The organism is Streptomyces sp. NBC_00647 (genome assembly GCF_045207245.1).
Taxonomy (GTDB): Bacteria; Actinomycetota; Actinomycetes; order Streptomycetales; family Streptomycetaceae; genus Streptomyces.
This window is the reverse complement of sequence record NZ_CP109040.1, coordinates 4,645,355-4,701,895: the sequence shown is the minus strand read 5'-3', so window position 1 is coordinate 4,701,895 and position 56,541 is coordinate 4,645,355. Positions and strand designations below refer to the sequence as shown.

The 56,541-nt window shown below is 70.7% G+C and carries 51 protein-coding genes and 1 tRNA gene (1 of these 52 running past the window's edge); 27 read left to right on the top strand and 25 right to left on the bottom strand.

Going from position 1 to position 56,541, the window contains the following annotated elements:
- Positions 1–254: 254 nt before the first annotated feature.
- Positions 255–1,529 (bottom strand): M6 family metalloprotease domain-containing protein, encoded by a 1,275-nt coding sequence (locus tag OG788_RS20470; protein ID WP_406372576.1) that lies wholly within the window; start codon positions 1,527–1,529, stop codon positions 255–257.
- Positions 1,530–2,050: 521 nt separating this feature from the next.
- Between OG788_RS20470 and OG788_RS20465 the strand changes: the two genes are divergently transcribed.
- Both OG788_RS20465 and OG788_RS20460 read left to right on the top strand, forming a co-directional pair.
- Positions 2,051–2,695 (top strand): helix-turn-helix domain-containing protein, encoded by a 645-nt coding sequence (locus tag OG788_RS20465; RefSeq protein WP_351549203.1) that lies wholly within the window; start codon positions 2,051–2,053, stop codon positions 2,693–2,695.
- A gap of 287 nt (positions 2,696–2,982) precedes the next feature.
- A complete protein-coding gene (locus tag OG788_RS20460; RefSeq protein WP_406372573.1) occupies positions 2,983–4,533 on the top strand; it encodes an MFS transporter in 1,551 nt (516 codons plus the stop codon).
- Between the two features lie 270 nt (positions 4,534–4,803).
- Here the strand turns inward: OG788_RS20460 and OG788_RS20455 are convergent, their stop codons facing one another.
- On the bottom strand, positions 4,804–5,313 hold the full coding sequence (locus OG788_RS20455) for a MarR family winged helix-turn-helix transcriptional regulator (protein WP_266759738.1): 510 nt from the start codon (positions 5,311–5,313) through the stop codon (positions 4,804–4,806).
- A gap of 142 nt (positions 5,314–5,455) precedes the next feature.
- On the opposite strand from OG788_RS20455, the gene OG788_RS20450 reads away from it, so the two are divergent.
- A complete protein-coding gene (locus OG788_RS20450; protein ID WP_406372572.1) occupies positions 5,456–6,262 on the top strand; it encodes a dioxygenase in 807 nt (268 codons plus the stop codon).
- Positions 6,263–6,309: 47 nt separating this feature from the next.
- On the opposite strand, the gene OG788_RS20445 is transcribed toward OG788_RS20450, so the two are convergent.
- Positions 6,310–6,834: a GNAT family N-acetyltransferase gene (locus OG788_RS20445; protein ID WP_406372570.1), complete on the bottom strand. Its 525-nt coding sequence runs from the start codon at positions 6,832–6,834 to the stop codon at positions 6,310–6,312.
- A 169-nt stretch (positions 6,835–7,003) separates the two neighbouring features.
- Here OG788_RS20445 and OG788_RS20440 point away from each other — a divergent pair, with 169 nt between their 5' ends.
- Positions 7,004–8,002 carry an RNA polymerase sigma factor RpoD/SigA gene (locus tag OG788_RS20440; protein ID WP_266759732.1) on the top strand — a complete coding sequence of 333 codons (999 nt, stop codon included), beginning with the start codon at positions 7,004–7,006 and terminating at the stop codon, positions 8,000–8,002.
- A gap of 551 nt (positions 8,003–8,553) precedes the next feature.
- On the opposite strand, the gene OG788_RS20435 is transcribed toward OG788_RS20440, so the two are convergent.
- Positions 8,554–9,528: a YafY family protein gene (locus OG788_RS20435; RefSeq protein WP_351549219.1), complete on the bottom strand. Its 975-nt coding sequence runs from the start codon at positions 9,526–9,528 to the stop codon at positions 8,554–8,556.
- A gap of 62 nt (positions 9,529–9,590) precedes the next feature.
- Here OG788_RS20435 and OG788_RS20430 point away from each other — a divergent pair, with 62 nt between their 5' ends.
- Positions 9,591–11,132, top strand: coding sequence for an MFS transporter (locus OG788_RS20430; RefSeq protein ID WP_406372568.1), 1,542 nt, complete (start codon positions 9,591–9,593; stop codon positions 11,130–11,132).
- A 328-nt stretch (positions 11,133–11,460) separates the two neighbouring features.
- Here the strand turns inward: OG788_RS20430 and OG788_RS20425 are convergent, their stop codons facing one another.
- The 4 genes from OG788_RS20425 to OG788_RS20410 form a co-directional block, all read right to left on the bottom strand.
- Positions 11,461–12,210 carry a DUF6227 family protein gene (locus OG788_RS20425; RefSeq protein ID WP_406372566.1) on the bottom strand — a complete coding sequence of 250 codons (750 nt, stop codon included), beginning with the start codon at positions 12,208–12,210 and terminating at the stop codon, positions 11,461–11,463.
- A 157-nt stretch (positions 12,211–12,367) separates the two neighbouring features.
- Complete coding sequence (locus OG788_RS20420) at positions 12,368–13,585, bottom strand: Ig-like domain-containing protein (protein WP_406372564.1); 1,218 nt, start codon at positions 13,583–13,585, stop codon at positions 12,368–12,370.
- Between the two features lie 129 nt (positions 13,586–13,714).
- A complete protein-coding gene (locus OG788_RS20415) occupies positions 13,715–14,737 on the bottom strand; it encodes a P1 family peptidase (protein ID WP_406372563.1) in 1,023 nt (340 codons plus the stop codon).
- Positions 14,738–14,791: 54 nt separating this feature from the next.
- Complete coding sequence (locus tag OG788_RS20410; RefSeq protein ID WP_406372561.1) at positions 14,792–16,027, bottom strand: low temperature requirement protein A; 1,236 nt, start codon at positions 16,025–16,027, stop codon at positions 14,792–14,794.
- Positions 16,028–16,280: 253 nt separating this feature from the next.
- On the opposite strand from OG788_RS20410, the gene OG788_RS20405 reads away from it, so the two are divergent.
- Entirely contained in the window at positions 16,281–16,463 is a 183-nt protein-coding gene (locus tag OG788_RS20405; RefSeq protein ID WP_351549235.1) for a hypothetical protein, read from the top strand.
- Positions 16,464–16,545: 82 nt separating this feature from the next.
- Here OG788_RS20405 and mscL read toward each other — a convergent pair whose 3' ends face one another.
- The 6 genes from mscL to OG788_RS20375 form a co-directional block, all read right to left on the bottom strand.
- Positions 16,546–17,016 carry a large conductance mechanosensitive channel protein MscL gene (gene mscL, locus OG788_RS20400; protein WP_406372559.1) on the bottom strand — a complete coding sequence of 157 codons (471 nt, stop codon included), beginning with the start codon at positions 17,014–17,016 and terminating at the stop codon, positions 16,546–16,548.
- A 114-nt stretch (positions 17,017–17,130) separates the two neighbouring features.
- A complete protein-coding gene (locus tag OG788_RS20395) occupies positions 17,131–17,676 on the bottom strand; it encodes a hypothetical protein (protein ID WP_406372557.1) in 546 nt (181 codons plus the stop codon).
- 277 nt (positions 17,677–17,953) lie between these two features.
- Positions 17,954–18,832, bottom strand: a complete 879-nt coding sequence (locus OG788_RS20390; RefSeq protein WP_406372555.1) for an S-methyl-5'-thioadenosine phosphorylase — start codon at positions 18,830–18,832, stop codon at positions 17,954–17,956.
- Positions 18,833–18,961: 129 nt separating this feature from the next.
- Positions 18,962–19,282 (bottom strand): FmdB family zinc ribbon protein, encoded by a 321-nt coding sequence (locus tag OG788_RS20385; RefSeq protein ID WP_351549245.1) that lies wholly within the window; start codon positions 19,280–19,282, stop codon positions 18,962–18,964.
- Between the two features lie 68 nt (positions 19,283–19,350).
- Positions 19,351–20,613 carry an MFS transporter gene (locus OG788_RS20380; RefSeq protein ID WP_406372553.1) on the bottom strand — a complete coding sequence of 421 codons (1,263 nt, stop codon included), beginning with the start codon at positions 20,611–20,613 and terminating at the stop codon, positions 19,351–19,353.
- Positions 20,614–20,864: 251 nt separating this feature from the next.
- Positions 20,865–22,442, bottom strand: a complete 1,578-nt coding sequence (locus OG788_RS20375) for a potassium/proton antiporter (protein WP_406376800.1) — start codon at positions 22,440–22,442, stop codon at positions 20,865–20,867.
- Positions 22,443–22,655: 213 nt separating this feature from the next.
- Between OG788_RS20375 and OG788_RS20370 the strand changes: the two genes are divergently transcribed.
- A complete protein-coding gene (locus tag OG788_RS20370) occupies positions 22,656–25,415 on the top strand; it encodes a penicillin acylase family protein (RefSeq protein ID WP_406372551.1) in 2,760 nt (919 codons plus the stop codon).
- Between the two features lie 97 nt (positions 25,416–25,512).
- Here OG788_RS20370 and OG788_RS20365 read toward each other — a convergent pair whose 3' ends face one another.
- On the bottom strand, positions 25,513–26,139 hold the full coding sequence (locus OG788_RS20365; RefSeq protein ID WP_406372549.1) for a 5-formyltetrahydrofolate cyclo-ligase: 627 nt from the start codon (positions 26,137–26,139) through the stop codon (positions 25,513–25,515).
- 81 nt (positions 26,140–26,220) lie between these two features.
- Here OG788_RS20365 and galU point away from each other — a divergent pair, with 81 nt between their 5' ends.
- The 7 genes from galU (at position 26,221) to OG788_RS20330 (ending at position 31,990) form a co-directional block, all read left to right on the top strand.
- Positions 26,221–27,123 carry a UTP--glucose-1-phosphate uridylyltransferase GalU gene (gene galU, locus OG788_RS20360; protein ID WP_351547720.1) on the top strand — a complete coding sequence of 301 codons (903 nt, stop codon included), beginning with the start codon at positions 26,221–26,223 and terminating at the stop codon, positions 27,121–27,123.
- A 5-nt stretch (positions 27,124–27,128) separates the two neighbouring features.
- Positions 27,129–28,451, top strand: coding sequence for a gephyrin-like molybdotransferase Glp (glp, locus tag OG788_RS20355; protein WP_406372546.1), 1,323 nt, complete (start codon positions 27,129–27,131; stop codon positions 28,449–28,451).
- Between the two features lie 164 nt (positions 28,452–28,615).
- Complete coding sequence (gene moaC, locus OG788_RS20350; protein WP_351547715.1) at positions 28,616–29,128, top strand: cyclic pyranopterin monophosphate synthase MoaC; 513 nt, start codon at positions 28,616–28,618, stop codon at positions 29,126–29,128.
- Entirely contained in the window at positions 29,125–29,664 is a 540-nt protein-coding gene (locus tag OG788_RS20345) for a MogA/MoaB family molybdenum cofactor biosynthesis protein (RefSeq protein WP_351547712.1), read from the top strand. The genes moaC and OG788_RS20345 overlap by 4 nt, the downstream gene beginning before the upstream one ends.
- Positions 29,665–29,687: 23 nt before the next feature.
- Positions 29,688–30,350, top strand: a complete 663-nt coding sequence (locus OG788_RS20340) for a GNAT family N-acetyltransferase (RefSeq protein WP_406376799.1) — start codon at positions 29,688–29,690, stop codon at positions 30,348–30,350.
- 173 nt (positions 30,351–30,523) lie between these two features.
- Positions 30,524–31,819: a gephyrin-like molybdotransferase receptor GlpR gene (gene glpR / locus OG788_RS20335; protein WP_406372545.1), complete on the top strand. Its 1,296-nt coding sequence runs from the start codon at positions 30,524–30,526 to the stop codon at positions 31,817–31,819.
- A 97-nt stretch (positions 31,820–31,916) separates the two neighbouring features.
- Positions 31,917–31,990 (top strand) — tRNA-Ala (locus tag OG788_RS20330).
- A 250-nt stretch (positions 31,991–32,240) separates the two neighbouring features.
- Here OG788_RS20330 and OG788_RS20325 read toward each other — a convergent pair.
- Positions 32,241–32,717 carry a GNAT family N-acetyltransferase gene (locus OG788_RS20325; RefSeq protein ID WP_356755152.1) on the bottom strand — a complete coding sequence of 159 codons (477 nt, stop codon included), beginning with the start codon at positions 32,715–32,717 and terminating at the stop codon, positions 32,241–32,243.
- 73 nt (positions 32,718–32,790) lie between these two features.
- Here OG788_RS20325 and OG788_RS20320 point away from each other — a divergent pair, with 73 nt between their 5' ends.
- Positions 32,791–33,639, top strand: a complete 849-nt coding sequence (locus OG788_RS20320) for an exodeoxyribonuclease III (RefSeq protein WP_406376798.1) — start codon at positions 32,791–32,793, stop codon at positions 33,637–33,639.
- 59 nt (positions 33,640–33,698) lie between these two features.
- Here OG788_RS20320 and OG788_RS20315 read toward each other — a convergent pair whose 3' ends face one another.
- From OG788_RS20315 to OG788_RS20305, 3 genes are all read right to left on the bottom strand, one after another.
- Positions 33,699–34,208: a zinc ribbon domain-containing protein gene (locus tag OG788_RS20315; protein ID WP_406372543.1), complete on the bottom strand. Its 510-nt coding sequence runs from the start codon at positions 34,206–34,208 to the stop codon at positions 33,699–33,701.
- Positions 34,208–34,639: a recombinase family protein gene (locus tag OG788_RS20310; protein WP_406376797.1), complete on the bottom strand. Its 432-nt coding sequence runs from the start codon at positions 34,637–34,639 to the stop codon at positions 34,208–34,210. Before OG788_RS20310 ends, OG788_RS20315 begins: the two co-directional genes overlap by 1 nt.
- 326 nt (positions 34,640–34,965) lie before the next feature.
- On the bottom strand, positions 34,966–35,592 hold the full coding sequence (locus tag OG788_RS20305) for a MerR family transcriptional regulator (protein ID WP_406376796.1): 627 nt from the start codon (positions 35,590–35,592) through the stop codon (positions 34,966–34,968).
- A gap of 305 nt (positions 35,593–35,897) precedes the next feature.
- Between OG788_RS20305 and OG788_RS20300 the strand changes: the two genes are divergently transcribed.
- The 4 genes from OG788_RS20300 (at position 35,898) to OG788_RS20285 (ending at position 39,627) form a co-directional block, all read left to right on the top strand.
- The gene (locus OG788_RS20300) at positions 35,898–37,442 is read left to right on the top strand and encodes a flavin-containing monooxygenase (protein ID WP_406372541.1); all 1,545 of its coding nucleotides are present in this window, start codon (positions 35,898–35,900) and stop codon (positions 37,440–37,442) included.
- The gene (locus tag OG788_RS20295; protein ID WP_406372540.1) at positions 37,439–38,401 is read left to right on the top strand and encodes an alpha/beta fold hydrolase; all 963 of its coding nucleotides are present in this window, start codon (positions 37,439–37,441) and stop codon (positions 38,399–38,401) included. The genes OG788_RS20300 and OG788_RS20295 overlap by 4 nt, the downstream gene beginning before the upstream one ends.
- On the top strand, positions 38,398–39,282 hold the full coding sequence (locus OG788_RS20290) for an SDR family oxidoreductase (RefSeq protein ID WP_351547697.1): 885 nt from the start codon (positions 38,398–38,400) through the stop codon (positions 39,280–39,282). Before OG788_RS20295 ends, OG788_RS20290 begins: the two co-directional genes overlap by 4 nt.
- A 153-nt stretch (positions 39,283–39,435) precedes the next feature.
- Positions 39,436–39,627 (top strand): hypothetical protein, encoded by a 192-nt coding sequence (locus tag OG788_RS20285; RefSeq protein WP_351547695.1) that lies wholly within the window; start codon positions 39,436–39,438, stop codon positions 39,625–39,627.
- Positions 39,628–39,993: 366 nt separating this feature from the next.
- Here the strand turns inward: OG788_RS20285 and OG788_RS20280 are convergent, their stop codons facing one another.
- Entirely contained in the window at positions 39,994–43,485 is a 3,492-nt protein-coding gene (locus OG788_RS20280; RefSeq protein ID WP_406372538.1) for a S41 family peptidase, read from the bottom strand.
- A 387-nt stretch (positions 43,486–43,872) separates the two neighbouring features.
- Here OG788_RS20280 and OG788_RS20275 point away from each other — a divergent pair, with 387 nt between their 5' ends.
- Both OG788_RS20275 and OG788_RS20270 read left to right on the top strand, forming a co-directional pair.
- Positions 43,873–44,463 carry a TetR/AcrR family transcriptional regulator gene (locus tag OG788_RS20275; protein ID WP_385702535.1) on the top strand — a complete coding sequence of 197 codons (591 nt, stop codon included), beginning with the start codon at positions 43,873–43,875 and terminating at the stop codon, positions 44,461–44,463.
- Positions 44,464–44,609: 146 nt separating this feature from the next.
- Positions 44,610–46,826: an MMPL family transporter gene (locus tag OG788_RS20270; RefSeq protein WP_406372536.1), complete on the top strand. Its 2,217-nt coding sequence runs from the start codon at positions 44,610–44,612 to the stop codon at positions 46,824–46,826.
- A gap of 67 nt (positions 46,827–46,893) precedes the next feature.
- Here the strand turns inward: OG788_RS20270 and OG788_RS20265 are convergent, their stop codons facing one another.
- Positions 46,894–47,250: an SsgA family sporulation/cell division regulator gene (locus tag OG788_RS20265; protein WP_406372534.1), complete on the bottom strand. Its 357-nt coding sequence runs from the start codon at positions 47,248–47,250 to the stop codon at positions 46,894–46,896.
- Between the two features lie 342 nt (positions 47,251–47,592).
- Between OG788_RS20265 and OG788_RS20260 the strand changes: the two genes are divergently transcribed.
- The 6 genes from OG788_RS20260 (at position 47,593) to OG788_RS20235 (ending at position 52,562) form a co-directional block, all read left to right on the top strand.
- A complete protein-coding gene (locus OG788_RS20260; protein WP_406372532.1) occupies positions 47,593–48,645 on the top strand; it encodes an energy-coupling factor ABC transporter permease in 1,053 nt (350 codons plus the stop codon).
- A gap of 1 nt (position 48,646) precedes the next feature.
- Positions 48,647–49,408, top strand: coding sequence for a cobalt ECF transporter T component CbiQ (cbiQ, locus tag OG788_RS20255; RefSeq protein ID WP_406372530.1), 762 nt, complete (start codon positions 48,647–48,649; stop codon positions 49,406–49,408).
- A gap of 59 nt (positions 49,409–49,467) precedes the next feature.
- On the top strand, positions 49,468–50,262 hold the full coding sequence (locus tag OG788_RS20250) for an energy-coupling factor ABC transporter ATP-binding protein (protein WP_406372529.1): 795 nt from the start codon (positions 49,468–49,470) through the stop codon (positions 50,260–50,262).
- Positions 50,259–50,732: a MarR family transcriptional regulator gene (locus OG788_RS20245; protein WP_356461647.1), complete on the top strand. Its 474-nt coding sequence runs from the start codon at positions 50,259–50,261 to the stop codon at positions 50,730–50,732. The genes OG788_RS20250 and OG788_RS20245 overlap by 4 nt, the downstream gene beginning before the upstream one ends.
- 188 nt (positions 50,733–50,920) lie before the next feature.
- Positions 50,921–51,325, top strand: coding sequence for an organic hydroperoxide resistance protein (locus tag OG788_RS20240; RefSeq protein WP_351547738.1), 405 nt, complete (start codon positions 50,921–50,923; stop codon positions 51,323–51,325).
- A 76-nt stretch (positions 51,326–51,401) separates the two neighbouring features.
- Positions 51,402–52,562: a serine hydrolase domain-containing protein gene (locus OG788_RS20235; protein WP_406372527.1), complete on the top strand. Its 1,161-nt coding sequence runs from the start codon at positions 51,402–51,404 to the stop codon at positions 52,560–52,562.
- Positions 52,563–52,842: 280 nt separating this feature from the next.
- Here the strand turns inward: OG788_RS20235 and OG788_RS20230 are convergent, their stop codons facing one another.
- The 4 genes from OG788_RS20230 to OG788_RS20215 all read right to left on the bottom strand — a co-directional run.
- Positions 52,843–53,688, bottom strand: coding sequence for an EamA family transporter (locus tag OG788_RS20230; protein WP_406372525.1), 846 nt, complete (start codon positions 53,686–53,688; stop codon positions 52,843–52,845).
- Positions 53,685–54,215 (bottom strand): YbaK/EbsC family protein, encoded by a 531-nt coding sequence (locus OG788_RS20225; RefSeq protein ID WP_406372523.1) that lies wholly within the window; start codon positions 54,213–54,215, stop codon positions 53,685–53,687. Before OG788_RS20225 ends, OG788_RS20230 begins: the two co-directional genes overlap by 4 nt.
- Before the next feature lie 75 nt (positions 54,216–54,290).
- Positions 54,291–55,961, bottom strand: a complete 1,671-nt coding sequence (locus OG788_RS20220; protein WP_351547657.1) for a penicillin-binding transpeptidase domain-containing protein — start codon at positions 55,959–55,961, stop codon at positions 54,291–54,293.
- Positions 55,962–56,067: 106 nt separating this feature from the next.
- Positions 56,068–56,541, bottom strand: the 3' portion of a protein-coding gene (locus OG788_RS20215) for a penicillin-binding transpeptidase domain-containing protein (protein ID WP_406372521.1). Its footprint extends 1,155 nt past the window's final position; the window shows 474 of its 1,629 coding nt (coding positions 1,156–1,629); its start codon lies beyond the right edge, outside the window; the stop codon is at positions 56,068–56,070.

The following is a 56,541-nucleotide window of genomic DNA, read 5'->3' as shown; positions in this document are numbered from 1 at the left end:
TCGGATGAGTCACTGTGTGGCTGGATCTCCGATGAGCCACGGTAATGCTTGCCCGGCCGTCGAAGCAGGTCGGCCGCTCCTCGGCACGGGCACCGATCCGCCGTACGCACCCCCGCCCGTCGCCTGTCCCTCACCTCCGCGAGGTTCATCCGTCCGCCTGTTCATCTGGCTGCCGGCTCCCGTGCGCCCGGCAGACCGGCAGACGGGCAGCCCGTCCCGTCGGCCGGCGGCCGGCCCGGCGGGCCACGGGACGGTCAGTGGCGCGTCACGTACACCCGATACTTCCCCGCGACGTCCGCCGCCGCGACCCGGACGGTGAGCCCCGCCTTCCGGTCCTTGAAGGTCTCACCGGGGGCGAAGGGCGCGTCGGAGAGCTCGGCGTGGACGTTGGGGGAACGGGTGCAGCCGCCGCTGTCGCCGTGGGAGTCGTACACCGTGACGGGCCCGTTCCCGGTGTCCACGTCCGCGTCGACCTTGTAGACGAGGATGCCGGGATGGCAGACCGCGGAGTCGTTGCCCGCGCGGGTGCGCAGTTCGAGGACGAACCCGCTCCGGGCGCTGGTGGGTATGACGACCAGCTTCGGGCCGCCGGGCCGGGCCAGCGGGGTCAGCGTGTACTCGGTGGTGCCGGACGCTGCCGCGCAGCTCACCTGGGAGGCGTCGAGCCAGCCGAGCTTCCACTTGTGCCAGCCCAGGAGGTCGTTGTCGGCCCCCCAGTCCTCGCTCATGATGTCCCAGTGCCCGACCGCGCCGCCGCCGTCCTGGGTGTAGAGGTCGGGCAGGCCGAAGGTGTGGCCGTTCTCGTGCGGCAGTACGCGGTAGCCCGTGTCGGCGTAGGAGCCGGAGCCGTCGTCCTGGCGGCTGTAGACGAAGGACGCGTTGGCGACCGGGACGCCGTCGGCGACCGGCGCCTCGGTGTTGCCGGCGAAGGTCACCGACAGCACGGTGTCCAGCGCGGAGGGCCCGGCATTGGGTGTGACCAGCACGTTCATGATGTCGAACGAGCGGAAGTCGACCTCGGGATCGGCCGCGGCCACGATGTCCTGGACCAGTTCGCGGTACCCGGGGTCGAAGGGCGCGCCGCGTTCTATGCCGTACGCCTTGAAGGGCTTGGGCATCCGCAGCCAGTGCCGGACGGGGGCGTCGGGCCGGTAGTCGAGGCGGCCGTAGGAGGCGGTGCGGAACCATTCCTGCGTCTTCGGGAAGAACTCGCCGTAGCGGTCGCGGGCGCTGCCCTTGCCGGGTGCGTCGGAGAAGTCGACCATCAGGGTCAGCGCCCGGACGGTACCGGTGGAGCGGGCGTAACCGGACGCGGTCGGAATGCCTTCGCCCATCTGGATGCCCGACGGGCCGTTGATCATGCAGGGACCGAGCGCCGTGGAGCGGGCCAGCGCGCTGGAGCCCGCCGTGGCCGAGCCCGCCGTCAGGTGCCCGGTGCCGGCGGCGGTGCTGACCGCCATCGTCAGCACGGTCACCGTGGCGAGCGCGGCCACACGGCGCGGGCGTATCCGGCGGGTGGACGGCTGCATGCGGGGGCCCTTCGCTCCACGGCAGCCGCCGGTCTCCGACTGCACCCTTTCGATCACCCTGAGTCGCCGACGCGCCGGGCGCGCGCTGGATGGGCCCGATCGGGTTTATCCCCGGAAGGACCTGAAACGGCTTCCGGGAGGAGGGCGCGGCGGGGTTCCGGCGGCTCCGGCAGGCGAGGCGGGAGACCGGCCGGGAGAGCGGACGGGAGGCGAGGCTGGAGACCGGGCGGAAGCCGGACGGAAGGCCGGATGGGAGGCTGGACGAAAGGCCGGACGGGAGGCCGGAAAGGCCGGTGGGTCTGGGCCGGAGCTGCCGCGGGATGCGGCAGGGGTCCAAGGGGCCGGCGAGTTCCGGCATGATTCCACAGCCATCCGGCAAGAGTGTGACGTAGGTCACATACTCCTTTCCCGATCGGGGAAATAACCGGGGATCGTTTCCCCGTTTAGCCATACGTCCGAGCGAAACGGGGAGCGAATCCCCGGATCGCACTCAGGCTCAGAAACGCTTCGAGGAGTACGCCGTGGAGACCGCAACCCCCGTGCAGCGCCGAGTGGCCCGGCCGCGCGCCGACGCCCTGCGCAATCGGGAGCGGATCGTCGCCGCCGCCCGCGAGATGTTCGTCGAGTTCGGCGCCGAGGTGCCGTTCGACGAGATCGCCCGCCGGGCAGGTGTCGGCAACGCCACGCTGTACCGCAACTTCCCCGACCGCGACGCCCTCGCCCGCGAGGTCGTCTGCTCGGTCATGGACCGCACCTCGGAGTGGGTCGAGGAGGCGCTGGAAGCGGGTGGCGACGCCTTCGAGTCGCTGAGCGGCTTCGTGCACTTCGCCGCCGACGAGCGGATCGGCGCCCTGTGCCCGATGCTCTCCGAGAACTTCGACCAGAACCATCCCGACCTGGTCGCCGCACGCGACCGGATCACCGACCTGATCCAGCAGCTGATGGCCCGCGCCCGTGAGGCCGGACAGCTGCGCCCCGACATCGAGTTGGGCGATCTGATGATCGCCGTCAGTCAGCTCACCAGGCCGCTGCCCGGCACCGCGTGCCAGGGCATCGACCGTTTCGTGCACCGTCATCTGCAGCTGTTCCTGGACGGTATGCGGGCTCCGGCCCGCTCCGAACTGCCCGGGGTGGCCGCCACCGTGGAGGAACTGCGACGAGCGTGACCGATACGCGGACGCCGTGATCGTGGGCGGACCGACGGACCGGCCGATGGGACGGCCGGTCGACCGGGGGCCGATGAGTCCGGCACCCGGCGCCGGTCAGAACTCGTGACCCGTACTCGTATTCAGCGCTCGTCCCCATGACTCGTATTCGTCACTCGTCCTCATAACGCGCACGGCGCACTCGTCACTCGGGCGAGTCGTACCGAGCCGCTTCCCGGCCGTCACCGTCGACGAGCCGCGCCTTTTCACTGACTTTTTCGCTACGAAGTCCCGGAGTGGGTACCCCCATGTCTGAAACAGGAATCTCCAAAGCAGTCCCGGACCCAGCGTCCGACGCGCACAGCAACCGCTGGAGGGCGCTCGTCTTCATCGCGCTGGCCCAGCTGATGGTGGTGCTGGACGCGACGATCGTGAACATCGCGCTGCCTTCCGCCCAGCAGGACCTGGGTATTACGGACGGCAACCGGCAGTGGGTCGTGACGGCCTATGCCCTCGCCTTCGGCGGTCTCCTCCTCTTCGGCGGCAGGATCGCCGACCTGTGGGGCCGCAAGCGGGCGTTCGTCGTGGGCCTGGTCGGCTTCGCCCTGGCCTCCGCGCTCGGCGGCGCGGCCCAGAGCGGCGCGATGATGTTCGGTGCCCGCGCTCTTCAGGGTGTGTTCGGCGCGCTGCTGGCGCCCGCCGCGCTCTCGCTGCTGGCCGTGATGTTCACCGACGCCAAGGAGCGCGCCAAGGCCTTCGGCATCTACGGTGCGATCGCCGGTGGCGGTGGCGCCGTCGGCTTCATCCTCGGCGGTGTCCTCACCGAGTACATGAACTGGCGCTGGACCTTCTTCGTCAACATCCCGTTCGCGATCGTCGCGGCCGCGGGCGCGTACTTCGTCATCCGTGAGCCGAAGGGCGGGCGCAACCGTTCGCCGCTCGACATCCCGGGCGTCGTTCTGTCCACCCTCGGTCTGGTCTCCCTCGTCTACGGCTTCACCCGCGCCGAGTCCGACGGCTGGGGCGACACCACGACGGTCGGCCTGTTCGTGGCCTCCGCCCTGCTGCTGGCCGCGTTCGTCTTCACCGAGTCCAAGGTCAAGGCCCCGCTGCTGCCCCTGCGCGTCATCACCGAGCGCAACCGCGGCGGCGTCTACCTCTCGCTCGGTCTCGCGATCATCGCGATGTTCGGCACCTTCCTCTTCCTCACCTACTACCTGCAGATCGTGAAGGGCTACTCGCCGATCTCGACCGGCTTCGCCTTCCTGCCGATGATCGCGGGCATGATCACGGGCTCCACGCAGATCGGTGCCCGTCTGATGACCCGGGTCGCGCCGCGGCTGCTGATGGGCCCCGGGTTCCTGGTCGCCGCGCTCGGCATGCTGCTCCTGGCGCAGCTGGAGATCGGTTCGTCGTACGTCTCCCTGGTGATGCCGGCGATGCTGCTGCTCGGCCTCGGCATGGGCACGGCGTTCATGCCCGCCATGTCGCTGGCCACGCACGGGATCGAGCCGCGTGACGCCGGTGTCGCCTCCGCGATGGTCAACACCTCGCAGCAGGTCGGCGGCGCGATCGGTACGGCCCTGCTGAACACGATCGCCGCCTCCGCGACCACCGTCTACATCAAGGACCACATCGGCGGCGCCACCTCCGCGTCGCAGCGTCAGCTGGTCCAGGCGGAGGGCATGGTGCACGGCTACAGCAACGCGATCTGGTTCGCCGTCGGCATCCTCGTGGTCGCCGCGGGAATCGCCTTCACCCTCATCAACACCGGCCGCCCGGACGCCACCGCGGTCTCCGGTGCGACCACGGGCGAAGGCGCCGAGGACGAGCTGAAGGTGCCGGTCATCGCCCACTGACGGCCCTTGGGCACCCCGGGTACTTCGGCTACGGCGCGCACGTCGCGTACGGGCGGGGGTGGGGACGCCTCGCCCGTACGACTCCGAGGGACTGCCCCGGCTCCGAACGCGACGGAGCCGGGGCAGTCCCGTGTCCGGACCCGGCGGACGAACGCGCGTGTGCCGACAGCCACCCGGCGGGGAGGCGTGCCGCCGGCGGTCGGGGGAGTGGTGCGCGGCCGGAGGGGTTAGGGGTTCCTGCGCGGTCAGGTTTCCTGGCCGGGGGGAGCCCTAGCGCAACCAGGGCAGGTCGGCGCCCGCTTCCTTCGGCTGGAGCCCCTCGGCGATGATCCGCATGGCCTCGCCGAAGGCCTTCTGCTGGTCCGGGCCGAGCCGGTCGAACAGGGCTTGGCGTACGGCGGCCACGTGGCCCGGAGCCGTACGCCGCAGGACGTCGTAGCCGTCGTCGGTCAGGACCGCGAACTGCCCCCGCTTGTCGGACGGGCAGTCCTCGCGCCGTACCCAGCCGCTCTTCTCCAGGCGCGCGACCGCGTGCGAGAGCCGGGAACGGGTGATCTTCGCGTTCATGGCCAGCTCGGTCATCCGCAGCCGGCGGCGCGGTGCCTCGGCCAGCTGCACCAGCAGGCCGTAGTAGATGTGAGGCATGCCCGCGTCGCGCTGGAGCTGACGGTCGAGATGGTCCTCCAGGAGGGTCGTGGCGTGCATGTACGCGCGCCAGATGCGCTGTTCCTCGTCGGTGAGCCAGCGCGGCTCTTCAGCGGGAGCGGGTGCCGTGTTCATGTACTCCACTGTACGAGCCTCTCCTTGAAACTTAAACAAACCGGGCGTAGCCTTGGGCTCGGCAAAGAACTTGAGACTTTAAGCAACTTCTTCAAGCGTCAAGCGCCGAGCCGTACGATCGAACCCTCTGGAGGGAGCCGCCATGTCCGCCGCCACCGAGGAGCGCCCCGCGCCGGAGCGCATGCCCGCCCTCTATCTCAGCCATGGCGCCCCGCCCCTCGCCGACGACCCGGTCTGGCCCGGCCAGCTCGCCGCCTGGTCGGCCGATCTGCCACGCCCCAGGGCGATCCTCATGGTGTCCGCCCACTGGGAGGAGGCCCCGCTCGCCCTCGGCGCGATCGAGACGGTCCCGCTCGTGTACGACTTCTGGGGATTCCCCGAGCACTACTACCAGGTGACGTACACCGCCCCCGGCGCCCCGCTGCTCGCCGAGTCCGTACGGAAGCTGCTGCGCGCGCCCGGTACGCCGGTGCAGGACATCCCGGACCGCGGACTCGACCACGGCGCGTACGTCCCCCTGAAGGAGATGTTCCCCGAGGCCGACATCCCGGTGCTGCAGATCTCCATGCCGACGCTCGACCCGGTCCGGCTGTTCGAGATCGGCCGCAGGCTGGCGCCGCTGCGCGACGAGGGCGTGCTGATCGTCGGCTCGGGCTTCTTCACCCACAATCTCGCGGCCCTGCGGCACACGGGCGGGGGGGTCCCCACCTGGTCGAGCGAGTTCGACGACTGGGGACACCGCGCGTTGGAGGCCGGTGACGTGGACGCGCTGCTCGACTTCGAGCGCAAGTCCCCGGCGGGCCGCCTGGCCCACCCGCGCACGGAACACTTCGCCCCGCTCTTCGTGACCATGGGCGCGGCGGACGCCGCCGGGGAACTGGACGGACAGCGGTCCGTGATCGACGGATTCTGGCTGGGAATGGCGAAGCGGTCGGTGCAGTTCGGCTGAGTGCCGTGTGCCGGGCGGTCCTGCTCCGGGGCGACCGGACGGCACTCCTAGAGGGTGAGTTCCTTCTCGTACCAGGCGACGTCCCAGTAGCGGCCGAACTTGCGGCCGACCTCCCGGTAGGTGCCGACATGGTGGAACCCGAAGCGTTCGTGCAGCCGCACGGACGCTTCGTTGGGCGGAACGACGCCCGCGTAGGCCCGGTGCAGGTCCTCGGTGGCGAGCGCCGCGAAGAGAGCTTCGTAGAGAAGCGTGCCGACACCGCGGCCCGTGGCGTCCGGAGCGACGTAGACGGTGACCTCGACGGAGGTCGAGTAGGCGGGCTTCACGCGAAAGGCGCTGGATGTGGCGTACCCGAGAATCACCTGTGAGTCCGTGTCCGTGGCAACCATCAGGCGGTGCGGTCCGTCTTCAGGGTGGGAGAGCAGCCACGAGCGTCGCTCGTCGGGCGTGAAGACGGCGGTGTCGAAGGTGACGGGCGTCTCACGCACGTAGTGGTTGTAGATCTCGGTGAGGGCGCCGAGGTCGGCTGCGACCCCTGGCCTGACCTGCACATCTGTACGTTCTGACGACATCCGCCCTCCCATGTGGTGCGACAGGGTACTGCATGATCAGAAAAATCGAGGTACGGGTTGGGAATTCTGTCCGGATTCCAGTCGTTGTTTCCATCAGATGCCGGGCACCCGGGAGGGTGAGCCCGATGTCCAGGTCCACCCGCAAGCCCACCATCGCAAGGGAGCACGCATGGCAACCCGTGCCGTCGCCCGTCGTAAGTCCGCCACCGGCGGGACCGCCGACGCGGCACGCAGTGTTCGCGCCGGAGGCGGCGAAATCGCCGATCGCGACCTGGTCGGCATGTACCTCGACGAGATCGCGCGTACACCGCTGCTCGACGCCGCCAAGGAAGTCGAGTTGTCCCAGGTCATCGAGGCGGGTGTGTTCGCGCGGCAGATCCTCGACGGTGAGGCGGAGGCCAAGGCGGACGCCTCTCGCGAGGAGCTGGAGGCGCTGGTCGCCGACGGCGAGCGCGCGAAGGACGTGTTCATCCGCTCGAACCTCCGGCTGGTCGTCGCCGTGGCGCGCCGTTACCCGCGCAGCGGACTGCCCCTGCTCGACCTGATCCAGGAGGGGAACGCCGGCCTGGTGCGCGCGGTCGAGAAGTTCGACTACCGCAAGGGCTTCAAGTTCTCGACGTACGCCACCTGGTGGATCCGGCAGGCCATCACCCGTTCCATAGCCGACCAGTCGCGCACGATCCGTCTCCCCGTCCACCTGGTCGAGGAGTTGGGCCGGATCCGTCGCGTGCAGCGCGAGTTCAACCGTGAGAACGGGCGGGAGCCCGAGCACACGGAGATCGCCGCCGAGCTCGGTTCGACGCCGGAGCGCGTGGGCGACGTCCTGGACTGGGCCCGAGACCCGGTCTCGCTGAACATGGCGGTGGACGACGAGGGCGAGACCCAGTTCGGTGACCTGCTGGAGGACACCTCGGCCGTGTCCCCGGAGCAGTCGGTGCTCACGCTGCTGCGCAGCGAGGAACTGGACGGCCTGATAGGCCACCTCGACCAGCGCACCGCCTCCATCATCAAGATGCGGTACGGCATCGAGGACGGCCGGGAGCGGACGCTCACGGAGGTCGGCAAGGAGCACGGTCTGACGCGCGAGCGTATTCGCCAGATCGAGAAGCACGCCCTGCTCGAGCTGAAGAAGCTGGCGCGCGACACCGGATTCGACGCGGCGGCGTAGCGGTGCGAGGGTGCGACACGCGTACGGGGCGAGTCGGGTGAGCGCGATGCGTGGGCCGTTCGGGTTCACTCGTCCTGGGGGCGCGAGACCCCGCTTGCCCGGTTCGCGCACGGGCGCCCACGCCACGTTGGCCACAAGTCGACCAGACATGGCCATGTAAGGCCGCTTCAACCTGCTGGGCTCTGGGAACAAGACTTCCGGGCCCACGCTTCAGAGTCCCGACCAGGCGGACACGAGCCGCCCCCCAAGAACCGAGTCCCGACGCACACCCCCCCCGCGCCGGGACTCTTCCAGAGCCGAGCTTCGGCGCCTCCCCCCCCCTGGCGCCGAAGCTCGGCTCCACTTCCGCCCCGGGTTTCGAGCCGAGGGTCCGCAGTGGAGAGAGCGCGGGGCGCGCGGTGGGGTTTGGGCAGGACGTGGTCGGGCCACCCCGAACCTGAACCCCGGGGTGACCCGGACGGCAGATTCTGCCACAGCGACATAACCTGCCGTACCTGACCGGCCTCGGGGCGTCACCGGCAGCGCGATGTCCCATCGGCCGTGACGTGCCGTCAGCGCGCGGACGCGTTTCCGGCCCGGCTCAGCCGAGCCCCCAACTCCCTTATGTGATCGGCCAGTTCCCTCGGCTCTTGAACGGTGAACTCGCAGTCGACCATCGCGATCCGCACCGCCAGCCATTCCACCGAGTCACCGGCGGAGGCGCGCAGGCGGCAGCTGTGCTCGTCGATCGGCTCGGGCGACCCGATCCACGCGGGCACGCGCGCCGCGACGAAGTCGGCCGGTGCGGCGAAGGTGACCTCGAACGCGTACGTCTCCTGACGCCGGTACATCGACTGCCGCAGATATTCGGCGGCGTTCCCCGTCGGCAGCTCGCGGGGTGTGAAACGGGCCCCCGTAGCGAAGGGCTCGGTCACCCGGTCGACGCGGAACGTCCGCCAGTCCTCGCGGTCGAGGTCGTACGCGACGAGGTACCACCGGCGGCCGGTGGAGACCAGCCGGTACGGCTCGGTCAGCCGCCGCGACGGCGTCCCGTCCCCCGAGCGGTACGCGAACCGCAGCCGCTCCTGTCCCGCGACGCTGGACGCCATCACGGTCAGCGTCTCGGGTGCGATGCTCGCCCCGTCTCCGCTGGTCAGGGGGGTGGTGGCGGCCTGGAGTGTGGACACGCGGTGCCGCAGCCGGGCCGGCAGCACCTGCTCCAGCTTGGCGAGGGCCCGTACGGAGGCCTCGTCCACGCCCGCGACCGCGTGTCCGGCGCCGGCCCGCAGGCCCACCGCGATCGCCACGGCCTCCTCGTCGTCGAGGACGAGCGGCGGCATCGCCTTGCCCGCCACCAGCCGGTAACCGCCGTCCGCACCCTTGGTCGCCTGCACCGGATAGCCCAGCTCGCGCAGCCGGTCGATGTCGCGGCGGACCGTGCGACGGGACACCCCCAGGCGCTCGGACAGCTCGCCGCCGGGCCATTCGCGGGGCGTCTGGAGGAGGGAGAGGAGCTGGAGCAGCCTGGCCGGTGTGTCGGTCGTCATGTTTTCCAGGGTGCCGCACAACTAGGACACGATCTGACCTAATCGCGCCGTAGCTTTACGGCATGACTTCCACCGAGACCTCTGAGACGGCTCTCAGCAGCCCGGCACCCGGCGCCGCGGCCGACCGGCGACGCTGGTTCGCCCTCGCCATCGTGATGACCGCGGCCTTCATGGACCTGGTCGACGTCACGATCGTCAACATCGCGATCCCGTCGATCCGGCAGGACGCGGGCGCCACGTTCAGTCAGATCCAGTGGATCACCGCGGGCTACGCGCTGGCCTTCGCCGCGGGACTCATCACCGGTGGGCGGCTCGGCGACATCCACGGCCGCAAGCGGCTCTTCCTCCTCGGCATAACCGGCTTCACGATCGCGTCGGCGCTGTGCGGCTTCGCGGCGAACCCGGAGATGCTGGTCGCCTCGCGCATCCTGCAGGGCGCCATGGCCGCGATGATGGTGCCGCAGGTGCTGTCGATCGTGCACGCCACCTTCCCGGCGCACGAGCGGGGCAAGGTCTTCGGCCTCTTCGGCGCGATCGTCGGCCTGGGCGCGGTCTCGGGTCCGCTGCTCGGCGCACTGCTCACCGAGTGGAACCTCTTCGGCCTGGAGTGGCGGCCGATCTTCCTCATCAACCTGCCGGTCGGCATCGTCGCGCTGATCCTGGGACGCCGCTTCATCACCGAGTCCAAGGCCCCGCGGGCCCTCAAGCTCGACCTCGTCGGTGTCACCCTCGTCACGCTCGGCCTGCTGATGCTGCTCTACCCGCTGACCCGCGGCCGTGAGCTGGACTGGCCGCTGTGGGGGTACGCGTCCATGATCGGCTCGTTCGTCGTCTTCGCGGTGCTGGTGGCGTACGAGAAGCGGAAGTCGGCGCGGGACGGTTCGCCGCTGGTCGAGCTGTCGCTGTTCAAGGTGAAGAGCTTTGCGGCGGGCATCGCCGTGCAGACCGTCTTCGGTATCGCCCTCGGCATCTTCTTCCTGGTCTGGACGCTGTACATGCAGACCGGGCTGGGCTGGACCCCGCTGCGGGCGGGACTCACCGGAGTGCCGTTCTCGATCGCGGTCTCGGCCGCGGCGGGCATGTCCGTGCAGCTGCTGGTCCCGCGCTTCGGACGCAAGGTGCTCCAGGCGGGCGCCCTGCTCATGGCGCTCGGAGTCCTGCTCTACATCTGGGAGTCCGACCGGTACGGCATGTCCATCGCCTCCTGGCAGATGGCCCTTCCGCTGGTGGTCATGGGCGCGGGCATGGGCTTCATCGTCGCCCCGCTGACGGACGCGGTGCTCTCGGAGGTCCCGCGTGAGCACGCGGGCTCGGCGTCGGGCCTGATCAACACCGTGCAGCAGATGGGCAACGCGCTCGGCCTCGGCCTGGTCTCGGTCGTCTTCTTCGGCGAGATCGGCGACAACCTGACCCTCGCCCAGGTGGGCCCGGCCTTCGTGAACGGCTTCCAGCACGCCCTGGGCTGGGTCGCCGCGGTGATGACCGTCATCTTCCTGGTGATGTTCGCGCTGCCGAAGCGGCCGGCCCAGCATGTGGAGGGGGCGGAGGACGAGACGGTCGCCGAGGATCAGGTCCGGGACCAGAAGGCGGAACTCGTCGGCTGAGTCCCGGCCAGGTCCGCCACCACCGGTGCGACGTGGAAGTCCGAGCCCGAAGGGGCCCCGGCACCTCAGGTGCCGGGGCCCCTTCGGGTTCTCCGGGTACGGCACGGCCTCGTCGTCGGAAGGCCGGCGTGCCCAGCGAGCACCGGTGCCGACCGCCGGCCCGGACGTCCTCGCGCGGGGGTGCCGCAGCCGGCCCCGCGCCGGGCGACAGGGCTCAGCGCGGTCGAGCCGCGGCCCATGCCGGACGCCGGCACGATCGGCCGGACGCCGGCCCCCGTCGCGCGGCGCCCGGGTCGGTCCCCAGCCCAGGCGCGCCGCGCCTCGGACCTCAGCCCAGGCGCGCCGCGCGCCGTTCCATCGCGTCGCGTGCCGCGTCCTCCGACGCGTACACCTCGCACATGTGCCGCCGGTCCGGCGTCGCCGTGTGCTCGACCTCCCACAGGGAGATCTCCTGCCCGTCGCGCAGCAGGAACGCGTGTTCGTAGAGCGAGAAGCACAGGCCCGCCTGGCCGGCCCGGCAGGGGCGGCCGAAGGCCTGGGTGATCTGGTGTGCGAACGCCTCCCGGAGCAGGAGTGTCGTGAGGTCGGAGCCCGGCCGGTCCGTATTCTCCGCGCGCCGCAGGAGCCGGCGCGCGTGATCGGCGGAGTCGTCGGGCACGTACGTGTGACGCGGCTCGGGGATCGCCGACAACTGCACGAACACGGGCAGTTCGAAGTCCGGCGCGTCCGGCGGCAGGGGGAGTCTGGCCGTGGCGGCGCGCAGCTCCTCCTCGTCGACGTAGACCTCGTGCTGTGCTTCGCGGCCCGGCGCCGTGTTGTGCACGAGCTCCCACAGTGTGACGGCGGAGCCGTCGGCGAGCAGCCACGTGTGACGGTACGTCTCCCGGTGCAGTCCCGCGCTGTGGTGCGCGGAGTGCAGCGAGCTGTCGTGCGCCAGCGCGCAGTCGAGTCGCCGTATCGTCTCGTCGGGCAGCTCGAACGAGTTCAGGGCGCGGCCCAGGAGTCGCGCGAGATGCTCCTCCGGAGACTCGGGCGACTCGGGTGGTTCGTACGCTGCTGTCTCGTACGGAACGCTCAAGGTTTCTCCCGGCGTTGCTGCATGTCACCTTGTGGGTGCATACCGTAGCCCCTCGGTCGGACATCATGTCCGCGAACCGAGAAAACGTACGGACGGAAAACGGGCGGGCCGCGCGGCAAGTTCCCACGCGGCCCGCCCGGGCGTCAAAAGGCCCTCGTCAGACGGCACTTCCCGCGGTCCACGCGCTCCACGACATGTTCCAGCCGTTGAGCCCGTTGTCCGGAGAGACGGTCTTGTCGGGCGAGTTCTTGACGGTCACGACGTCCCCGACGAGCGAGTTGTCGTAGAACCACTTGGCGGTCGTGTCGCCCTGCGCGCCCTGTACGTCGGCGAGGCCCACGCAGCCGTGGCTGGTGCCCTGCCGGCCGAACGGCGGATTCCCGCGGTTGTACCAGTAGTTGCCGTGGATGAACGTCCCCGAGGACGTCAGCCGCATCGCGTGCGGCACGTCGGCGATGTCGTACTCGCCGCCGAATCCGACCGTGGAGCCGTTCATCCGGGTCTGGACGAACTTCTCCGAGATCACCATCTGCCCGTTGTACGTGGTGTGTTCGGGGGTGCCCGCCGAGATCGGGACACTCTTGAGGGGCTTGCCGTCCCGCACGACCGTCATGGTCTGTGTGCCGACGTCGACCGTGGAGACCTGGGAGCGGCCGACGGTGAACGTGACCGTCTTCTTCTGGACGCCGTACACGCCGTTCGCGCCCTCGACACCGTCCAGGGCGATCTTCATCGTGACCTTGGAGCCGGACTTCCAGTACTCCTCGGGCCGGAAGTCGAGGCGCTGCGCCCCGAACCAGTGGCCCACGACCCGCTGCCCGCTGCTGGAGGTGACCGTGATGTGCGACTGCACGGCCTTCCTGTCGCCGATCGCCTTGTCGAAGGTGAACGACACCGGCATCCCGACACCGACGGTGGAGCCGTTGTCCGGCGTGTACGTGCCGATGAAGCTGTTGCTCGAGGAGACCGTGGTGAAGATCGAATTGGCCGCCGCGGTCCGACCGTCCGCGTCCTTCGCCAGGGCGGAGATCCGGTACTTCGTCCCGCGTTCCAGCTGATCCTTCGGCTTCCAGGAGTGGCCGTTCGCGGATATCGCCCCGGGCACGGCCGTCCCGCTCCCGGCCACCGTCATCTTCACGCCGGTCAGCCTGCCGTCGCTGACCTTCACCCCGGTCGCGTTGATGGACGCGCTCGTCGAGCCGTCCTTCGCCGAGATGGCGATCTTCGCCGTGGACGTCCGGCTCGCGTTCTTACCGTCCTTGCCGCCCGCGCTGTCGGCGCTGGCGTCGCCTCCGCAGGCGGTGAGGGTGAGGGCGCCGACCATCAGGGCGGCACAGGCCCCCAGTGCACGCGCTGTCCTGTCCGGCGTTGTCACGGGCTGCTCCCAGGTCTCGTCATGTGTGATCCGCTCGAGTACGTGGAGAGAGAGCGAGCGGTGACGCGACAGGTTCCCGTCGGCCCGAGCTGAGCACCATCACGTGACAGGACCGGGACAATCGCCCGACTACCGGTACAGCTCCTCGTAGGACGGCCACACCCCGCCCGGCCCGTCCACCGGCTCCGCGGCACGCACCGCGCGCACGATCGCCCGCGTCACCAGATCCGCGCCCGCCGCGAGGATCTCGTTGAGCGCGAGCGGGTTCCCGGCGGCGAGCGGCAGAGCACCCGTGGCCAGCGCGAACACCGTGTCCCCGTCGTTCAGCAGATGCACCGGCCGCACGGCACGCGCGATCCCGTCGTGCGCGGTGCCCGCGAGCTTCTGCGCCTGGGCCCGCGTCAGATCGGCGTCGGTGGCGACGACGGCGAGTGTGGTGTTCAACGGCGGCGGCGCGTTCTTCGCGGCGGCCTCCGCGAGCCTCCGCCGGGCGGCCTCGCGCACCGCGGCGGACGGATGTGCCGTACGCCCTCGCGTCAATTCCCCGTACAGCGCCCCCGTTTCCGGTTCCACCACCGACCCCGCCGCATTGGCCACCACCAGCGCGGCCACCGTGATGCCCGACTCCAGCACGGCGCTCGCCGTCCCGACCCCGCCCTTGATCTGCCCGACCACCGCCCCGGTGCCCGCGCCCACGCCTCCCTCGCCCACCGGCGCGCGCAGCGCACTCGCGTCGGCCGCCTCGACCGCGGCCCGCCCGGTGGAAGCGTCCGGCCGGGACCGGAAGTCGCCGCCGCGTCCGAGATCGAAGACACACGCGGCGGGCACGACGGGCACGACATGCGCGGGGTCGGGCCCCACGCGCACCCCGCGCCCCCGCTCCTCCAGCCACGCCATCACGCCCGACGCCGAGTCCAGCCCGTAAGCGCTGCCGCCGGTCAGCACGACCGCCTCGACCCTCTGCACGAGGTTGCGCGGATCGAGCGCGTCCGTCTCCTTGGTGCCGGGCCCGCCCCCGCGCACGTCCACCGCGGCGATCGCACCTCCTTCGGGGGCGAGCACCACCGTCGTGCCCGTGAGCCAACCGTCGCCGGTCCGCGTCGCGTGTCCCACCCGGAGACCGGCGACATCCGTCAGAGCGTCAACTGTCATGGCCCCAGTGTTCCCCGCCGCTTCCCGCGACAGGCCGCGACAGCGCCTTCCCCCTTATACGCCCCGGGCCGCGTTCCCGGCCGCTTCCCGCGAGACCATCCGCGTCGTCAGCACCACCCCGACCGCCACGGCCAGGGCCGAGACGATGCCCGAGGCGAGGACCGCCCAGTCGCCGAGGAAGGTGCACAGGATCACGAGCAGCGCGGTGGCCGGCAGCACGACCTGTTGGGCGATGCCGATCTTGAAGTAGCGGGAGTGCAGCGCCCAGACGGCGAGGAAGTACAGCGCGGTCGGCAGCGTCACCGCGGCGGACGCCGAGAGCGTCGAGATGTGGGCCTTGCCGACGGTCTGCTCCACCGCGACCTCCAGACCGGCGCCGATCGCGGCCGCCGACGCGAAGATCAGATAGTGGCCGTAGCCCCACAGGAAGGCCTGTGCGCTGGACCGCAGATGCCCGTGGATCGGCACCACGAAGTAGATCCACCAGGCGGAGAACACGATCAGCAGCCCGCCCGCGGCGATGGGCAGCAGCTCGCCCAGCGCGTCGTGCTCGTCCACGGCCGACTTCACCGCGACGGTGGCCGCTGCGATCGTCTCGCCCAGCACGATGATCGTGAACAGTCCGTACCGCTCGGAGATGTGGTGCGGATGCCAGGACGTGGTGAAGGCCTTCTCGGCGAACAACGGGACGCACAGCTCCGCGATCGCCACGACCAGGAACACCCACGGGCGGCCCGGCTCCGGCGCGACGAGCAGACCGAGCCAGCCGACCTGGCACAGCAGCACGCCGCCCGCGTACCGCAGCGCCATGGTTCTCTCGGCTCCCTCGGTGGACCGTGCCACCCGCAGCCACTGCGCGATCATCGCGAACCGCATGATCGCGTAACCGAGCCAGACGACCAGGAAGTCGTGGCTCGCGAACGCCTGCGACACCCCGGCCGCGAGCACCAGGACGCCGGCGATCTGTACCAGGGTGACGACCCGGTAGAGCACGTCGTCGTTGTCGTACGCCGACGCGAACCAGCTGAAGTTCATCCACGCCCACCAGATGGCGAAGAAGATCATCGCGTAGTCGAGGATGCCCTCGCCCGCGTGCCCCTCCGCCACGGCGTGCACCAGCTGGGCGCCCGCCTGAGCGATGGCCACCACGAAGCACAGGTCGAAGAGGAGCTCCAGCGGCGACGCGACCCGGTGCGCCTCGTCGCGGCCGCGTGCGGTCATTCTGCGCAGCGGTCGACGGCCCGCGGGCCGTGGTGTCGCGGCGGACTCCGGAGTGGATCTGGACGTCATACGGCCAAGCACAGCAGAAAAGTCCCGGAAATTCTTGTGAATGCGTTCACAAGCATGCTCGGTGCTGACATCGTGGCCGGATGCCAGGTCAGACGTGCCACGCGGCTTCGGATCGGCCGGGCCGGAGGGCCTTCGGTCCTTGATCGGGGACCCGTGCCCCTCACGCGATCGCGGTGGTCGCCCGTCCGCCGCGGTGTCGACGCGCCCGGCCGGGCCGGGGCGGGCCGCCGTCCCCGCGGCGTACCCTTGGGGCATGAGTCCCGCCCCCGCCCCCGAACCGCGTGATCCGAAGTCTGCACTGGTCTTCGACGATCCGTTGAGCCGGCCGTCCTCGGACGATACGGACCGTGGGTGGGGCGAGCGGGCCGACAGCACGGGCGACAGTGCCGCCGACCTGAAGCGCTTCCTCGACGAGAAGCCGCCCCACCACCTCTGAGCCCGGTCTCTGATCTTCCTCCACCCGCGCTCCGGGCCTCCGCTCCCTGCGGACTTCCCGGCGCCGGTCCACCGATCCGCCGTCAGTGCTCGCGGGGTCCCGGACCGCGCTGGGCGACCAGTGCGTCGCGGATCTCCTTCAGCACCTCGAGCTCCGACACCTCGATGACTTCCTGCGTGCCTTCCTTCGCCTTCTGGCGGGCCGCCTGCCGGGCCAGGAACTTGGCCATCGGCAGAACCATCAGGAAGTACACGACGGCGGCGGTGATCACGAAGCTGAGCGTGGCGCCCAGCACCGAACCCCACATGAGGCGGATGCCCTTGGCGGTCTCCCCGGTGCCCTCGCACGGGCTCTTCAGGCAGGAGCTGTAGCTGTCGAGGTTCTTCGTCCCGACGGCACCGACCAGCGGGTTGATGATGCCCTTCACCACGGAGTTGACGATGTTGGTGAAGGCCGCGCCGATGACCACGGCGACGGCCAGGTCGATGACGTTGCCGCGCATCAGAAAGGCCTTGAAGCCCTCCCAGACGCCGGGCTGCTTCTTGTCGCTCACCAGGAGGCCCCTCTGCACAAGTTGTGGAACAAACAGCTCCGCAACCTACGGCAGGGCCCGTCGGGCCTGTCCAATTGGGTAGCTCGATCGAGGGACTTGACACGGTTTCGTCACTCATCGCAGCGTCACCGCCAGCCGTGATGTGGCGGCGGCGCCCGCCAGCCGAGCGGCCGTCGCGCGGGGGACGGAGAGGACGATCAGCGCCCCGGTGCCGGTGGCGGCGACGTCCGGAATCCCGGTGACGCGCGCCCAGGTCGCGACCACCCGCGCCTCGCCGCCGCTGTCCGCCGCGACCACATCGACCCGGTCGCCGGGCCGCAACAGGCCCACCGTTGCGCCGTCGGCGATCCGGACCGGCGCCGTCACCGTCTCGACCGCCCGCTGCCCGCGTACGGGCGCGGAAGCGGTGGCGGAGGTGGACCCGGCGGGGGGCGCGGACGCCGGATGTCCTCGCGCCCGTCCGGCATCACCCGGGCCGGCCGCCACGAGCGCGGCCGCCGTGATCGCCAGACCGGCGGCGACGGCCCGCCTCCTGTGCCGCGCGAGGCGCCGCAGCCGATACCGTCCGCCGCGTACACGGACGGGAGCGAAGTGCGGCACCTCGCAGGTCGGAGGCGCGTCCGCGCCGGGCGGGCGGACGAGGGGAGAGAGCTGTGCCATGGGAACCACCACCTGCGACGAGGGATCGGCTTGCGCATCCCACGATGAGGTGTCGCGGCGAAGCCCGCCGGGGCCCGTGGATCACCGACGGTTTGTGGACAACTCCCTCACCCGAACGGGAGGTTCCGCCCGCGTTCCGGCCCGGGGAACTCCGCCGCCGCGACCGTGAGGGCCCCTGTGACCGTGAGAGCCACGGTCGACGTGAGGGCCGACGTGACCGTGAGAGCCACGGTCGACGTGAGGGCCAGGGCGACGGCGAAGGCCACCCCGGCCGCCGTCACGGCAGGTCGAACCCCGGGTCCATGCCGCCCAGCGCCGTCGTGCACAGGCAGTCCCGCGTTCCGTTCGCCGGCAGCCCCGCGACCGCGTCGAAGAGCACACCCCGCAACCGGTCCACATTCGCCGCGAACACCTTCAGCACGTCGTCGTGCGAGACGCCCTCGCCGGTCCCGGCGCCCGCGTCGAGATCGGTGACCAGCGTCAACGACGTGTAGCAGAGCTCCAGTTCACGGGCGAGCGCGGCCTCGGGGTGCCCGGTCATCCCGACCACCGACCAGCCCTGTGCCTGGTGCCAGAGCGATTCGGCCCGGGTGGAGAACCGCGGACCTTCTATGACCACGAGCGTGCCGCCGTCCACGGGCTCCCAGTCGCGTCCGCGCGCCGCCTCCAGGGCGGTCCTGCGCCCGACGGGGCAGTACGGGTCGGCCAGCGACACGTGCACCACGTTCGGCACCGTGCCGTCGGGCAGCGGCAGCCCGTCGAAGTAGGACTGGGGCCGCGACTTCGTACGGTCCACGAACTGGTCCGGCACGAGCAGGGTTCCGGGCCCGTACTCCGGACGCAGACCGCCGACGGCGCAGGGGCCGAGGATCTGGCGGGCGCCGACGGAGCGCAGCGCCCACAGGTTGGCGCGGTAGTTGATGCGGTGCGGCGGCAGATGGTGGCCGCGGCCGTGGCGGGGGAGGAAGGCGACCCGTCTGCCGGCGATCTTGCCGAGGAACAGCGAGTCGCTGGGCGGTCCGTAAGGGGTGTCCACCTGTAGCTCGGTCACGTCGTCGAGGAAGGAGTAGAAGCCCGAGCCGCCGATGACACCGATCTCGGCCAGGGCCGTCGACTGCTCCCCGGCCGGGGTCTGTGGATTCTCCGTGTTCGCCATGGACGGCACCCTAGCCGGGACGGGAGAACGCCGAAGACCCCGTCGTCCTACGACGACGGGGTCCCGTGCGAACGAGCCTGGTGAGGCCTCTCGGCGCCGGGGCGGGAGCCTCGGCGGACCAGGGAGACCTTAAGCGGCGGAGCTTCCGGCAGAGCCGGTGCCCGACGACTTCGAGTCCGAGGACGACGACGCGGAGGTCGACGACGAGGACTTCGAGTCCGACGAGGACGTGGCCGTGGACGGCTTCGACGCCGGCGAGCTGCTCGACGAGGAGCCGCGGCTGTCGTTGCGGTAGAAGCCGGAGCCCTTGAAGACAATGCCGACGGCCGAGAACACCTTCTTCAGGCGGCCGTTGCAGTCGGGGCACACGGTCAGGGCGTCATCGGTGAACTTCTGCACCGCCTCGAGGCCCTCGCCGCACTCGGTGCACTGGTACTGGTAGGTCGGCACTTGTCTTCCTCCTGGCACTCTCACTCAGTGAGTGCTAACGACGGTCCATACTGACGTATTCCGCGAGATCAGTCCACTGTCACCGGCACTCGGTGACCGACGCCACGTGCGACCGTCCTGCTCGGGGCCTGTGTGGTGAGGCGTGAACGCAGTGCCACCAGGGTCGCCAGGGCCAGTGCCGTACCGGCCATCGGCACCAGGAATCCGGCGCCGTCCCAGAGCCGGTCCTCCAGCTGTCCGGCGACGGTGACGGCCGCCGCCTGGCCGAGCGCGACGGCGCCGGTGAGCCAGGTGAAGGCCTCGGTGCGGGCGCCCTGCGGAACCAGGCTCTCGACCAGGGTGTAGCCGGTGATCAGGGTCGGGGCGATACACATACCGACGACAAGACCGAGGCCGGCGAGCACGATCCCCGAGTCGGCGGCCCACAGCCCGGAGGCCGCCAGCGCGAGGGCGGCGTACCCGAGGACGAGCCGTCGCTGCGGGGCCACCTTCCAGGCGATGGCGCCGCAGACGATGCCGGAGAGCATGTTGCCCGCGGCGAAGACGCCGTACAGGACACCGTTCAGGCCGGGCTCGCCGATCGACTCGCTGTACGCGGCCAGGGAGACCTGCATGCCGCCGAAGACGGCGCCGATGCCCAGGAAGGTCACGATCAGGACGCGCACCCCGGGGATCCGCAGAGCGGAACCGTGGTCCACGCGCGCGTGACGGTCGACGGCGACCGAGGGCTGCGTGCTCTTCTGCGCGGCGAACAGCAGACCGCCGACCAGGGTCAGCGAGGCCTCGGTCAGCAGGCCCGCGGCAGGGTCGACGGCCGTGCACAGCGCGGTGGCGAGCAGCGGGCCGAACACGAAGGTCAGCTCGTCCGTGACGGACTCGAAGGCCGCCGCGGTCGTCATCAGGGGCGAGCCCTGAAGCTTCACGCCCCAGCGGGCACGCACCATGGGGCCGATCTGCGGCACCGAGGCGCCGGTCGGCACGGCGGCGACGAAAAGGACCCACAAGGGAGCGCCCGCGAGCGCGAGCGCGGTCAAGGAGAAGCCGGACACGGCGTGCACGAGGACGCCGGGCAGCAGGACGGCCCGCTGTCCGTGCCGGTCGGCCAGCCGTCCGGTGAAGGGTGCGAACAGTGCCATGGAGACACCGGTGGCGGCGGCGACCGCGCCGGCCGCGCCGTACGAGCCGGTGGTGTGCTGCACGAGCAGCACGATGGAGATCGTCAGCATGGCGAACGGCTGACGTGCGGCGAAGCCGGGGAGCAGGAACGTCCAGGCGCCGCGGGTGCGCAGCAGCTGTCCGTATCCAGGACGGGAGGTGACCGTGGATGCCACGGCCCGTGCCTTTCTGCCGCCTGGTAGCGCGCCCGTGCGGGGGGCGCCGAGAGCTGTCCTCTTGCGCGGATCTGCGGTAGATACCGGCGTCTCCTGCGGGAGGACGTCACGGCCGCCATACGGTCGCGCCAGCTCTGCGTCAGGCAGAGTTGGTTCGATCAAGGTGTGCCTTCATCGTACAGGGGAGAACGAGGCCACGCCTGTGAAACCGAGCACCACGGGAGCGCCGGCCTGTGAATGCCCGCCGCGCCTCAATGCCCCGTCTGGTGTCTCGTTCGATGGTGTTCCGTTCCGCCGTCCTCGGTGCCGAGCCAGCCGGCGAGCTTGCCGCCCTGGCCCACCGCGCGCAGCCGCTTCTCGGCCGCGTCCCGGACCGGGTCGGTGGCCACCACCAGTAGCTCGTCGCCGAGCCGCAGCACCGTCGTGGGCGCCGGCACGAAGGACTCCGCGTCGCGGACGACGAGGGTGACCGCCGCGCCCGGCGGCAGCCGCAGCTCGCCCACCTCGACGCCGTGCATCCGCGAACCCTTGGGGATCGCGACGGACAGCAGATGGCCGCGCAGTCGCTCCAGGGGCGCCGATTCGATGCCCAGGTCGGCGGCCCCGGGGGACTGCCCGAGGCGGAGCTTGCGGGCCAGCCAGGGCAGTGTCGGGCCCTGGACCAGGGTGTAGACGACGACCAGGACGAAGACGATGTTGAAGATCCGCCGGCTCTCCGCGATGCCGCTCACCATCGGGATCGTCGCCAGGATGATGGGGACGGCGCCGCGCAGCCCCGCCCAGGACAGCAGCGCCTGCTCCTGCCACGGGATGCGGAACGGCAGCAGGCTGACGACCACGCTGAGCGGTCGCGCCACCATCGTCAGCACCAGGCCTATGACGAGTGCGGGCCAGATGTCGTCGGCCATCTCGTGCGGCGTGACCAGCAGGCCGAGCAGCACGAACATGCCGATCTGGGCGATCCAGCCGAGCCCCTCGGCGAAGCCGCGCGTGGCGGGCCAGTGGGGCAGCTTCGCGTTGCCGAGCAGCATGGAGGCGAGGTAGACGGCGAGGAAGCCGCTGCCGTGGGCGAGCGCGCCGGCGGCGTAGGCGACGACCGCGATCGCCATCACGGCGATCGGGTAGAGGCCGGAGGCCGGCAGTGCCACGTGCCGCAGTCCGTACGCGCCCAGCCAGCCGACCGCGATACCGATGGCGGCGCCGATGGCCAGTTCCAGCGCTATCTCGCCGAGCAGCGCGTACCAGTGCTCCACCGGTCCGGCGGTGGAGAACGCGACGACGAGGATGACCACGGGGGCGTCGTTGAAGCCGGACTCGGCCTCGAGGATGCCCGTCACGCGCGCGGGGAGGGGGATTTTGCGCAGGACCGAGAAGACCGCCGCGGCGTCGGTCGAGGACACCACCGCCCCGATGATGAGGGCCTGCCGCCACTCGAGGCCGATCAGGTAGTGCGCTGCCGAGGCCGTGACGCCGACGCTCACCGCGATGCCCACCAATGCCAGCGAGGTCGCCGCCGGCAGGGCCGGCTTGATCTCCTTCCACTTCGTGCCCAGTCCGCCCTCGGCCAGGATCACGACCAGGGCCGCGTACCCGATGACCTGGGTCAGCTCGGCGTTGTTGAAGTGGACGTTGCCGACTCCGTCCTGGCCCATGGCGACGCCGATCCCCAGGTAGACGAGCAGCGTGGGAAGCCCGCTGCGTGAGGAGATCCGGACGGCCGCCACCGCGATGAGCAGGACGAGCGAGCACACGAGCAGGAGCTGGTTGAGGTGGTGGACAGTCAGGGGCTGTTCCTTTCTCGCCGATCCGGCTCCGCCGCGGGGCGGCAGCCGGCTCTGAGCACCGGAAGCCGGGCACTTCAGTGCAAGTACTTCGTTACCTTACCTAACTCTTGACGCTTTCTTGACGTTCCCGAAGGCAAGATCGAACAGTCGTGCTTCCCGGTTTCCTACTCCGCGTCAAGGCGCGGTTGGCCCTGCGCCTATGGTTGCCCCAGCACTCCAGGACCGCCTGCCGCTCGCGTTAGGACAGCAAGGACAGCGATGCCCCCCAACACCACCGCCTCTTCCGGCCAACAGCCCGGCAAGTCCGGCAGGAAGAAGGGGCGCAAAGCCCGACTGTTCTTGATTGTCCTGGTTCTCGCCATCATCGGAGGCATCGCCTTCGGCGCGTACTGGAGCATCAGCACTGTGCGCGCCTCCTTCCCGCAGACCAAGGGCTCCATCCAGCTCGACGGCCTGTCCGGGCCCGTGGACGTGAAGCGCGACGGCAACGGGATCCCGCAGATCTACGCCTCGTCCGACGAGGACCTGTTCATGGCCCAGGGCTTCGTCCAGGCGCAGGACCGGTTCTACGAGATGGACGTGCGCCGTCACATGACCTCGGGCCGGCTGTCCGAGATGTTCGGACAGGGCCAGGTCGAGAACGACGAGTTCCTGCGCACGCTGGGCTGGGACCGGATCGCGAAGAAGGAGTACGACACCAAGCTGTCGGCCTCCACGAAGAAGTACCTCCAGGCGTACGCCAAGGGAGTCAACGCCTACCTGAACGGCAAGGACGGCGAGGACATCTCCCTGGAGTACGCCGCTCTGGGCTTCACCAACGACTACAAGCCCACGGAGTGGACCCCGGTCGACTCGGTGGCCTGGCTCAAGGCGATGGCCTGGGACCTGCGCGGCAACATGCAGGAGGAGATCGACCGCTCGCTGATGACGAGCCGGCTCGGCCCGAAGCAGATCGCCGACCTGTACCCGGAGTACCCGTACAGCCGGAACAAGACGATCGTCCAGACGGGCTCGTACGACAGCGTCACCGGGACGTACAGCCAGACCGGCACCACCTCGGCGGGCACGGGCCTCACGGGCGGCACCGAGGCGCCCGCCGGGTTCCAGAGCCAGCTCTCGGGGCTCTACGACGTCCTCGACGACCTGCCCACCGCGGTCGGCGTGAACGGCAACGGCATCGGCTCCAACTCCTGGGTCGTCGCGGGAAGCCACACGATCACCGGCAAACCGCTGCTGGCCAACGACCCGCACCTGTCGGCGTCCCTGCCCTCGGTCTGGTACCAGATGGGCCTGCACTGCACCAGCGTCTCCGCCAAGTGCCAGTACGACGTCTCCGGCTACACCTTCGCGGGCATGCCCGGTGTGGTCATCGGCCACAACCAGGACATCGCCTGGGGCATGACGAACTCCGGGGTCGACGTCACCGACCTCTACCTGGAGAAGATCACCGGCCAGGGCTACGAGTACGACGGCAAGGTGCTCCCCTTCACGATCCGCAAGGAAACGATCAAGGTCGCGGGCAGCACCGCCAAGACCATCGTCGTCCGGGAGACCGAGGACGGGATGCCGCTGCTCTCCGACCGTGACGACGAACTGGTCAAGGTCGGCAAGAAGGCCGCCGTCGACGCCGGGGCGCCCGACCGCGGCGACGGCTACGCGATAGCGCTGCGCTGGACCGCGCTGGACCCGGGCAAGTCCATGGACGCCGTCTTCGAGATGGACAAGGCGTCGAACTGGACCGAGTTCCGCAAGGCTGCCGCGTCCTTCGAGGTGCCGTCCCAGAACCTGGTCTACGCCGACGGCGCCGGCGCCGACGGCAACATCGGCTACCAGCTGCCCGGCAAGATCCCCACGCGCGCCAAGGGCAACGACGGCTCGCTCCCCTCGCCCGGCTGGGACTCCAAGTACCGCTGGACGGGCTACATCAAGCAGTCCGCCCTGCCCTACGAGTACAACCCCAAGCGCGGGTACATCGTGACCGCCAACCAGGCGGTCGTGGACCCGGACAAGTACCCCTACACCCTCACAACGGACTGGGGTTACGGCACTCGCAGCCAGCGCATCAACGACCTGATCGAGTCGAAGATCAACGGCGTCGGCAAGATCTCGACCGACGACATGCGGCAGATGCAGCTCGACAACAGCAGCGAGATCGCCAAGCTGATCGTGCCCAAGCTGCTCAAGATCGACGTGCCCGACAAGGACGTCCGCCAGGCGCAGAAGTTGCTGGAGGGCTGGGACTACACCCAGGACGCCGACTCGGCGGCCGCCGCCTACTTCAACGCCACCTGGCGCAACATCCTCAAGCTCGCCTTCGGCAACAAGCTGCCCAAGGAGCTGCGGGTCAAGGGCCAGTGCCTGTGGGTCGACCGGATCGACACCACCGGTCCCGCGGACGAGGACCAGTCGGTGCGCGAGTGCGGCCAGCGGGACGCGGACCAGGCGCAGCCGGACGGCGGCGACCGCTGGTTCGAGGTCGTCCGCAAGATCATCGACGACGAGAACAACGACTGGTGGAAGTCGCCCAAGACGCGCAAGACGCTCACCGACAATCCGATCGACACCCGGGACGAGCTGTTCGGCCAGGCCATGACGGACGCCCGCTGGGAGCTGACCGCCAAGCTCGGCAAGGACATCGACACCTGGAGCTGGGGCCGGCTGCACCGCCTGTTCCTGAAGAACCAGACCCTCGGTACCGAAGGCCCCCGCTTCATCCAGTACATGCTCAACCGCGGCCCCTGGAAGCTCAGCGGCGGCGAGGCGACGGTCAACGCGACCGGCTGGAACGCGGCGGGCGGGTACGGGGTGGTCTGGGTCCCGTCGATGCGGATGGTCGTCAACCTCGGGGACCTCGACAAGTCCAAGTGGATCAACCTGTCGGGTGCCTCCGGGCACGCCTACAGCGCCCACTACACGGACCAGACGGACCTGTGGGCCAAGGGTGAACTCCTGCCCTGGGCCTTCTCGGACAAGGCCGTCGACAAGAACACGAGCGACACCCTGGTCCTGAAGCCGTGACACTCCGGCGGGCGTCGGGATCGTGACGCCCTGAAGCGGTGCCTGACGAAAGTGGCCCTCCACGCGTGCGTGGGGGGCCACTTCGCGTCCGCCGCCCTCAGCGGAAGCGGCGCACCCCGGACGGCGTCACCACCGCGTGGACGGGACGGTCGTGCGCCTCCGCCGGTACCCGCCCGACGACTTCGGTGTCGTACAGGAGCACCACCAGCGCGGGATCGGCGCCCGAGCGCTCCAGGCGGGCCAGTACGCGGTCGTACGAGCCTCCGCCGCGCCCCAGCCGCATGCCGCGCGCGTCGACGGCGAGACCGGGCAGCAGAACGGCGTTCGCGTCCTGGACGGCCTCCGGCCCCAACCGCTCGCCCGCGGGCTCCAGGAGGGCCATTTTCCCGCCGTGCCGGACGCGTTCGAGGGAGTCCGCTCCGGAGTAGGTCCCCCAGTCCAGATCGTTGTCCGCCATCAGGACCGGCAGGAGCACGCGCACGCCGCGCGCGTGGAGCGCGTCCAGGAGCGCGAGGGTGCCCGGCTCACTCCCCACGGAGACGTAGGCCGCCACCGTGCCTGCGTGCGCCAGTTCGGGCAGCTCCAGGGCGCTGGCGGCGAGCGAAGCGGCGGATTCCCGCACGTCATCGGCCGTCAACCCGTTTCTCACCGAGAGGATTCCTCGCCGCAACAATCGTTTGTCAGGCTCTGGTTGACGTCCGGCGTGGCTCACAGGTGACTCCATGGTTTTCCTAATGGGCTCATATGAGAGCGAATTAACCGGAGCCACAGATTCAGCACATAGCCACCGGTTAAGGTTGCGGGCATGACTGAGTCACACCCCAGGATCAGTAAGGCTGTCATTCCCGCGGCAGGCCTCGGCACCCGGTTCCTGCCGGCCACCAAGGCCACTCCCAAGGAGATGCTGCCGGTCGTCGACAAGCCGGCGATCCAGTACGTGGTCGAAGAGGCCGTGTCGGCGGGTCTTGACGACGTCCTGATGATCACGGGGCGCAACAAGCGCCCCCTCGAAGACCACTTCGACCGCAACTACGAGCTCGAATCGGCGCTCCAGAAGAAGGGCGACGCCAGCCGGCTCGCCAAGGTCCAGGAGTCCAGCGACCTCGCGACCATGCACTATGTGCGCCAGGGCGACCCCAAGGGCCTCGGGCACGCCGTCCTGTGCGCGGCCCCGCATGTCGGCCGCGAACCCTTCGCCGTCCTTCTCGGTGACGACCTGATCGACCCCCGAGACCCCCTGCTGGCCCGCATGGTCGAGGTCCAGGAGCGGCACGGCGGCAGCGTCATCGCGCTCATGGAAGTCGCGCCCGAGCAGATCCACCTGTACGGATGCGCCGCCGTGGAGGCCACCGGCGAGGGCGACCTGGTCAAGGTGACCGGTCTGGTCGAGAAGCCGGACGTGGCGGACGCCCCCAGCAACTACGCGGTCATCGGGCGCTACGTCCTCGACCCGCACATCTTCGACATACTGCGCAAGACCGAGCCGGGCCGGGGCGGAGAGATCCAGCTCACCGACGCGCTCCAGCAGCTCGCCTCGGACGAGAAGGTCGGCGGACCGGTGCACGGCGTCGTCTTCAAGGGCCGGCGCTATGACACCGGGGACCGTGGCGACTACCTGCGTGCCATTGTCAGACTCGCATGCGAACGTGAAGACCTGGGCCCGGACTTCCGGACCTGGCTTCGCAGTTACGTAGCCGAGGAGATGTAGGGACTTTGAGCAGCGCCGCGACCCGCACCACCGGCCAGGATCACCTCTGGTCGGTGGACGACCACCTGGAGGACATCCTCACCACCGTCCGCCCCCTCGAACCCATCGAGCTGCAACTCCTCGACGCCCAGGGCTGCGTCCTGGTCGAGGACGTCACGGTGCCGGTCTCCCTGCCGCCGTTCGACAACAGCTCGATGGACGGGTACGCGGTCCGGGTCGCGGATGTGGCGGGCGCGAGCGAGGAGTATCCGGCGGTCCTGACGGTCGTCGGTGATGTCGCGGCCGGCCAGGCCGAGCAGCCCTACGTGGGCCCCGGCCAGGCCGCCCGCATCATGACCGGAGCCCCGCTGCCTCCCGGCGCCGAAGCCGTCGTCCCCGTCGAGTGGACGGACGGAGGCCTCGGTGAGGGCCCGGTCTCCGGGATGCGCGCGCACAGCGCGTCGCCCGAGGGGTCCTTCGGGCAGGTGCACGTCCACCGCCCGGCCGAGGCACGCGCGCACGTCCGCGCCACGGGCAGCGACGTGAAGGCGGGCGACCGCGCCCTCGAAGCGGGCACGGTCCTCGGCCCGCCGCAGATCGGCCTGCTCGCCGCGATCGGCCGCGGCACCGTGCGGGTGCGCCCGCGCCCCCGCGTGGTCGTCCTCTCCACCGGCAGCGAACTCGTCCAGCCCGACGAGCAGTTGGGCACCGGCCAGATCTACGACTCCAACAGTTTCGCCCTGTGCGCGGCCGCCCGTGACGCGGGAGCCATCGCCTACCGGGTGGGCGCGGTCGCGGACGACGCCGAGACGCTGCGCTCGACCATCGAGGACCAGCTCGTCCGCGCGGACCTGCTGGTCACGACCGGCGGAGTGAGCGTCGGCGCCTACGACGTCGTCAAGGAGGCCCTGTCGTCGGTCGCCGACGAGGACGAGGCGGGCAGCGGCATCGACTTCCGCAAGCTCGCCATGCAGCCCGGCAAGCCCCAGGGCTTCGGCTCCATCGGCCCCGACCACACGCCGCTGCTCGCGCTCCCCGGCAACCCCGTCTCGTCGTACGTCTCCTTCGAACTCTTCGTCCGCCCCGCGATCCGCACGCTGATGGGGCTGAAGGACGTTCACCGGCCCACGACGAGGGCCACCCTCTCCACGGACAAGGCGCTGACCTCGCCCGAAGGGCGTCGCCAGTTCCTGCGGGGGACGTACGCGGACGGTGCCGTGACACCGGTCGGCGGCGCCGGATCCCACCTGGTCGCGGCCCTCGCGCACGCCGACGCGCTGATCGTCGTCCCCGAGGACGACACCTCGGTCGAGCCCGGCGCCGAGGTCGAGGTGGTCCTGCTCGGCTGAGCGGCCGGGCGGGGAGGGCGCCCGCCGCCGCGGGCCCGGGGCGCGGGAGGGGCGCACAGCTCCTCGCTGGGGGCGTAGCGGTGGACGGGCGGGCGGTAACGTGTCGCGCACACCAGGCCCACGCGCCGCACCGCGACGGGCCCTGACCGGGAGCGCCCACGCACATGACTGTTCCGTCCCGGGGGGAGACCTCCGGACCCTCTGTGCAGGACCGACTGACGCACATCGACGAGGCGGGTGCCGCCCGCATGGTCGACGTGTCCGGGAAGGACGTGACCGCCCGTACCGCGCGCGCGAGCGGCCGTGTCCTGGTCTCGCCGCGCGTCGTCGAGCTGCTGCGCGGCGAGGGAGTTCCCAAGGGCGACGCCCTCGCCACCGCGCGCATCGCGGGGATCATGGGAGCCAAGCGCACGCCGGACCTGATCCCGCTGTGCCACCCGTTGTCGGTGTCGGGTGTCAGGATTGATCTGTCGGTCGCGGACGACGCCGTCGAGATCCTGGCCACCGTGAAGACGACCGACCGCACGGGCGTCGAGATGGAGGCCCTCACCGCGGTCAGCGTCGCGGCCCTCACCGTGATCGACATGGTCAAGGCCGTCGACAAGGGGGCGGTCATCACGGACGTACGGGTGGAAGAGAAGACGGGCGGAAAGTCGGGCGACTGGAGCCGGGCATGAGCGGCGACACCTTCATCGGCGGGGCCCTCACGGCGCCCTACAGCGCCCTGGTGGTCACCGCCTCCAACCGTGCCGCGGCCGGCGTCTACGAGGACAAGGGCGGTCCGCTGATCGCCAAGGGTCTCGCGACGTTCGGCTTCGCGGTCGACGGGCCCCTCGTCGTCCCGGACGGAGACCCCGTGGAGGCGGCGTTGCGCGCCGGTGTCGAGGCGGGGTACGACGTCGTCGTGACCACCGGCGGCACGGGGATCTCGCCCACCGACCGCACCCCCGAAGCGACCCTGCGGGTACTCGACCACGAGGTCCCGGGGATTCCGGAGGCCATCAGGGCGTTCGGCAGGGACAAGGTGCCCACGGCGGCGCTCTCGCGCGGGCTCGCGGGCGTCGCCGGAGGGACACTGATCGTGAACCTGCCGGGTTCCACCGGCGGGGTGAAGGACGGCCTGGCCGTTCTGGAACCCCTCCTGATCCACGCCGTCGACCAGATCCGCGGCGGCGACCACCCCAGACCCGTCGGCAGTGGGGGTGCGAGCTGAACAGCCCATCCTGGCCGGTCGAGCTGGTGGACGGCGACGTCGTCCTCCGGCCGATAAGGCTGCGCGACCAGCGGGCCTGGCGTGAGGTGAACCGGCGCAACCGCGACTGGCTGCGCCCGTGGGAGGCGACCATCCCGCCCCCGACGCCGAGCGGCCCGATCGCGCACCGGCCGACGTACCGGCAGATGGTCCGGCACCTGCGTGCCGAGGCCAACGCGGGCCGGATGCTGCCCTTCGTGATCGAGTACCAGGGGCGGCTGGTCGGCCAGTTGACCGTGGCCGGGATCACCTGGGGCTCGATGTGCTCCGGGCACGTCGGCTACTGGGTGGACCAGTCGGTGGCGGGCCGCGGAGTGATGCCGACGGCCGTGGCGCTGGTGAGCGATCACTGCTTCCGGACCGTCGGACTGCACCGCATCGAAGTCTGTATTCGCCCCGAGAACGGACCCAGCCGCAGGGTCGTGGAGAAACTCGGATTCCGCGAGGAAGGGCTTCGTCCGCGCTATCTCCACATCGACGGTGCCTGGCGGGACCATCTCGTCTTCGCGCTCACCGCGGAGGAAGTGCCCGAAGGGCTGCTCACGCGCTGGCGCCGGGCGCGCGCGGCACAGACCCGTTCGGAGCAGGTGGGATCGGAGCAGGCCGGCCCGCAGAACCCGGGCAAGCCGGGGAACACCGGAAAATGAAATAGGTGTTCGAAAATGATCGGCGGGCGATCGCCTGGGGACATTAAATTCGCGCTCCGGGCGGCCTGCTGATCGCATCGGTCACAAAAAAAGCTCGAAATATCAGCCGGATCGTGCGACACACCGGCGCAATTGGCAGATGGCCTCACGCAAACCCCTCTACCGTGTGAGGCGTGAGCAGCAGCGGCCTCATCTACGCAGTCATCGTCGGGGCCTGGGCCGCCTACTTGGTGCCGATGTGGCTCCGTAGGCAGGACGAGCTGAACGAAGCCCGTCCGACGGAACGCTTCAGCACCGCCATCCGGCTGCTTTCCGGACGGGCGGGCATGGAGCGTCGATACGCCAAGGACCTGCGCGCGCGCTCCGCCGAGGAGGGGGAGCCCAGCGCCGACCCGGACGGCGTCACCGATTCGGTGGACGTCCGGGCCTTCGCCGTGCCTCCGACCCGGCCCCAGGCGACCGCCCAGCACCGTCCGGTCGTCCAGGAGCGGGTGCAGGAGCGGGTTCAGGTGCCGGATCCGGTCCAGGCGGAGCGGAAACCGGGCGCGAGGGCGGCCGGCAGGGAGAGCGGCACGTACGAGACCTCGGGCGCCGCCCGGTCCGTACCGCAGCAGCCGGGACCGTCCGCGCCGAGACCCTCGGTCAAGCCCGCGTACCAGCAGCCCGCGTCGTCCACGGCCGGGCGCGCCCCGGGCGCACGCCGGGCACCCTCGGCGGAGGCTGCAGCGCGTGCCCGGCGTATGAAGGCGCTCGCGCGCCGCCGGCGCACGACGGTCCTGCTCTTCCTCGCCTTCACCCTCGGCGCGATCGTGGCGGCGGTCGGCGGCCTCGCGTTCCTCTGGGCGCCGGGCGTACCGGCCGTGATGCTGAGCTCGTACATCGTGTACCTGCGCGCCCAGGAGCGACGGCGCTTCACCTACACCATGGACCGGCGCCGGGCCGAGGCCGCGGCGCAGCGGCTCCGGGAGCGGCAGCCCCGCAGGCGGGCGGCCGTCGACCCAGGGGCGGACGAAGCGGAGGACGGCCCAGCGTCCGACACCGGTACCGGTCTCTCGGCGCTCGCGGCCGACCGCCGTGCCCTCGTCGAGCAGACCGACCACGCCGAATGGGTCGACCAGCAGCGCGAGCGTCAGCGCGGCCCCGGCCAGGGGGACAGCTGGGACCCGGTGCCGGTTCCCCTGCCGACCTATGTGACCGCGCCGGTCGCGCCCCGGGCGACGTCCAGTGTCGATCTGGGGGCGCCGGACGCGTGGAGCTCCGCGCGGTCCAGCGCGGTCGAGCCGAGCGCGCCCGAGGCGGAGGCGGTGGCCGAGGACCCCTCCGACGCCTGTGACGGCGAGGAGGCCGCGGACGACAGCCGCAGCGACGCGCGGCGGGCCGCGTCCGCGCGACGCGCTCGCGAGCGTGGCCGTACGCCGTTGTTCGACCAGTACGACGACGGGGATCGGCCGCGCGCGGCCAACGAGTGACGGGTGGGACGACGGGTGCTCGCGAGGGGCTGGCTGACCAGCCCGGAACGGATTTCCAAGCACCTCGATCGGGATGCTAGAGTTTCACTCGTTGCAAGGGCCTGTGGCGCAGTCTGGTAGCGCACCTCGTTCGCATCGAGGGGGTCTGGGGTTCAAATCCCCACAGGTCCACCGCAGCCAAGAGGCCCGTTCCCAGCAGTGGGAGCGGGCCTCTTGCCATGTCCTGGAAGCCGACGGTGGCAACTCCCGTCGGTGGCCCGGAGCCTGGCACCCCGCTTCGGTCGGCGCCCGACGGCGAGGCCGGGCCTCCCGCCTCAACGCGGAACCTCGGCGGGACATTCAGAAGCGGTCGGGTCGTGCTCGTAGGGCGGGGCCTCCGGCGTCGGCGTCGTGAGCGCGCCGGATGACACCGCCCGGAGGACTAGAGGGCCTTGGCGTAGCAGAGGCTCAGTTCGTGGAAGCGGTAGTAGCCGAATTTGACGCACGGCTCGTAGCCGCTCGACGTGTAGAGGGCGACCGCCTCGGGCTGCTTCGTGCCGGTCTCCAGGACCATGCGGACGCGGCCGGCCGCGCGGGCGTCGTCCTCCAGCGCGGCCAGGATGCGCCGGGCGAGGCCGAGGCCGCGTGCCTCGGGGATCACGTACATGCGCTTGAGCTCGGCGTCGCCGTCCGAGTAGCCCTCGTCGTTCTCGTCCTGGGTGCGCCAGCCGCCCGTGGCCACCGGGCGGTCCCGCTCGTCGTACGCGATCAGGTACAGGCCGAGCGGCGGGGCGAACATCCTCGCGTCCAGGTGCGTGGCGTCGCCGTCGTCCTCGTAGCGCTCGGCGTATTCGGCCTGAACCTGGTCGTTGAGCTTCACGGCGTCGGGGTGGTCGAAGGGGACCGGGCGGATATGCATGCGAAGTACCGTACATCTATGCGTCGGGTTGGTATCGGTGTCCGTGACCAGAGCTGCGGTCGTGCTGCTCGTGATGATCGAGTTCGGGTCGGCGGTACCGATTAAGTATCGTGCCCGAGTGCTGACTGTGACCTCTGTGAATGTGAACGGGCTCCGGGCCGCCGCGAAGAAGGGCTTCGTGGAATGGCTCGCGGAGACCTCCGCGGACGTGTTGTGCCTCCAGGAGGTGCGGGCCGAGCCCGCGCAGCTCTCCGAGGAGGTGCGCGCCCCCGAGGGGTGGCACGTCGTGCACGCCCCCGCCGCCGCCAAGGGGCGCGCGGGTGTGTCCCTTTACACACGCCGCGAGCCCGACCGCGTCCGGATCGGCTTCGGGTCCGAGGAGTTCGACTCCGCCGGTCGGTACGTCGAGGCGGACCTGCCCGGTGTCACCGTCGCGAGCCTCTACCTGCCCTCGGGCGAGGTCGGGACCGAGCGGCAGGACGAGAAGGTCCGGTTCATGGGGGAGTTCCTCGCGTATCTGAAGGGGCTCAGGGAGCGGGCCGCCGCCGACGGGCGCGAGGTCGTCGTCTGCGGCGACTGGAACATCGCCCACCAGGAGGCCGACCTCAAGAACTGGCGCGCCAACAGGAAGAACTCCGGCTTCCTGCCCGAGGAGCGGGAGTGGCTGGGCCGGGTCCTGGACGCGGGTGACGGCGGCTACGTCGACGTCGTGCGCGCGCTGCACCCGGATGCCGAGGGGCCGTACTCGTGGTGGTCGTACCGGGGGCGGGCCTTCGACAACGATTCGGGATGGAGGATCGACCTCGCCGTCGCGACTCCTGGGCTCGCCCGGCGTGCGGTCAAGGGGTATGTGGAGCGGGCCGCCAGCCATGAGGAGCGCTGGTCGGACCATGCTCCTGTCACCGTGGTCTTCGAAGCCTGATCCGCCCCGGCCTGGTGTGGCGTGCCGTCACGATCGCGTGAGGCACGCCACGTCGGTGCTCAGTCGCCTCGTAGTACGCCGGGAACCCCCAGGGTGAAGGCGAGCCGCGAGGTGTCCGGACCTGTCAGGCGTGCGGGGCCGCCTCCGGAGCGCCCTTGTGTGACAGTGACGCGGGCAGCGCTGCCGAGAAGGCGTTCCCGGGTTACCTCAGCCTCCGAGGGGACGGCCTCGCGGTAGCGAGCGACTGTGTACTCCTCGAGCCAGTCGGAGCGAATGGCGGCGGCGGAGAAGCACACGTCGCCTCGGGCGGAGGCACGACACGCATAGTCACCGTGCGGGTAGCCCTTCCGTGCGGCGAAATACATGCGCCCTCCACAGCCCGCGCAGTGCACCACCCCGGTGAGCAGCGGGGTGGCAGTTCGGCGCTTGGACCGTGTTCCGTTGGAGCGCGAGAGCAAGAGCTCTTGCAGGGTGGTGAATTCGTCCTCGGTGAGCAACGGAGCTCCGATGAGTACGGGTGCGCCCTTGTCGTCACGAACGGTCTGCGTTCGGTGTACGCGGTGGCCCATCAGTGACGGGCTGCGCAACACTTTGGACAGCGTTCCGGATGTCCAGCGGAAGCGCTCGAAGTCCCGTCCGTGGCGTCGGCATCCATGCAGAGGCGGATCGTGCCGCTGTCTGCCTGTGGGTGCAGCGTGAGTGGACGATCCGGCTCGGGCATTCCGAAGACCAGCGTTCGGTCGTGCTGCCGACCCCAAGCGATCAACTCGACCATGTGTGCCACGGAACGTACGGCCCGGTCCACACGGGACCGCATGACGGCGGTGTACTCATGTGGGCGCCGTAGCCAGGGTGACAGGCAGGGCCTGTCGAACGGGGACGTCTTACGGGCGGAGACCCCGAAGTCCGAGGCTTCACCGATCAAGGTGAAGCCGAGTTGCTCGGCGCACAGCTGGATTGTGGCGCGTTGTCGGCCGGGTGCAGTGGTCGCACCGGTCATGTGGCTGAGGCGCAGCGCGGCCAGGGCTCCCGGTTGCTTGGTGTTAGGCCAAGCCGGCGGAGCTTGTGGGGATCTAGGCTTGGGCATGTTGGCACTCCTCGACAGTGTCGGCCGTGCCCCGGGACTGGTAGGACAGTCGCCGGGGTTTCTTCGGTCTCACTGTCGGGCTACGAACGCGCGTCTGCCTGTCATTGATCGGAAAGTACTTCGATGGGGTGAACGTCGTGTGGAGTGAGGCTCCGCTGCCGTCAATCGTTCGGGGTGTGTTGCCGTGGGCATGCCAGCCACGGATCGCTACCCATGCCCTGAATCCGCCGTACGGTCGTCTAGGCCCGGTGCTCCCGGAGCCGGCGGTCCAGCGCCATCGACAGTTCCGCCTCCACCACGCTCTTCGCGAGGGGGCGCAGGCGTTGGAGGTCCTCGGGCGGGCGGTCCTCGGTGAGGACGAGGGTGGTGAAGAGCTCGGCCAGCGCGTCGGTGTGTTCCCGTACGCGGCGCGCGGCCGTCAGGACGTCCGCGAGCGGTATGCCCTCGCGGACCAGGGCGGCCGAGACGTCGAGCAGGCGGCGGCTGACGTGGACGATCTCGCCGCCGTCCGTGCCGAGATAGCCGAGGTCGAGCGCGGCGGCGAGGTTCTCCGGGGTGGCCTGGCCCGCGAAGACGTCGGCGAGTTCCTCGGGGGAGAGGCGGACCGGGGTCTCCTCGGTGGGCTCGCCCAGTCCGAGCAGTTCGCCCACGTCACGGCCGTGGTCGAAGGCCTCGGCCAGTTCGGCGATGCCGTTGAGGGTGTGGCCGCGTTCCAGCAGCGCCGAGATGGTGCGCAGGCGTGCCAGGTGGGTGTCGTCGTACCAGGCGATACGGCCCTCGCGCCGGGGCGGCGGGATGAGCTTGCGCTCCCGGTAGAAACGCAGGGTGCGCACGGTGATGCCGGCCTCCTCGGCCAGTTCCTCCATGCGGTACTCGCGCCTGCCGGGCTCCGGCGTGGACCGGGCGGCGCTCGTGAGCGGGCCGGGGCCGGACTCCCGGGCTCCACGCGGCCGCGCGTCCGTCCGGCGCGTGCCGGACTCTCGCGTCTCCGCGCTCCGTGCTCGCGCCTCCGCGCCCCGCTTTCCTGATCCCTCGGCCACCTGCGCACCCTACGTCGTACCCCCGGTAACTTTCCCGGACGCGACCCCTACCCATCGGTACGAAGCTGCTCTACTCTCCCGATTGTGCCAGTGTTCACTGGCAGAGTCGCGCGGACCAGGGAGGCGTCGGGATGACCGAGCACGAGCATGTACGGGTGGCGGTGATCGGGTCCGGGTTCGGCGGGCTGGGGGCCGCTGTGCGGCTGCGCCGCGAAGGGATCACCGACTTCGTCGTCCTGGAACGGGCCGGCAGTGTGGGCGGCACCTGGCGCGACAACAGCTACCCCGGGTGCGCCTGTGACGTCCCGTCGCACCTGTACTCGTTCTCGTTCGCGCCCAACCCCGAATGGCCGCGCACCTTCTCCGGGCAGGAGCACATCCGCGCGTACCTGGAGCACGTGGCGGACGTCTTCCGGCTGCGGCCCCATCTGCGGTTCGACTCCGAGGTCAAGATGATGACCTGGGACGCGGAGAAGCTGCGCTGGGGGATCGAGACGAGCAGCGGGTACCTGACGGCGGATGTCGTGGTGTCCGCGACCGGGCCGCTCTCCGATCCCAAGATCCCGCAGATACCGGGGATCGACACCTTCACCGGCAAGGTGTTCCACTCGGCCCGCTGGGACCACGACTACGACCTGAAGGGCAAGCGGGTCGCCATGGTCGGCACCGGGGCCTCGGCCATTCAGATCGTCCCGGCGATCCAGCCGGACGTCGCCCGGCTGACCCTGTTCCAGCGCACCCCGCCGTGGGTGATGCCGCGGGTCGACCGGGCCATCACGGGTGTCGAGCGATGGCTGCACCGGCAGTTGCCGTTCACGACCCAGGCCAGGCGCGGACTGCTCTGGGGCATCCGGGAACTCCAGGTGCAGGCGTTCACCAAGCGGCCCGACGAACTCGGCCTGGTCGAGCGGCTCGCCAAGCGGAACATCTCCCGCGCCGTGAAGGACCCGGCGCTGCGGAAGAAGCTGACGCCGGACTACCGGATCGGCTGCAAGCGGATCCTGCTCTCGAACGCCTACTACCCGGCGATCACCCGGCCCAATGTGGACGTCGTGGCCTCCGGGCTCGCCGAGATCGACGGCTCCACGGTGGTCGCCGCCGACGGCACGCGGGCCGAGGTCGACGCGATCGTCTTCGGGACCGGCTTCCACGTCACCGACATGCCGATCGCCGAGCGGGTCGTCGGAGCGGACGGCAGGACGCTCGCGCAGGCGTGGGAGTCCGGCATGAAGTCGCTGCGCGGCGCCACCGCGGCGGGCTTCCCCAACTGGATGACGATCATCGGGCCCAACACCGGGCTCGGGAACTCGTCGATGATCCTGATGATCGAGTCCCAGCTGAACTACATGGCCGACTTCGTACGGCAGTTGGACGTCCTCGGGGGGCGTGCCGCGCTCGACGCGCGCCCCGCCGCCGTGGACGCCTGGAACCACCGGGTCCAGGAGCGCATGAAGCGCACGGTGTGGAACACCGGCGGCTGCACCAGCTGGTACCTCGACGCCAACGGCGTCAACACGACCGTATGGCCCGGTACGACGGCCGAGTTCCGGGGCGCCACGCGCCGTGTCGACCTGGCGGAGTACGACGTGCTGCGCGCGACGGAGCCCGTGCCCGGAGCCGCGCCCGGGCCGCGTGCCAAGAGCGCCCGCGCCAAGAAGGTGGAGGCAGGAGCGTGAGCCGGCTGACGCAGGAGGCACACGGGGCGTACGCGCCTCCCGTGCCGGCACTGGAACTGATCGCGCACTCCGCCGACGGAGCCCGGCTGCACGTCGAGGTGCACGGGCCCGAGGACGCGCCCGCCGTCGTGCTCGCGCACGGCTGGACCTGCTCGACCGCCTTCTGGGCGGCCCAGATACGGGACCTCGCCGCCGATCACCGGGTCGTCGCGTACGACCAGCGCGGGCACGGGCGCAGTCCCGCCAGTGACGCGTGCAGCACGGAAGCGCTCGCCGACGACCTGGAGGCGGTGCTCGCGGCCACGCTCGCGCCGGGCGAGAAGGCCGTGCTCGTAGGGCACTCCATGGGCGGGATGACGTTGATGGCGGCCTCGGCGCGGCCGCGGTTCAGGGAGCACGCGGCGGCGGCGCTGCTGTGCAGCACGGGCAGCACGGGGCTGGTCGCGGAGGCGCGCGTGCTTCCGTTGCGCGCCGGGCCGTTTCGGACGCGTGTCACCCAGGCCGTCCTCGGATCGCGCGCGCCGCTCGGGCCCGTCACACCGGTCGCCAAGCGGATCCTCAAGTACGCGACCATGGGCCCCGGTTCGTCTCCGGTGATGGTGGCGGCGTGCGCGCGGATCGTGCACGCCTGTCCGCGCACCGTGCGCCACGCCTGGTCGGCCGTGCTCGCCACGCTCGATCTGGAGCACAGCGTCCGGGAGTTGAGGGTGCCGACGGCGGTGATCGCGGGCACCGTGGACCGGTTGACACCCGTCGTGCACGCGCGTGCTCTGGTGGCGGGCCTGCCGAACTGTGTCGGCAGCACCGAGCTGCCAGGGGTCGGGCACATGACTCCGGTGGAGGCGCCGGAGCTGGTGAGCGCACGGATACGCGAACTCGTCTCCACGTACACGCAGACCGCCGAGGCGCCGACGGCCGGAGAAGGCCTGGCGGGCGCAGAGATCAAGGAGGGCGCATGAGCAAGGTGAGCCTGGAAGGACAGGTCGCGGTCGTCACGGGGGCGGCGCGCGGTGTCGGTGAACTCCTCGCGCGCAAGCTCTCCGCGCGCGGGGCGAAGGTCGCGCTGGTCGGACTCGAGGCGGACGCGCTGAAGCAGGTCTCCGAGCGGCTGCACAGCGAGAGCGACCACTGGTACGCCGACGTCACCGACCACGAGGCGATGGCACGGGTCGCCGAGGAGGTCAAGCAGCGGTTCGGCAAGGTGGACATCGTCGTCGCGAACGCCGGTGTCGCGAGCGGGGGGCCCTTCGTGGACTCCGACCCCGTCGCCTGGCGGCGGGTGATCGAGGTGAACCTGATCGGATCGGCCGTGACCGCGCGGGCGTTCCTGCCGGTGCTGATGGAGAGCCGCGGGTACCTGCTGCAGATCGCGTCGCTGGCCGCGATCACTCCGGCTCCCATGATGACGGCCTACTGCGCCTCCAAGTCCGGTGTGGAGGCGTACGCGCACAGCCTGCGCGCGGAGGTCGGCTACAAGGGCGTCCGCGTGGGCGTCGGCTATCTGTCGTGGACCGACACCGACATGGTGCGGGGCGCCGACCAGGACGAGGTGATGCGGGAACTGCGGCAGCGGCTGCCGTGGCCGTCCAACAAGACGTATCCGCTGGGGCCGGCCGTCGACCGGATCGTCGCCGGGATCGAGCGCCGCTCCAGCCATGTGTACGCGCAGTGGTGGCTGCGCGGGATGCAGGGCATCCGCGGGTATCTGCCCGGGATCATCGGGGCGGTCGGGCAGCGCGAGATGCGACGGTTCGAACCGCGCCTCGCCAGTGTGCGGACCGGGCTGGTCGGGGCCGGCGGGGCGGCCGACGAACAGGAGCGGAACCCGACGGCTCCGTGAGCCGCGCAGAGCGTCCCAGCAGCGGGTCTCACGGTGAGTGACTGATCGAAATGCGTGCTCTGTCCCTGCGTGTAAGTCTGGTCGAGGCCCGAAACCCCCTTACTCACAAGGGGGTCGGGGCCGAATCCCTCACCCACTACGGGAGTGAATCGCATGAGCATGCAGGACCAGTTCAAGGACAAGGCCGAGCAGCTGAAGCAGCAGGCCAAGAAGCAGAAGAAGACGGGCGAGCCGCGAGACAGGGCGAGCGAGCGTTCCCCGATGGGGCGTGACCGCACGATGCCCGAAGCGGACCGTGCTCAGCACGAGGCCCAGGACCGCTTCGACCAGGACTACGACGCCTGATCGTTTCGCCGGCTCGGCCTGAGTGGGGTGCCCTCTCCCAAGAGGGCACCCCACTCTTGCGTCTGCCAGTCTGCCGTCGGGCATCCTCTCCGGGAAGCCGGGAAGCCGGGAAGCCGGGAAGCCGGGAAGCCGGGAAGCCGGGAAGCCGGGAAGCCGGGAAGCCGGGAAGCCGGGAAGCCGGGAAGCCGGGAAGCCGGGAAGCCGGGAAGCCGGGAAGCCGGGAAGCCGGGAAGCCGGGAAGCCGGGAAGCCGGGAAGGAGCCCGGGAGCCGCGGGCACCGTTCGCCGGAGGGTTCGCCGGAGGCGGTGTCGGCCCGACCGGAGACGGCCGGAGGCGGCCGGCCGTCCTCAGGCGCTCTCGGGGTCGTCAGCCCGATCGCGGTGGCAGTTTCGGTCGCGTTCTGTCCGGCACGTTCGAGTGGTCCGGCGGGGACGCCGGGGGATGGGTGCGGAGCAGATCCAGGGACAGCTGGATGGCGTCGTCCAGCTGGGCGTGGCGGCCCTCCGCCCAGTCGAGGGGGGTGCGCAGGATCTCCAGGTCGGGGGCGACGCCGTGGTTCTCGACGGACCAGCCGTACGCGTCGAACCAGGCGGCATTCATGGGCACCGTGATGACCGTGCCGTCGCCGAGACGGTGGCGGCCGGTCATGCCGACGACGCCGCCCCAGGTGCGCTGCCCCACCACGGGGCCGAGCTTCAGCAGTTTGAAGGCGGCGGTGATCATGTCGCCGTCCGACGAGGTCGCCTCGTCGGCCAGCGCCACCACCGGGCCGCGCGGGGCGTTGGAGGCGTACGACACCGGCTGCGCGTCCCGGGTGAGGTCCCAGCCGAGAATCGTGCGGGTCAGCTTCTCGACGACCAGTTCGCTGATGTGGCCGCCCGCGTTGCCGCGCACGTCGACGATGAGGGCCGGTCGCGAGACCTCCATCCGCAGGTCGCGGTTGAACTGGGCCCAGCCCGAGCCGCCCATGTCCGGGATGTGCAGATAGCCGCAGTGGCCGCCGCTCAACTCCCTTACGACCTGGCGTCGTTTGGCCACCCAGTCCTGGTAGCGCAGGGGGCGTTCGTCGACCAGCGGGACCACCGCCACCCGGCGCGGGCGGCCCTCGCCCTCCGCCGGGGTGAAGGTGAGTTCCACCGTCGTGCCGCCCGCGCCCGCGAGCAGCGGATACGGGCCGGTGACCGGGTGCACCGGGCGCCCGTCGACATGGGTGAGGACCGCGCCCTCGCGGATGCCGGTGCCCGCCAGCGGTGAGCGCGCCTTGGAGTCGGACGAGTCGCCGGGAAGAATCCGCTTGAGCATCCAACGTCCGTCGCGGCATACGAAGTTGGCGCCCAGCAAGCCCTGCCAGCGCTGGTAGTGGGGCGGTCCCTCGTTGCGGCGCGCGGGGCTGACGTACGCGTGCGAGGTGCCCAGTTCGCCGAGGACCTCCCGCAGCAGGTCCGCGAACTCGTCGGGAGAGGCGACCCGTTCGACCAGGGGGCGGTACTGCTCCAGGATCGCGTCCCAGTCGATGCCGCACATGTTCGGGTCCCAGTAGTAGGCGCGGATGATGCGGCCGGCCTCGTCGTACGCCTGGCGCCATTCGGCGCGCGGGTCCACCTCGTGCAGGATGCGGCGCAGGTCGATCCAGACGGTCGAGTCGCTGTCGCCGGACTCGGTGGAGGGGACGGCGCGCAGATCGCCCTCGTCGACGACGACCAGCCGGGAACCGTCGCCGCTCACCGCGAACCAGTCCAGGTGGTCGACGAGTTCGGACTTCTTCGCCTTGGTGATGTTGAAGAACTCCAGGGTCGGACGGCCGGTCGTGTCGTCCGGGTTGGCGAACGTCTCGCCCAGCGCGCCGGAGATCGGCCAGCGCAGCCAGACCAGGCCGCCGCCCGAGACCGGGCGCAGCGCCGAGTACTTGGAGGCGGTGACAGGGAAGGGCGTCACCCGGCTCTCCAGGCCTTCGAGCTCGACGGTCGTCGTGCTGCCGTCGCCGGCTTCCTCCTCGACCGGGTCGAGGCCGCCGGCGGCGGGCCGCCCGTCCGGATTCAGCGCGAAGGGGGAAGGCGTGGCCGAGGACAGCGGGACGAGGTACGGACGGCAGCCGAGCGGGAAGGACAGGTCCCCGGTGTGCACGTCGTACACCGGGTCGAAGCCGCGCCAGGACAGGAAGGCCAGATAGCGGCCGTCCCGCGTGAACACCGGATTCTCGTCCTCGAAGCGGCCGTTGGTGACGTCCACGACGAGGCGGTCCTTTATGCGGGCCATCTTGATCTGCCGCAGGGAGCGTCCGATTCCGGGATGCGACCACGTCAGCCAGGCCCCGTCCGGGGAGAAGGCGAGGTCCGTCACCGGGCCGTTGATGGAGCGGATGAGCTCGATGACCTCGCCTTCCGCGGACTGCGCTCGGGAGGTGTCACGGGACTCAGTGCGGGAAGTGTCACCGGACTGCGCTCCGGAGGCGTCACCCGACTCCGCGTCGGAGGCGTCATCGGACTCGGTGCCGGAGGCGTCACCGGACCTCGCTCCGGAAGTCTCGCCGGACTCCGTGCCGGAGGTGTCGCCGGACTCCGTGTCCGAGTCGTCTTCGGACTCCGTGCCGGAGAGCTCGGCGGATTCCTCCGTCGCGTCGAGGAGGAGCAGCCGCCCGTCGTTCGAGGCGATGGCGAGGCGCTCGCCCCGCGGGTCCGCCACGAGTTCCTGTACGCGGCCCAGCGCGCCGGAGGCGAGGCGGCGCGGCGCGCGGTCGCCGGTCGCGCGCGGCAGGTAGGCGATCTCGACGGCGTCCTCGCCGTCCGCGTCGGTGACATAGGCGACCTGGCCGCCCGAGCCGAGCATCTCCGGGAGCCGGACCCGTACGCCCGGGGTGTCCGCGATGGTGCGCGCGGGACCGTCGCGGTGGGTGAGCCAGTACAGGCTGCCGCGTACGACGACGGCGCTGGCCCGGCCCGTCTCGTCCACGGAGATGCTGTCCACGTGCTGGGTGGCCGGCACCTGGTACGTACGCCGTCCGGCCCGCGGACCGCCCAGGCGGACGTCGAGGCGGCGCGGAACGGACTCGGGGGCCAGGTTGTCGACGATCCACAGGTCGCCCGCGCACTGGTAGACGACCCGGGTGCCGTCCGACGCGGCGTGCCGGGCGTAGAAGGCGTCGTGGTCGGTGTGACGGCGCAGGTCGGAGCCGTCGTACGCGCACGAGTAGAGGTTCCCGATGCCCTCGTGGTCGGAGAGGAACGCGATCCGGCCGCCGACGAACATCGGGCAGGCGAGGTGGCCTTCGAGGTCGGCGACCAGTTGCCGGCCGTGCAGCCACAGACGGCCCATGGCCCCGCCCCGGTACCGCTTCCAGGCGGCCGGTTCGTGCGGCGGGGTGCCGGTGAGCAGCAGGGTCCTGCGCTCGCCGTCGATGTCGGCGACGCCGATGTCCGAGACCGGGCCCCAGGGGAGCTTGCGGCCGGGGTCGCCGTCGGTGGGGACGCTGTAGGCCCAGGTGAAGTACGAGAAGGGCTGGCCGTGCGAGGCGACGGCGAGGATGTCGCCGTCGGGGGACCAGCCGCAGACCTGGGTGTCCGCGCTGCCCCAGTAGGTGAGCCGCCGGCCCGATCCGCCGTCCACCGGCGTCAGATGGATCTCGGGGACGAAACTGCGCCAGCTCGTGTACGCGATGTGCCGGCCGTCGGGGGAGAAGCGGGGGTGGCCGACCTTCGTGCGGTCGACGGTGAGCCGCCAGGCGCGCCCCCGGCCGTCGAGCGGGGCCAGCCACAGGTCGTCCTCGGTGACGAAGCACAACCGGTCGCCGCTCAGGTGCGGGAAACGCAGATAGCCGGGGGAGTTCTCGTTCGTGGTCGCCTTCTCGTACTCGTCGCTCACCTCCCCATGCTTTTCCGCTGGACGAGCCCCGGCAACTCGTGGAACCGGGGGCGCGTTGCGGGATGTGGGTGCGGTCGGTGGTGCGGGAGGTGTGCGCGGGGCGCGTTCACGACCGGATGCGCCCCTCGTCCGCCGCCTCCCCACGCCCCATCTCCGCGCCCCTCCCGCCCTCCCCGCGCCCCATTTCCACGGCCCCCGCCTTCCCGCGCCCCTTCTCCATCTCCGCACCCCCGACTCCCGTCCCCCCTTGCCACCTCACCCCGCCCCGTCGTCGCCCACGACCGACGTGATTCAGCACACGTACGAAACGGTTTCGTTTCGTTGACGTCGGGGGTATCTTCAGAGACATACGAATCCGTGTCGTTCGAAGCAGGAAAGGTGAGTGGGATGGCTGAAGCCGCAACGGTGCGTCGCAGTCGGATCACACCCGAGCGTGAGGCCGAGCTGTACACGGCCGTGCTCGACCTGCTTCGGGAAGTCGGCTACGACGCCCTCACGATGGACGCCGTAGCCGCCCGTACCCGTTCCAGCAAGGCCACCCTCTACCGCCAGTGGGGCGGCAAGGCCGAGCTCGTCGTGAAAGCGCTGCGGCATCAGAAGCCGCTGAAGTTCTCCGACGTGGACACCGGGAGCCTGCGGGGCGACTTCCTGGCCCTCGCCCTCCGGCAGGACGACTGTCAGATGGAGCAGGACTCCGCGCTGATGCGGGGTCTGGCCATGGCGGCGCACGGGAATCCGGATCTGCTGAAGGCGTTCCGGGAGTGGCTGATCGAGCCGGAACTGGAAGAGCTGCGCCGGGTGCTCCAGCGCGGTGTCGAACGCGGTGAGATCCGCGCGGACAATCCGGCGACGCAGTACGTGATGCACATGCTCATCGGTGCCTTCGCGGCTCGCACGATGATCGACGAACTCCCGCCGACGCAGGCCTTCCTGCATTCGTACATCGACGCCGTGGTCCTCCCCGCTCTCGGCGCCTGAATCCCACCCCTTCGCCCTTCACCTCTGCAAGTCGCTGTAGTCGCACCTGACGCGCCGCTCACGTCGTCGGGCTGATCCCCCCTGCCCCCACTCGGGTGATCACACCAGCCCCTGCCATCCCACGACCTGACCGGGAGTACGCCCTCGTGGCCACGTTCCTCTACAAACTCGGCCGACTCGCCTTCCGGCGACGGCACTTCGCCGCCCTGATATGGGTGGCCCTGCTGACACTCGCAGGCGTCGGCGCCGCCTCCGCGCCCGTCGCCGGATCGTCCTCCTTCTCGATCCCCGGCACCGAGGCCCAGAAGGCCTTCGACCTGCTGGAGAGCCGCTTCCCCGGTATGAGCGCCGACGGAGCGACCGCGCGTGTCGTCTTCAAGGCGCCCGCCGGCGAGAAGATGGCGGACAAGGACAACAAGGCGACGGTCGAGAAGGCCGTCAAGGTCCTCGGTACCGGCTCCGAGGTCACCTCGGTCGCCGACCCGTTCAAGACCCACGCCGTGAGCAAGGACGGGTCGGTCGCCTATGCCTCGGTGAAGTACGAGGTCTCCGGCATGGAGCTGAAGGACGCCTCGAAGGACGCCTTGAACGCCGCCGCGCAGGACGCGCGGAAGGCCGGACTGACCGTCGAGGTCGGCGGTGACGCGCTCCAGGCGACACCCGAGACCGGTTCCACCGAGGTCATCGGCATCGCGATCGCCGCGGTCGTCCTCGTCATCACCTTCGGTTCCCTGATCGCGGCCGGACTGCCGCTGCTGACCGCGCTGATCGGCGTCGGCATCGGCGTCTCGACGATCACCGCGCTCGCCAGCGCGCTCGACCTCGGCTCCACCACCTCCACCCTCGCGATGATGATCGGCCTCGCGGTCGGCATCGACTACGCCCTGTTCATCGTCTCCCGGTACCGGGCCGAGCTGGCCGAGGGCCGCGAACGCGAGGAAGCGGCCGGCCGGGCCGTCGGCACGGCGGGCTCGGCGGTGGTCTTCGCCGGACTGACCGTCGTGATCGCGCTGGTCGGTCTCTCGGTCGTCAACATCCCGATGCTGACGAAGATGGGTGTCGCGGCTGCGGGCACGGTCGCCATCGCCGTCCTCATCGCGCTGACGATGATCCCCGCGCTGCTCGGATACGCGGGCCGCAGGGTCCAGCCGGCCGGCAAGAAGAGCAGGCTCCTCGGCGGCGGCCGTGCCGCCAAGAAGGAGGGCAAGCCCAACATGGGCACCCGCTGGGCGAGCTTCGTCGTCCGCCGCCCGCTCGCCGTGCTGCTGCTCGGCGTGGTCGGCCTCGGCGCGGCCGCGATCCCGGCGGCCTCGCTCGAACTGGGCCTGCCCGACGACGGTTCACAGCCGACGTCCACCACGCAGCGCCGCGCCTACGACCTGCTCTCCGACGGCTTCGGGCCCGGCTTCAACGGTCCGCTGATGGTCGTGGTCGACGCCAAGGCGAGCGACGACCCGAAGGGCGCCGTCGCCCGGGTGACCGACGACGTGAAGGACCTCAAGAGCGTCGTCTCGGTCAGCCCGGCGACGTACAACAAGGCCGGCGACACCGCGATGATCACGGTGATCCCCGACGCGAAGCCGTCCTCCGTCACGACCGAGGACCTGGTCCACTCCATCCGTGACGCGGGCGGCGAGATCAGGGCCGACACGGACTCGACGGTTCTGGTCACCGGCTCCACGGCCATGAACATCGACTTCTCGCAGAAGCTCAACGACGCGCTGATCCCGTATCTCGCGCTCGTGGTCGGCCTCGCGTTCCTGCTGCTGATCGTGGTGTTCCGCTCGATCCTCGTCCCGCTGAAGGCGGCCCTCGGCTTCCTGCTCAGCGTGATGGCGGCGCTCGGCGCGGTGGTCGCGGTCTTCCAGTGGGGCTGGCTGGCCGGCCTGATGGGCGTCGAGGAGACCGGCCCGATCATGTCGATGATGCCGATCTTCATGGTGGGCGTCGTCTTCGGTCTGGCCATGGACTACGAGGTGTTCCTCGTGACGCGCATGCGCGAGGCCTACGTCCACGGGGAGAAGCCCGGCCAGGCGATCGTGACCGGGTTCAAGCACGGCGCACGGGTCGTCACGGCGGCCGCGGTCATCATGATCGCCGTCTTCTCCGGGTTCATCGGCTCCAGCGAGTCGATGATCAAGATGATCGGCTTCGGTCTCGCGATCGCCGTGTTCTTCGACGCGTTCGTCGTGCGGATGGCGCTCGTCCCGGCGGTGCTCGCGCTGCTGGGCAAGAAGGCCTGGTGGCTGCCGAGGTGGCTGGACCGCGCGCTGCCGAACGTGGATGTCGAGGGCGAGGGCCTGCGCGCCCTCGACGAGAAGCCGCGTGACGGTGACGACGACCGGGAACTGGCCCGCGTCTGAGTTCGGGACCGCGCGAGGTCTCACCGGTGAGACCTCGCCGATCACTCGGCGAGGTGCCGACGGGCAGTCAGTGAGCCACCGGGGTGGCGGCCGTGTACGTACGGCGGAGAAAGCGCATGAGCGCCTTCGTGTCGAGCTGCACGACCGCCACCCCTTGCGCGGAGTGGAACTCGAGGACGGCCTGGACGCGGCCGCACGGCCAGATGCGGACGTCGCCGCTGCTCACGGGGACGCGCAGGCCCTGTTCGAGGAGTTCGCGGTCGAAGACCCACTCGTGGGGACCGGGCAGCGTGATGTGCACCTGGCGGGGGTCGGCCCCCGGGTCGTACCGGAGGGCCACCGGGACGGCCCGGTGTTCGTCGTCGGCGGAGTCGGCGGTGTCGGTGACGATATGGGCGCGTGCGTACTGTTCGACAGCATGCATGAACCGACTCCTTACGCTGTGTCACATATGTGGAAGCTGTGAATCCGTCACTATTCCAATGTCGCACATCTCACGGAAACCGCTCTCCGGCCGCCCGTGACCATCCCCTTCTAGAACGCCTGCCCGGTCACGGCGCGCGCATGTGTGCGCCGGCGGTCACATCCGATCCGCGGGGCGGATCATGGTGACGGACGTCGTGCGAGCGGGCCGTTCCCGCGGTCCCGTCCGCCGTCACGCCTGCCGCGCCGGGCGTGAACTGCTCGCGGGCTCACGCCTGTCGTGGGCTATTCGTGGGCTCATCGCTCTTGCAAGTCATTCGCAACAAGGCACTATCATCGAACGGTGCATGTGCCTGACGGATTCATCAACGCCCCGGTCTCCGCCGTCACGGGAGTGGTCGCCGCCGGCGCCATCGCCGTGAGTCTGCGGGGTGCCCGCCGCGAACTCGACGAGCGGACCGCGCCGCTCGCCGGCCTGGTCGCCGCCTTCATCTTCGCCGTGCAGATGCTGAACTTCCCGGTCGCCGCCGGGACCAGCGGACATCTGCTCGGCGGCGCGCTGGCCGCGATTCTCGTCGGACCCTTCACCGGTGTCCTCTGCGTCTCCGTGGTCCTGCTCATGCAGGGCATCCTCTTCGCGGACGGCGGCCTCACCGCGCTCGGCGTGAACATCACCGACATGGCGATCGTCACCACCGTCGTCTCGTACGCCCTCTTCCGCGGCCTGGTGAAGGTGCTGCCCCGCAAGCGGCGTTCGGTCACCGTCGCGGCCTTCGTCGCCGCGCTGCTGTCCGTTCCGGCCGCCGCCCTCGCCTTCACCTTCCTCTACGCCATCGGCGGCACCACCGACGTCGCGATCTCCAAGGTCGCCACGGCCATGATCGGCGTCCATGTCCTCATCGGCATCGGCGAGGCCGCGATCACCGCGCTCACCGTCGGCGCCGTCATCGCCGTACGGCCCGATCTCGTGTACGGCGCCCGCGGCCTCCAGCAGCGGCTCAAGCTGCGGGTGAACGGGGAGCTCGTCGACGCCCCCACGGCCGCCGCCCCCGTCGCCGCCCGCTCCTCGCACCGCACGGTGTGGATCACCGGCCTGGTCACCTCCCTGGTCCTCGCCGGATTCGTCAGCTTCTACGCGTCCGCCGACCCCGACGGCCTGGAGAAGGTCGCCAAGGACAAGGGCATCGACGCGAAGGCCGAGAAGCACGCAACGGAGGACTCCTCGCCGCTCGCCGGATACGGAGTCAAGGACATCTCCGACGCCCGTGTCTCCGGTGGTCTCGCGGGGGTGATCGGCGTCGGCGTCACCGTCGTCGCGGGCACCGGTGTCTTCTGGGCGCTCCGCAGGCGGCGTACGGCCGACGCGTCACCCGCATCGCTGCCCGAGGGAGTCTGAGGTGGGCGCCGGCCACGCCCACAAGCTGTACCGGCACGGGCACTCGCCGGTCCACGCCCTCCCGCCGCACACCAAACTCGCCGCCGCCTTCGGCTTCGTGCTGGTGGTCGTCTCCACCCCGCGCGAGGCGATGTGGGCGTTCGCGCTGTACGCCGCGCTGCTCGCGGTGGTGGCCCGCCAGGCCCGTGTACCGGCGGGCTTCCTCCTGAAGCGGCTGCTGATCGAGATCCCGTTCGTGGCGTTCGCGGTGCTGATGCCGTTCGTGGCGGAGGGCGAGCGGGTGGACGTGCTGGGACTGTCCCTGAGCGTCAACGGCCTGTGGGGCGCCTGGAACGTCCTCGCCAAGGGCACCCTCGGCGTCGCCGCCTCCGTCCTCCTCGCCTCCACGACCGAACTGCGGGAACTGCTCCTCGGCCTGCAACGGCTGAAGCTCCCGCCGCTCCTGGTGCAGATCGCCTCCTTCATGATCCGGTACGGCGATGTCATCACCGGCGAGATGCGGCGCATGCGGATCGCGCGGGAGTCGCGCGGCTTCGAGGCGAGCGGCGTGCGGCACTGGGGAGTGCTCGCCAAGTCGGCGGGCGCGCTGTTCATCCGCTCCTACGAACGCGGGGAACGCGTGCATCTCGCCATGGTGAGCCGGGGGTACGCCGGTTCCATGCCCGTCATCGACGAGGTGACCGCGTCCCGGGCGCAGTGGTCGTACGCCCTCGCCCTTCCGTTCGCCGCCTTTGTCGTATGTCTGTTGGGATGGATGCTGTGATGTCTGCCGGTACACCTGGGGGGACGGCTGTGGAGAGCGCTGAGGGGATGCACGGGCGGATGACCGAGGACAGGTCCGGCGGGACGCCCGGGGGGACGCACGCCGTGCCCGCTTCGCTGGAGGTCTCCGGCCTCGCCTTCGCCTACCCCGACGGGCACCAGGCCCTGTTCGGCGTCGACTTCACCATCGGACGCGGCGAGCGCGTCGCGCTGCTCGGCCCGAACGGCGCCGGAAAGACCACCCTCGTCCTGCACCTCAACGGCATCCTGACCGGCGGCGCCGGGACGGTGACGGTCGCCGGACTCCCGGTCGGCAAGCGGCACATGGCCGAGATCCGGCGCAAGGTCGGCATCGTGTTCCAGGACCCGGACGACCAGCTGTTCATGCCGTCCGTGCGGGAGGACGTCGCCTTCGGTCCCGCCGCCGCGGGGCTGAAGGGTGACGCGCTGGAGGAACGCGTCCGTACGGCTCTGGAGCGCGTCGGCATGGAGGCCTTCGCCGACCGCCCGCCGCACCACCTGTCCTTCGGGCAGCGGCGTCGCGTCGCCGTGGCGACGGTGCTGGCGATGGAGCCCGAGATCCTCGTCCTCGACGAACCCTCCTCCAACCTCGACCCCGCCTCCCGGCGCGAACTCGCCGACATCCTGCGCTCGTTGGACGTCACCGTCCTCATGGTCACCCATGACCTGCCGTACGCCCTCGAACTGTGCCCGCGCTCCCTCGTCCTGAGCGACGGTGTGATCGTGGCCGACGGCCGCACCGGCGACCTCCTGTCCGACGACGAGCTCATGCGCACCCACCGTCTGGAGCTGCCCTTCGGGTTCGACCCGCGCTCCGTGACAATGGGGGCGTGACCAAACAAGAGGACGTCGGGCCGCCGGACGGTTCGCTGCTGCTCGACGACCAGTTGTGCTTCGCGCTGTACGCCGCCCAGCGGGCCGTGACCGCCGCGTACCGCCCGCTGCTGGAGGAGCTCGGCCTCACCTATCCGCAGTACCTCGTCCTGCTGGTCCTCTGGGAGCGGGGCGAGACCACGGTCAAGGAACTGGCCGGTGCCCTCCACCTCGACTACGGCACGATGTCTCCGCTGCTCAAGCGGCTGGAGTCGGCGGGGCTGGTGCGCCGCGAGCGCTCGGCGCACGACGAACGCTCCGTGCGCGTCGCCCTCACCGGGCGCGGCGAACTGCTGAGGGAGCGCGCGGAGGAGGTGCCGCAGGCCCTGCTGACGGCGACCGGTATGAGCGGCGCCGACGTCACGCGCCTGCGCGAGGAGCTCCGGCTGCTGACGGAGCGTGCGGAGGGTGCGGCGGCCCGGGGCCGCTGACCCCCCGCCGGGGGCTTCGGTGCCTCGGCCCGCCGGCTGTCCGCGGTTTCCGCCCCCCTGGGCATTCCGGGTTCCATACCGGCCAGTACCTTGTGCACGATGTACTTGTGCACTTCTGTGTTGTCCACCCAGGGGGAGGTACTGCCGTGATCGACGGCGCCGTTGTCGACACCCGTCCGACGAAGATCATGTATGTCGCCGAGGCCACCGCGCACGGCGGCCGGGACGGCTTTGTGACCAGTCAGGACGGGCAGCTCGAACTGAAGGTCGCGATGCCACCGGCGCTCGGCGGCGACGGGAACGGCACGAACCCGGAGCAGCTGTTCGCGGCCGGGTACAGCGCCTGCTTCCACAACGCGCTGGTGCTGGTGGGCCGTCGCGCCGGGTACGACCTCTCCGGTTCCACGGTCGCGGCGAAGGTCGGGATCGGCCCCAACAAGCAGCGTGGCTACGGACTGGCGGTGGCCCTGAGCATCTCGCTCCCCGTCGTCGACCAGGAGGTGGCGACCAAGCTCGTGGACGCGGCACACGAGGTCTGCCCGTACTCGAACGCCACCCGCGGCAACATCGAGGTCACGATCGTGCTGGGCTAGGAACCCTAGGAATCGAAGGCCGCGGACGCGTGTTGCACTCAGTGTTGGCAGTGGTGAGGCGACAGGGAGCGCGGGCGTGGACGTGAACGGCACAGTGGCCGAGGGCTTCGAGCCGGTCAGGGAGGCGTTCGCGGGCAACTTCGCGGCGCTGGGGGACCGGGGCGCCGCCGTCACCGTGTACCGCGACGGGCGCAAGGTCGTCGACCTGTGGGGCGGCACCCGCGACGTCGACGGCACCGAGCCCTGGCAGCGCGGCACCGCGCAGATCGTGCGCTCCGCGACGAAGGGCGTCGCCGCCGCCGTACTCCTGATGCTCGCGCAGCGCGGCCACCTCGACCTGGACGCGCCGGTCGGCGCCCACTGGCCCGAGTACAAGGCGCGCGGCAAGGAGCACACGCGGGTGCGGCACGTGCTCGCGCACCGGGCCGGAGTGCCCGTCCTCGACCGTCCGCTCACCCCCGCCGAGGCCGCCGACCTCGACCTCGCGGCCGCCGCGGTGGCCGCGCAGACGCCGGTGTGGGAGCCCGGGGCCGAGCACGGGTACCACGCGCAGACGTACAGCTGGCTGACCGGCGAGCTGGTCCGGCGGGTGACCGGGCGCACCATCGGCCGGTGGATCGCGGACGAGATCGCCCGGCCGCTGGACCTGGACCTGTGGGTCGGGCTTCCGGAGGCGGTGGCCGGCCGGGTGGGGCGGGTCGCACAGGTCGAGGCGCTGTCGACGCCCGGCGGTCTGAAGACCCGTCCGAAGCGGGCGGTCTCCGAGGCCTACGCCGACCCCGACAGTCTCACCCGCCGCGCTTTCGCCGCGATCACCCCGATGCCCGACGAGAACGATCCCGGCTACCGCGCGGCCGTCCTGCCCGCCTCGAACGGCATCGCCACGGCCGACGGCCTCGCCCGCTTCTACGCCGCGCTGATCGGGGAGGTGGACGGCGTAAGACTGTTCACGCCGGAGACGGTGGCGGCCGCGCGGGCGGAACGGTCCGCGGGACCCGACCGGGTCCTGGTCGTCAACACCCGGTTCGGTCTCGGCTACATGCTCCACGGCGGGGCGTCGCCCCTGCTCTCTCCGGGCTCCTTCGGCCACCCCGGCCGTGGCGGCGCCCTCGGCTTCGCCGACCCCGAGTCGGGCATCGCCTTCGGATACGTCACCAACGGCTTCCGCACGAGCGTGACGGCGGACGCGCGGGCGCAGGCGCTGGTACGGGCGGTACGGACGGCCGTCGACGCGTAGCCGTCCGACCGAGGACGAGCCGTACGACCGAGGACGCCTCTCCCCGGAGGAGAAGGGGGCGGGCTGCGGCTGCTCCCGATCCCCACCCGGGACGGCTTCCGGGACGCTTCCTGCACCCGCTCCCGGGGAGTGTCCTGGCCGCCGGCCGACCGCCGGCGCGGCCTCGACCGCGTCGGCAGGCTTCCCGCCCGGACCGGACCCGAGCCGGGCGGTGGTCTCGAAACCGGTGAACCGGCGGGCTCACGGCGGTCCACGGCGGCGCGCGCTCGCCGCGCGGCACCTACCCGGCGTGCAGCATCAGCCCGATCCCCACGACCAGGAGTCCCGCCGCCGCGATCCTGGGCGCTCCGAACCGTTCCTTGAAGAACACCGCCCCGATGGCGGCGCCCACGATGATCGAGGACTCTCGCAGGGCCGCGATCGGAGCCAGTTCGGCCCGTGTCTGGGCCCACAGCACCAGCCCGTAGGCCGAGACGGAGAGTGCCGCGCCGAGGAAGCCGACCGCGGCGAACGGCCTGAGCGCCGAGACGGTCTCACCGCGCCAGCGGTACAGCGCGTACGCCGGGATCACCACGCCCTCCATCGCCATCAGCCAGGCGATGTACCCGAGGGCGGAGCCGGACTCACGCACACCCAGGCCGTCGACCACGGTGTACGCGGCGATCGACACGCCCGTCGCGAGCGCGGCGCCGATCGCCGCCCAGTTGGGCCGACGGCCGCGCAGCCCCCACAGGGCGACACCCGTCAGCCCCGCGCAGGACAGCGCGACGCCGGAGGCCGCCCAGCCGTCGGGCACCTCGTGCGCGAAGACCGCCGCCAGCACGGTGACGACCAGCGGAGCGGTGCCCCGCGCGATCGGATAGGCCTGCCCGAAGTCGCCGAGCCGGAAGGAACGCATCAGCAGCACGTAGTACGCGATGTGGATGAGGGCCGAGGCGACGAGGTACGGCCAGGCCCCGGACGCGGGGAACGCCACGAACGGCACCATGACCAGGCCGATCAGCATGCCGCCGCCCGCGATCAGCGTGAAGCCGACGAGCTTGTCGGTGATGCGGTGCGCGATCGCGTTCCAGCTGGCGTGGGTGACCGCTGCGAGCAGCACCGCCGCGGTGACGAGCGGGGTCACGCGATGGGCTCGCGCACGTCCACCAGCGTGCCGCCCGCGTGGGCGATCAGGCTCTTCGGGTCCATCGGGAAGATGGTGAACGGGGTGCCCGCCGAGGTCCACACCGTGTCGTGGTCGAGCAGCGAACGGTCCACCAGGACACGGATCTTCGTCCGGTGCCCGAAGGGCGGTACGGCGCCGGTCGCGTACCCCGTCGACTCCCGCACGAGGTGTGCCCCGGCCCGGGTGATCTTCTCGGCGCCCAGCTCCCGCTGTACGAGCTCCATGTCGACCTGTGCCGAGCCGTCCAGCAGCACCAGCACCGGAACCCCGTCCGCCGCGAAGAACAGCGACTTGCAGATCTGGCTCAGCTCGCAGCCGATCGCGGCGGCGGCCTCGGCGGCGGTGCGGTTCGCGTCGGGGAAACGACGGACGCGCCCGGTCACCTCGCCGAGCCCCAGCTCCCGCAGGGCCTCGGCGAAACGGGGGTGAGGGGCGTTCTCGGCGGGGGGCTGCTCCTCGCCGGCGTTCTCATCGGTGGCGGTCATGAGAGGCACGCTAGCGGTCGGTGTACGCGCCACGCGAGCGGGTGTGTCCCCGGGGAGCGGGTGCGGTCGGGGGAGTCAGCTGCCCGCCTTCAGCAGTGCCGCCACGATCGGCCCGGCCGTGCTGCCGCCGTGGCCGCCCTGCTGGACGACGCCCGCCGCCGCCAGGTCGCCCTTCCACGCCGTGAACCAGCCGTTCGGCTTCTTCTGGTTGTCGACCTCGGCGGAGCCGGTCTTGGCGCCGTAGTCGGGGCCGAGACCGGACATGGCCTCGGCGGCGGTGCCGGCGGCGGCCGTGTACTGCATGACCTCGCGCAGCTGGGAGAGCGTGGACGCCGACAGGGTGCGGGACGCCGTGGCCAGGGTGCGGTGGTCGACCGACGGGGCCACCAGGTACGGCTGGTGGAAGGTGCCGGACTTGACGGTGGAGGCGACGGACGCCATGTTCAGCGGGCTCATGCGGACCCCGCCCTGGCCCATCAGCGACGCGGCCATCTGCGCCGCGCTCTGCACCGGCACCGCGCCGTCGAACGACGGCACGCCCACGGCCCAGTTGTTCATGCTCAGGCCGAAGACCTGCTGGGCCTGCTTGGTCAGGTCCTCGTTCTTCAGCTTCTTCGCCTGGCTGATGAAGGCGGTGTTGCAGGACCGCGCGAAGCTCGCCTTGAACGTGCCGTTCTTGATCTCGAAGTCGTCGTCGTTGTGGAACTTCCAGCCGCCGTACGTGACCGTCTTGGGGCAGGGGTGCTCCTTGTCGGCCGAGGCCAGACCCTTGTCGAAGAGCAGCGACGCGGTGATGACCTTCATCGTGGAGCCGGGCGCGAGGGAGCCCTGGAAGGCGGTGTTGAAGCCGTGGCCGCTGTTCGCGACGGCGAGGATCTCGCCCGTCGAGGGGCGCATCAGGACCACGGACGCCTTCTCCTTGGCGGCCACCTGGCGCTCCGCCTCCGCCTGGAGGGTCGCGCTGAGCGTCGTCTTCACGGTGCCCGGGGTGCCCTTGCTGAGCGTCACCAGCGTCTTGTCGGGGGTCTTCTGGGTGCCCTTCTTCGCGGCCTTGCGGATCACGCGCAGCTCGATGCCCGCCTTGCCGCCGGCCGTCTTGCCGAACTTCTCGCGCAGTCCGTCGAGGACCGTCCCCAGGGAGGGGTACTTGGCGGCGGTCAGCTCACCGCCCTCGCTGTCGAGCGCGGTGACCGGCGGCGTCCCCGACGCTCCGGTCACCAGCCGGTCGCCGTCCTGGAGGTCCGGGTGGACGACGGACGGCTTCCAGCCGACCAGCGCCACACCGTCCTTCGCCCGGCGCACGACCGTCATCTTCGACTCGTACGTCAGGGGCTTGGTCGTGCCCTTGTAGGTGACGGTGGCCTTGACCTCGAACGGGACGTCGGCGCCCGACGGCTTTCCGCGCTTCAGGGTCACGCCGGTGATGTGGGCGTCCTTGCCGTAGCCGGTCAGCGTGGTCGTGGCGGCCGCCGAGTCGTCGGTGGCGGCGGCGGCCGCGGTGACGTCGCCGCTCTGCCAGGCGGTGAGGAAGGCGGAGGACGCCAGACGGATCTCGGCCGCCGACAGCGGGCCCGTCTTGACGGCCTTGCGGGTGGTGGCCGTGGTCCCCTCGTCGGCCGCCGCGCCACTGCCGTACAGGCTGTACGCGCCGAACGCCCCGCCGACGACGGCCACGGCGATCACTCCGCCGAGTACGGCGGGCTGCTTGGTCTTCCGCCGCTCGGCGACGCGCCTTCTCTTGCCCACAGCTTTCAGCCCTCCGCCGTCCCCTGATGCCCCGTGACACACCCCCGTGCCCCTCGCTCCTCAACGAGAGGCACCACCCTAGGGTCCCGTCCTGTGCGGGGCGACTTCAGCCGCCCGTTCGTAGCACAGCTGCGACGATCGGACCGGCCGCGTCTCCGCCGTGGCCGCCCTCCTGGGTCATGGCGGCGGCCGCGATGTCGTTCCGGTAGCCGGTGAACCAGCTGTTGGACACGGCCTGGCCGTCGACCTCGGCGGAGCCGGTCTTGGCGCCGATGGAGCCGCCGAGCGTGGACATCACCCCGGCGGCGGTGCCGCTGACCGCCGTGCGGTTCATCATCGAGCGCAGCTGCGCGACCGTGCTGCTGGACAGACCCTTCGCGGTGGCCAGTTCACGGTCGTCGAGGGAGCGCGGCACGATGACCGGCTGCCGGAAGACGCCCGTCATCGCGGTCGCCGTCACCGACGCCATGTTCAGCGGGCTCATCTGGACCTGGCCCTGGCCGATCATGTTGGCCGCCGTGTCCGGGCCGCCGGAGGCGGGCACCGAGCCGTCGAAGGACGCGATGCCGGTCTTCCAGTT

Excerpts from the sequence above, each read along its gene's own strand:
- OG788_RS20405 (WP_351549235.1), top strand. The coding sequence starts at position 16,281 with ATGAGTCCCGCCCCCGCCCCCGAACCGCGTGATCCGAAGTCTGCACTG.
- OG788_RS20345 (WP_351547712.1), top strand. The coding sequence starts at position 29,125 with ATGAGCGGCGACACCTTCATCGGCGGGGCCCTCACGGCGCCCTACAGC.
- OG788_RS20390 (WP_406372555.1), bottom strand. The coding sequence starts at position 18,832 with ATGGCGAACACGGAGAATCCACAGACCCCGGCCGGGGAGCAGTCGACG.
- OG788_RS20455 (WP_266759738.1), bottom strand. The coding sequence starts at position 5,313 with ATGAACACGGCACCCGCTCCCGCTGAAGAGCCGCGCTGGCTCACCGAC.
- OG788_RS20250 (WP_406372529.1), top strand. The coding sequence starts at position 49,468 with ATGACCGAGGACAGGTCCGGCGGGACGCCCGGGGGGACGCACGCCGTG.
- OG788_RS20310 (WP_406376797.1), bottom strand. The coding sequence starts at position 34,639 with ATGACCGGTGCGACCACTGCACCCGGCCGACAACGCGCCACAATCCAG.
- OG788_RS20300 (WP_406372541.1), top strand. The coding sequence starts at position 35,898 with ATGACCGAGCACGAGCATGTACGGGTGGCGGTGATCGGGTCCGGGTTC.
- OG788_RS20290 (WP_351547697.1), top strand. The coding sequence starts at position 38,398 with ATGAGCAAGGTGAGCCTGGAAGGACAGGTCGCGGTCGTCACGGGGGCG.
- OG788_RS20460 (WP_406372573.1), top strand. The coding sequence starts at position 2,983 with ATGTCTGAAACAGGAATCTCCAAAGCAGTCCCGGACCCAGCGTCCGAC.
- OG788_RS20445 (WP_406372570.1), bottom strand. The coding sequence starts at position 6,834 with ATGTCGTCAGAACGTACAGATGTGCAGGTCAGGCCAGGGGTCGCAGCC.
- OG788_RS20265 (WP_406372534.1), bottom strand. The coding sequence starts at position 47,250 with ATGCATGCTGTCGAACAGTACGCACGCGCCCATATCGTCACCGACACC.
- OG788_RS20450 (WP_406372572.1), top strand. The coding sequence starts at position 5,456 with ATGTCCGCCGCCACCGAGGAGCGCCCCGCGCCGGAGCGCATGCCCGCC.
- moaC (WP_351547715.1), top strand. The coding sequence starts at position 28,616 with ATGACTGTTCCGTCCCGGGGGGAGACCTCCGGACCCTCTGTGCAGGAC.
- OG788_RS20470 (WP_406372576.1), bottom strand. The coding sequence starts at position 1,529 with ATGCAGCCGTCCACCCGCCGGATACGCCCGCGCCGTGTGGCCGCGCTC.
- OG788_RS20305 (WP_406376796.1), bottom strand. The coding sequence starts at position 35,592 with ATGGAGGAACTGGCCGAGGAGGCCGGCATCACCGTGCGCACCCTGCGT.
- OG788_RS20370 (WP_406372551.1), top strand. The coding sequence starts at position 22,656 with ATGCCCCCCAACACCACCGCCTCTTCCGGCCAACAGCCCGGCAAGTCC.
- OG788_RS20415 (WP_406372563.1), bottom strand. The coding sequence starts at position 14,737 with ATGACAGTTGACGCTCTGACGGATGTCGCCGGTCTCCGGGTGGGACAC.
- OG788_RS20315 (WP_406372543.1), bottom strand. The coding sequence starts at position 34,208 with ATGGGCCACCGCGTACACCGAACGCAGACCGTTCGTGACGACAAGGGC.
- OG788_RS20285 (WP_351547695.1), top strand. The coding sequence starts at position 39,436 with ATGAGCATGCAGGACCAGTTCAAGGACAAGGCCGAGCAGCTGAAGCAG.
- OG788_RS20325 (WP_356755152.1), bottom strand. The coding sequence starts at position 32,717 with ATGCATATCCGCCCGGTCCCCTTCGACCACCCCGACGCCGTGAAGCTC.
- OG788_RS20430 (WP_406372568.1), top strand. The coding sequence starts at position 9,591 with ATGACTTCCACCGAGACCTCTGAGACGGCTCTCAGCAGCCCGGCACCC.
- OG788_RS20240 (WP_351547738.1), top strand. The coding sequence starts at position 50,921 with ATGTATGTCGCCGAGGCCACCGCGCACGGCGGCCGGGACGGCTTTGTG.
- OG788_RS20440 (WP_266759732.1), top strand. The coding sequence starts at position 7,004 with ATGGCAACCCGTGCCGTCGCCCGTCGTAAGTCCGCCACCGGCGGGACC.
- OG788_RS20365 (WP_406372549.1), bottom strand. The coding sequence starts at position 26,139 with ATGGAGTCACCTGTGAGCCACGCCGGACGTCAACCAGAGCCTGACAAA.
- OG788_RS20410 (WP_406372561.1), bottom strand. The coding sequence starts at position 16,027 with ATGACGTCCAGATCCACTCCGGAGTCCGCCGCGACACCACGGCCCGCG.
- OG788_RS20275 (WP_385702535.1), top strand. The coding sequence starts at position 43,873 with ATGGCTGAAGCCGCAACGGTGCGTCGCAGTCGGATCACACCCGAGCGT.
- OG788_RS20435 (WP_351549219.1), bottom strand. The coding sequence starts at position 9,528 with ATGACGACCGACACACCGGCCAGGCTGCTCCAGCTCCTCTCCCTCCTC.
- OG788_RS20225 (WP_406372523.1), bottom strand. The coding sequence starts at position 54,215 with ATGACCGCCACCGATGAGAACGCCGGCGAGGAGCAGCCCCCCGCCGAG.
- galU (WP_351547720.1), top strand. The coding sequence starts at position 26,221 with ATGACTGAGTCACACCCCAGGATCAGTAAGGCTGTCATTCCCGCGGCA.
- OG788_RS20320 (WP_406376798.1), top strand. The coding sequence starts at position 32,791 with ATGATCGAGTTCGGGTCGGCGGTACCGATTAAGTATCGTGCCCGAGTG.
- OG788_RS20395 (WP_406372557.1), bottom strand. The coding sequence starts at position 17,676 with ATGGCACAGCTCTCTCCCCTCGTCCGCCCGCCCGGCGCGGACGCGCCT.